Annotated in this window: 58 protein-coding genes and 1 pseudogene (1 of these 59 running past the window's edge); 27 read left to right on the top strand and 32 right to left on the bottom strand. The window is 64.9% G+C overall.

Annotated features, from left to right (window positions below; translation table 11 throughout):
* On the bottom strand, positions 1-113 hold the start of the coding sequence (locus QM615_RS15015) for a DUF6992 family protein (protein ID WP_283347540.1). 301 nt of this gene lie to the left of the window's left edge; 113 of the gene's 414 nt are visible here — the first part of the coding sequence; it begins with the start codon at positions 111-113; its stop codon lies beyond the left edge, outside the window.
* Between the two features lie 108 nt (positions 114-221).
* Here QM615_RS15015 and QM615_RS15010 point away from each other — a divergent pair, with 108 nt between their 5' ends.
* Positions 222-557 (top strand): hypothetical protein, encoded by a 336-nt coding sequence (locus QM615_RS15010; RefSeq protein ID WP_283347539.1) that lies wholly within the window; start codon positions 222-224, stop codon positions 555-557.
* Positions 554-994 carry an MTB12 C-terminal domain-containing protein gene (locus tag QM615_RS15005; RefSeq protein WP_283347538.1) on the top strand — a complete coding sequence of 147 codons (441 nt, stop codon included), beginning with the start codon at positions 554-556 and terminating at the stop codon, positions 992-994. Before QM615_RS15010 ends, QM615_RS15005 begins: the two co-directional genes overlap by 4 nt.
* Here QM615_RS15005 and QM615_RS15000 read toward each other — a convergent pair whose 3' ends face one another.
* The gene (locus tag QM615_RS15000) at positions 995-1,546 is read right to left on the bottom strand and encodes a peptide deformylase (RefSeq protein ID WP_283347666.1); all 552 of its coding nucleotides are present in this window, start codon (positions 1,544-1,546) and stop codon (positions 995-997) included.
* Here QM615_RS15000 and QM615_RS14995 point away from each other — a divergent pair.
* The 4 genes and pseudogenes from QM615_RS14995 to QM615_RS14980 form a co-directional block, all read left to right on the top strand.
* Positions 1,539-1,712, top strand: a pseudogene (locus tag QM615_RS14995) (DUF2256 domain-containing protein); the annotation flags it as partial. The gene QM615_RS15000 and the pseudogene QM615_RS14995 sit on opposite strands and share 8 nt — an antisense overlap.
* Positions 1,713-1,733: 21 nt before the next feature.
* Positions 1,734-1,979 carry a DUF3253 domain-containing protein gene (locus tag QM615_RS14990; protein ID WP_502941883.1) on the top strand — a complete coding sequence of 82 codons (246 nt, stop codon included), beginning with the start codon at positions 1,734-1,736 and terminating at the stop codon, positions 1,977-1,979.
* 46 nt (positions 1,980-2,025) lie between these two features.
* Positions 2,026-3,822: a DUF222 domain-containing protein gene (locus QM615_RS14985; protein ID WP_283347537.1), complete on the top strand. Its 1,797-nt coding sequence runs from the start codon at positions 2,026-2,028 to the stop codon at positions 3,820-3,822.
* A gap of 314 nt (positions 3,823-4,136) precedes the next feature.
* Positions 4,137-4,676 carry a DUF2231 domain-containing protein gene (locus QM615_RS14980; RefSeq protein ID WP_283347536.1) on the top strand — a complete coding sequence of 180 codons (540 nt, stop codon included), beginning with the start codon at positions 4,137-4,139 and terminating at the stop codon, positions 4,674-4,676.
* Between the two features lies 1 nt (position 4,677).
* Here the strand turns inward: QM615_RS14980 and QM615_RS14975 are convergent, their stop codons facing one another.
* Entirely contained in the window at positions 4,678-5,127 is a 450-nt protein-coding gene (locus tag QM615_RS14975) for a hypothetical protein (protein WP_283347535.1), read from the bottom strand.
* Positions 5,128-5,299: 172 nt separating this feature from the next.
* Between QM615_RS14975 and QM615_RS14970 the strand changes: the two genes are divergently transcribed.
* Both QM615_RS14970 and QM615_RS14965 read left to right on the top strand, forming a co-directional pair.
* Positions 5,300-7,597, top strand: a complete 2,298-nt coding sequence (locus tag QM615_RS14970) for an ATP-binding cassette domain-containing protein (RefSeq protein ID WP_283347534.1) — start codon at positions 5,300-5,302, stop codon at positions 7,595-7,597.
* A 75-nt stretch (positions 7,598-7,672) separates the two neighbouring features.
* Entirely contained in the window at positions 7,673-8,599 is a 927-nt protein-coding gene (locus QM615_RS14965; protein ID WP_283347664.1) for an ABC transporter substrate-binding protein, read from the top strand.
* A 238-nt stretch (positions 8,600-8,837) separates the two neighbouring features.
* Here QM615_RS14965 and QM615_RS14960 read toward each other — a convergent pair whose 3' ends face one another.
* The 9 genes from QM615_RS14960 to QM615_RS14920 are packed head-to-tail and all read right to left on the bottom strand — an operon-like array spanning position 8,838 to position 18,194.
* Entirely contained in the window at positions 8,838-10,028 is a 1,191-nt protein-coding gene (locus QM615_RS14960; RefSeq protein WP_283347533.1) for a CaiB/BaiF CoA transferase family protein, read from the bottom strand.
* A complete protein-coding gene (locus QM615_RS14955) occupies positions 10,025-11,491 on the bottom strand; it encodes a dihydroorotase (RefSeq protein ID WP_283347532.1) in 1,467 nt (488 codons plus the stop codon). Before QM615_RS14955 ends, QM615_RS14960 begins: the two co-directional genes overlap by 4 nt.
* Positions 11,492-11,511: 20 nt before the next feature.
* Positions 11,512-12,885: an FAD-dependent oxidoreductase gene (locus QM615_RS14950; protein ID WP_283347531.1), complete on the bottom strand. Its 1,374-nt coding sequence runs from the start codon at positions 12,883-12,885 to the stop codon at positions 11,512-11,514.
* On the bottom strand, positions 12,882-13,514 hold the full coding sequence (locus tag QM615_RS14945; RefSeq protein ID WP_283347530.1) for a hydantoin racemase: 633 nt from the start codon (positions 13,512-13,514) through the stop codon (positions 12,882-12,884). The genes QM615_RS14950 and QM615_RS14945 overlap by 4 nt, the downstream gene beginning before the upstream one ends.
* A gap of 13 nt (positions 13,515-13,527) precedes the next feature.
* Positions 13,528-14,232, bottom strand: a complete 705-nt coding sequence (locus QM615_RS14940; RefSeq protein ID WP_283347529.1) for an ABC transporter ATP-binding protein — start codon at positions 14,230-14,232, stop codon at positions 13,528-13,530.
* Positions 14,229-14,951 carry an ABC transporter ATP-binding protein gene (locus QM615_RS14935; protein WP_094670779.1) on the bottom strand — a complete coding sequence of 241 codons (723 nt, stop codon included), beginning with the start codon at positions 14,949-14,951 and terminating at the stop codon, positions 14,229-14,231. Before QM615_RS14935 ends, QM615_RS14940 begins: the two co-directional genes overlap by 4 nt.
* Positions 14,948-15,991 carry a branched-chain amino acid ABC transporter permease gene (locus QM615_RS14930; RefSeq protein WP_068047081.1) on the bottom strand — a complete coding sequence of 348 codons (1,044 nt, stop codon included), beginning with the start codon at positions 15,989-15,991 and terminating at the stop codon, positions 14,948-14,950. Before QM615_RS14930 ends, QM615_RS14935 begins: the two co-directional genes overlap by 4 nt.
* Positions 15,988-16,977 carry a branched-chain amino acid ABC transporter permease gene (locus QM615_RS14925; protein ID WP_094670731.1) on the bottom strand — a complete coding sequence of 330 codons (990 nt, stop codon included), beginning with the start codon at positions 16,975-16,977 and terminating at the stop codon, positions 15,988-15,990. Before QM615_RS14925 ends, QM615_RS14930 begins: the two co-directional genes overlap by 4 nt.
* Positions 16,974-18,194 (bottom strand): ABC transporter substrate-binding protein, encoded by a 1,221-nt coding sequence (locus tag QM615_RS14920; protein ID WP_283347528.1) that lies wholly within the window; start codon positions 18,192-18,194, stop codon positions 16,974-16,976. The genes QM615_RS14925 and QM615_RS14920 overlap by 4 nt, the downstream gene beginning before the upstream one ends.
* Before the next feature lie 165 nt (positions 18,195-18,359).
* On the opposite strand from QM615_RS14920, the gene QM615_RS14915 reads away from it, so the two are divergent.
* Together QM615_RS14915 and QM615_RS14910 are read left to right on the top strand one after the other, a co-directional pair.
* Entirely contained in the window at positions 18,360-19,193 is an 834-nt protein-coding gene (locus QM615_RS14915) for an IclR family transcriptional regulator (RefSeq protein ID WP_283347527.1), read from the top strand.
* Positions 19,190-20,017 carry an HpcH/HpaI aldolase/citrate lyase family protein gene (locus tag QM615_RS14910; RefSeq protein ID WP_283347526.1) on the top strand — a complete coding sequence of 276 codons (828 nt, stop codon included), beginning with the start codon at positions 19,190-19,192 and terminating at the stop codon, positions 20,015-20,017. Before QM615_RS14915 ends, QM615_RS14910 begins: the two co-directional genes overlap by 4 nt.
* A 67-nt stretch (positions 20,018-20,084) precedes the next feature.
* Here QM615_RS14910 and QM615_RS14905 read toward each other — a convergent pair whose 3' ends face one another.
* A complete protein-coding gene (locus tag QM615_RS14905) occupies positions 20,085-21,512 on the bottom strand; it encodes an MmgE/PrpD family protein (protein ID WP_283347525.1) in 1,428 nt (475 codons plus the stop codon).
* On the bottom strand, positions 21,509-22,321 hold the full coding sequence (locus QM615_RS14900) for a cyclase family protein (RefSeq protein ID WP_068051189.1): 813 nt from the start codon (positions 22,319-22,321) through the stop codon (positions 21,509-21,511). Before QM615_RS14900 ends, QM615_RS14905 begins: the two co-directional genes overlap by 4 nt.
* Positions 22,322-22,499: 178 nt before the next feature.
* Between QM615_RS14900 and QM615_RS14895 the strand changes: the two genes are divergently transcribed.
* Entirely contained in the window at positions 22,500-23,867 is a 1,368-nt protein-coding gene (locus tag QM615_RS14895) for an MmgE/PrpD family protein (RefSeq protein ID WP_283347524.1), read from the top strand.
* Here QM615_RS14895 and QM615_RS14890 read toward each other — a convergent pair.
* From QM615_RS14890 to QM615_RS14870, 5 genes are all read right to left on the bottom strand, one after another.
* Positions 23,864-24,394, bottom strand: coding sequence for an LpqN/LpqT family lipoprotein (locus tag QM615_RS14890; RefSeq protein ID WP_283347523.1), 531 nt, complete (start codon positions 24,392-24,394; stop codon positions 23,864-23,866). The genes QM615_RS14895 and QM615_RS14890 overlap by 4 nt on opposite strands.
* A complete protein-coding gene (locus tag QM615_RS14885; protein WP_283347522.1) occupies positions 24,391-25,317 on the bottom strand; it encodes a hypothetical protein in 927 nt (308 codons plus the stop codon). The genes QM615_RS14890 and QM615_RS14885 overlap by 4 nt, the downstream gene beginning before the upstream one ends.
* A complete protein-coding gene (locus QM615_RS14880) occupies positions 25,314-26,321 on the bottom strand; it encodes a WXG100 family type VII secretion target (RefSeq protein ID WP_283347521.1) in 1,008 nt (335 codons plus the stop codon). Before QM615_RS14880 ends, QM615_RS14885 begins: the two co-directional genes overlap by 4 nt.
* Positions 26,318-26,617, bottom strand: a complete 300-nt coding sequence (locus QM615_RS14875) for a type VII secretion target (protein WP_149407878.1) — start codon at positions 26,615-26,617, stop codon at positions 26,318-26,320. The genes QM615_RS14880 and QM615_RS14875 overlap by 4 nt, the downstream gene beginning before the upstream one ends.
* A 200-nt stretch (positions 26,618-26,817) precedes the next feature.
* Positions 26,818-27,492, bottom strand: coding sequence for a GntR family transcriptional regulator (locus tag QM615_RS14870; RefSeq protein ID WP_094639859.1), 675 nt, complete (start codon positions 27,490-27,492; stop codon positions 26,818-26,820).
* Positions 27,493-27,691: 199 nt separating this feature from the next.
* On the opposite strand from QM615_RS14870, the gene QM615_RS14865 reads away from it, so the two are divergent.
* A complete protein-coding gene (locus tag QM615_RS14865; protein WP_149407879.1) occupies positions 27,692-29,110 on the top strand; it encodes an MFS transporter in 1,419 nt (472 codons plus the stop codon).
* 3 nt (positions 29,111-29,113) lie between these two features.
* A complete protein-coding gene (locus QM615_RS14860; protein ID WP_283347520.1) occupies positions 29,114-29,779 on the top strand; it encodes an aspartate/glutamate racemase family protein in 666 nt (221 codons plus the stop codon).
* A 1-nt stretch (position 29,780) separates the two neighbouring features.
* On the opposite strand, the gene QM615_RS14855 is transcribed toward QM615_RS14860, so the two are convergent.
* The 10 genes from QM615_RS14855 to QM615_RS14810 all read right to left on the bottom strand — a co-directional run bounded on the left by QM615_RS14855 (position 29,781) and on the right by QM615_RS14810 (position 40,531).
* Positions 29,781-30,407 (bottom strand): SRPBCC family protein, encoded by a 627-nt coding sequence (locus tag QM615_RS14855; protein ID WP_068051155.1) that lies wholly within the window; start codon positions 30,405-30,407, stop codon positions 29,781-29,783.
* Positions 30,404-30,907 carry a (2Fe-2S)-binding protein gene (locus tag QM615_RS14850; protein WP_283347519.1) on the bottom strand — a complete coding sequence of 168 codons (504 nt, stop codon included), beginning with the start codon at positions 30,905-30,907 and terminating at the stop codon, positions 30,404-30,406. Before QM615_RS14850 ends, QM615_RS14855 begins: the two co-directional genes overlap by 4 nt.
* The gene (locus tag QM615_RS14845) at positions 30,904-33,270 is read right to left on the bottom strand and encodes a xanthine dehydrogenase family protein molybdopterin-binding subunit (protein WP_283347518.1); all 2,367 of its coding nucleotides are present in this window, start codon (positions 33,268-33,270) and stop codon (positions 30,904-30,906) included. Before QM615_RS14845 ends, QM615_RS14850 begins: the two co-directional genes overlap by 4 nt.
* Positions 33,267-34,118 (bottom strand): FAD binding domain-containing protein, encoded by an 852-nt coding sequence (locus tag QM615_RS14840; protein WP_283347517.1) that lies wholly within the window; start codon positions 34,116-34,118, stop codon positions 33,267-33,269. The genes QM615_RS14845 and QM615_RS14840 overlap by 4 nt, the downstream gene beginning before the upstream one ends.
* Positions 34,118-35,548, bottom strand: a complete 1,431-nt coding sequence (locus QM615_RS14835) for an MFS transporter (protein ID WP_231893678.1) — start codon at positions 35,546-35,548, stop codon at positions 34,118-34,120. Before QM615_RS14835 ends, QM615_RS14840 begins: the two co-directional genes overlap by 1 nt.
* Entirely contained in the window at positions 35,545-36,804 is a 1,260-nt protein-coding gene (locus tag QM615_RS14830) for an FAD-dependent monooxygenase (protein ID WP_068051148.1), read from the bottom strand. The genes QM615_RS14835 and QM615_RS14830 overlap by 4 nt, the downstream gene beginning before the upstream one ends.
* Position 36,805: 1 nt before the next feature.
* Positions 36,806-37,837 (bottom strand): 2,5-dihydroxypyridine 5,6-dioxygenase NicX family protein, encoded by a 1,032-nt coding sequence (locus QM615_RS14825; RefSeq protein ID WP_283347516.1) that lies wholly within the window; start codon positions 37,835-37,837, stop codon positions 36,806-36,808.
* Positions 37,815-38,708 (bottom strand): carbon-nitrogen hydrolase family protein, encoded by an 894-nt coding sequence (locus tag QM615_RS14820; RefSeq protein WP_283347515.1) that lies wholly within the window; start codon positions 38,706-38,708, stop codon positions 37,815-37,817. Before QM615_RS14820 ends, QM615_RS14825 begins: the two co-directional genes overlap by 23 nt.
* Entirely contained in the window at positions 38,705-39,337 is a 633-nt protein-coding gene (locus tag QM615_RS14815; protein ID WP_283347514.1) for a flavin reductase family protein, read from the bottom strand. The genes QM615_RS14820 and QM615_RS14815 overlap by 4 nt, the downstream gene beginning before the upstream one ends.
* 159 nt (positions 39,338-39,496) lie before the next feature.
* Positions 39,497-40,531 (bottom strand): formamidase, encoded by a 1,035-nt coding sequence (locus tag QM615_RS14810; RefSeq protein ID WP_283347513.1) that lies wholly within the window; start codon positions 40,529-40,531, stop codon positions 39,497-39,499.
* 112 nt (positions 40,532-40,643) lie between these two features.
* Between QM615_RS14810 and QM615_RS14805 the strand changes: the two genes are divergently transcribed.
* The 11 genes from QM615_RS14805 (at position 40,644) to QM615_RS14755 (ending at position 51,503) form a co-directional block, all read left to right on the top strand.
* Entirely contained in the window at positions 40,644-41,696 is a 1,053-nt protein-coding gene (locus tag QM615_RS14805; RefSeq protein ID WP_283347512.1) for a LacI family DNA-binding transcriptional regulator, read from the top strand.
* 187 nt (positions 41,697-41,883) lie between these two features.
* The gene (locus QM615_RS14800; protein ID WP_283347511.1) at positions 41,884-43,635 is read left to right on the top strand and encodes a pyruvate dehydrogenase; all 1,752 of its coding nucleotides are present in this window, start codon (positions 41,884-41,886) and stop codon (positions 43,633-43,635) included.
* A 247-nt stretch (positions 43,636-43,882) separates the two neighbouring features.
* Positions 43,883-44,878 (top strand): tripartite tricarboxylate transporter substrate binding protein, encoded by a 996-nt coding sequence (locus QM615_RS14795; protein WP_255183385.1) that lies wholly within the window; start codon positions 43,883-43,885, stop codon positions 44,876-44,878.
* Entirely contained in the window at positions 44,875-45,384 is a 510-nt protein-coding gene (locus QM615_RS14790) for a tripartite tricarboxylate transporter TctB family protein (RefSeq protein WP_283347510.1), read from the top strand. Before QM615_RS14795 ends, QM615_RS14790 begins: the two co-directional genes overlap by 4 nt.
* Entirely contained in the window at positions 45,381-46,886 is a 1,506-nt protein-coding gene (locus QM615_RS14785) for a tripartite tricarboxylate transporter permease (protein WP_283347509.1), read from the top strand. The genes QM615_RS14790 and QM615_RS14785 overlap by 4 nt, the downstream gene beginning before the upstream one ends.
* A complete protein-coding gene (locus QM615_RS14780) occupies positions 46,879-47,799 on the top strand; it encodes a sugar kinase (protein ID WP_094639845.1) in 921 nt (306 codons plus the stop codon). The genes QM615_RS14785 and QM615_RS14780 overlap by 8 nt, the downstream gene beginning before the upstream one ends.
* A 24-nt stretch (positions 47,800-47,823) precedes the next feature.
* Positions 47,824-48,579, top strand: coding sequence for an IclR family transcriptional regulator (locus QM615_RS14775; protein ID WP_283347508.1), 756 nt, complete (start codon positions 47,824-47,826; stop codon positions 48,577-48,579).
* Complete coding sequence (locus QM615_RS14770) at positions 48,555-49,187, top strand: bifunctional 4-hydroxy-2-oxoglutarate aldolase/2-dehydro-3-deoxy-phosphogluconate aldolase (protein WP_283347507.1); 633 nt, start codon at positions 48,555-48,557, stop codon at positions 49,185-49,187. Before QM615_RS14775 ends, QM615_RS14770 begins: the two co-directional genes overlap by 25 nt.
* A 10-nt stretch (positions 49,188-49,197) precedes the next feature.
* Complete coding sequence (gene mgrA / locus QM615_RS14765; protein WP_283347506.1) at positions 49,198-50,250, top strand: L-glyceraldehyde 3-phosphate reductase; 1,053 nt, start codon at positions 49,198-49,200, stop codon at positions 50,248-50,250.
* Positions 50,247-50,723, top strand: coding sequence for a heme-degrading domain-containing protein (locus QM615_RS14760; protein WP_283347505.1), 477 nt, complete (start codon positions 50,247-50,249; stop codon positions 50,721-50,723). Before mgrA ends, QM615_RS14760 begins: the two co-directional genes overlap by 4 nt.
* A 75-nt stretch (positions 50,724-50,798) precedes the next feature.
* The gene (locus QM615_RS14755; protein ID WP_283347504.1) at positions 50,799-51,503 is read left to right on the top strand and encodes a TerD family protein; all 705 of its coding nucleotides are present in this window, start codon (positions 50,799-50,801) and stop codon (positions 51,501-51,503) included.
* Here the strand turns inward: QM615_RS14755 and QM615_RS14750 are convergent, their stop codons facing one another.
* A complete protein-coding gene (locus QM615_RS14750; protein WP_283347503.1) occupies positions 51,504-52,571 on the bottom strand; it encodes a DNA polymerase IV in 1,068 nt (355 codons plus the stop codon).
* A 34-nt stretch (positions 52,572-52,605) separates the two neighbouring features.
* Here QM615_RS14750 and QM615_RS14745 point away from each other — a divergent pair, with 34 nt between their 5' ends.
* Positions 52,606-53,034: a DoxX family protein gene (locus QM615_RS14745; RefSeq protein ID WP_269594872.1), complete on the top strand. Its 429-nt coding sequence runs from the start codon at positions 52,606-52,608 to the stop codon at positions 53,032-53,034.
* Here the strand turns inward: QM615_RS14745 and QM615_RS14740 are convergent.
* Positions 53,028-54,020: an isopenicillin N synthase family dioxygenase gene (locus QM615_RS14740; protein WP_283347502.1), complete on the bottom strand. Its 993-nt coding sequence runs from the start codon at positions 54,018-54,020 to the stop codon at positions 53,028-53,030. The genes QM615_RS14745 and QM615_RS14740 overlap by 7 nt on opposite strands.
* Before the next feature lie 87 nt (positions 54,021-54,107).
* Between QM615_RS14740 and QM615_RS14735 the strand changes: the two genes are divergently transcribed.
* Both QM615_RS14735 and QM615_RS14730 read left to right on the top strand, forming a co-directional pair.
* Positions 54,108-54,776, top strand: coding sequence for an SIMPL domain-containing protein (locus QM615_RS14735; RefSeq protein WP_283347501.1), 669 nt, complete (start codon positions 54,108-54,110; stop codon positions 54,774-54,776).
* Positions 54,777-54,799: 23 nt separating this feature from the next.
* Positions 54,800-55,549, top strand: coding sequence for a YqjF family protein (locus tag QM615_RS14730; protein ID WP_283347500.1), 750 nt, complete (start codon positions 54,800-54,802; stop codon positions 55,547-55,549).
* Here QM615_RS14730 and QM615_RS14725 read toward each other — a convergent pair.
* Complete coding sequence (locus QM615_RS14725) at positions 55,528-56,145, bottom strand: DUF6188 family protein (protein WP_283347499.1); 618 nt, start codon at positions 56,143-56,145, stop codon at positions 55,528-55,530. The two genes, QM615_RS14730 and QM615_RS14725, sit on opposite strands and share 22 nt — an antisense overlap.
* Positions 56,146-56,852: the final 707 nt, after the last annotated feature.

Raw genomic sequence — 56,852 nt, 5'->3', positions numbered from 1 at the left:
GGCGACGACCCTCGCAACGCCAACACCGTTCCAACAAGCACACTTCCACCGCCCCACACTGTGAGACGACGGCCGAGCCGCTGGGCAACGATGGGCGCTTCGATTGCTGTCATGGACTCCAGTGTGCCGCGTTCGAGGAAGGAGCCGGTTCGTAACGCGCGGTCGGTTGCGGCCGATCCCATGGGCACTGAGTATTCGTGCTCGAAACGAACGGAGCCGCCATGCTGAAGAAGATCCTCGCCGGAGTCGCGCTGGCGATCGGCGGCGCAGTGCTCGTCGCGCCGACAGCCTCCGCCGCTCCCGACGACAACCCGTTCGGGCCCAAGGATTCGACCGCGAACTTCGTGAGCGCCTTCGACCCCGCGGCATACGGCACGGCCAGCACAAAATCGTTGATCGTCAGCCCGTTCGGTACGAGTCAGCAGATCGATTGCTGGTCGTTTCACGCCCGCGGTTCGTGCTCCCAGAACGGCCGGGTCCTGACGGAGATTCGAATCCCGGCCGGATCCTCGGAGTGGAACTACCGGATGCTCTACGTCTACAACCCGTTCGGATGAACGTCGGCCGCGCGCTCTGCGGACTGGCTCTCGTCGCGCTCACCGGTTGCGCCGCAACGGAACCCGAGCTGGGCATCGACGCCGCGGTGAACGTTGCGCCGTCGTCGTTCCCGCCCCCTCCTCCCTCCGTCGCGCCCACCGCCATCCCGACCCCGGACGAAGCGACCGCCATCTTCCGTACCGTTTTCGACTGGACGGCCGAGCGGTCCGACCGCGCCGACGCACTCGAAGGCACGGCCGAGGAGAACGCAGTGTTGTTCGACAACGGCGGGGTCATGTCGGACGTGACGTTCGACCGCGTCGACGCCGCCGCACCCGGACGGGTGGAGGCGAGCGGAACATCCATCGGGCCAGTGGTTTCGGTCGGCTTCGTCGTCTCGGAGGGCCGTTGGAAGCTCGAACGTGCGACCGCGTGCGCAGTCACTGGGGTCTGCTGATCACCACCCGAACGGATTGGAGTCGGACCCGGGCAGCCAGCTGTTGCCGGGTCCGACCCATCCTCGCGCCTTGATCATCTTCTTCGCAGCACGCTGATTGCGGCCGATCAGGCGGTCGAGGTACAGGTGACCGGCCAGATGGTCGGACTCGTGCTGCAGACACCGAGCCAGGTAGCCGTGGCCCTCGACCGACACGGCAGTGCTCTCCACATCGACACCGGTCACGCGGGCCCAGTCCGCGCGGCCGGTCGGGTACCGCTCCCCCGGTACCGACAGACACCCTTCACCGTCGTCGGGGTCAGGCATCGTCTCCGGGATCGCCGACGTCTCGAGCACTGGATTGACCACGTGCCCACGGTGGCGGACCCCGCCGTCGTTCAGGTCGTAGACGAACACAGCACGCGAGTCGCCGACTTGATTGGCGGCGAGTCCGGCACCGTGCGCCGCGGTGTTGGTCTCGAACAGATCCTCCACGAACGCGGCCAACTCGGCGTCGAACACGGTGACGGGTTCGGCGACCGTCGTCAGCCGCGGGTCACCGGCAATGAGAATGGGTCGAGTCGCCGTGCAACGAGGTTACTGTCGAAGCATGGCTCATTCTCGTCGCTCCTCCACTGCGCCACCCGCAGACAAGGTCTGCGCATCGTGCGGGCGGCGAATCGAATGGCGCAAGAAGTGGGAGAAGAACTGGGATGACATCAAGTACTGCAGCGACGCATGCCGGCGACACAAGGTGAGCATCACCGACAAGGAACTCGAAGACAAGATCCGTTCCCTGCTCGACGCCCGGTCCCGCGACTCCACGATCTGCCCCTCCGACGTCGCACGTGCCATGTCCGACGACAGTTGGCGGGAGTTGATGGAACCGGTTCGCCGCGCCGCCCGCCGGATGGTCGACGCGGGAGAAGTCGAGATCACCCAGAAAGGATCCGTCGTCGATCCGTCGACCGCGAAGGGCCCGATCCGTATTCGTTGGAAGCGTTGACCGGCGTCGCAGAAACGTGTCGGTGGGTGGGTATAGCTTTCGTGGGGTGAAGACATCGGGGGATGTGTCGGGGCTCGGGGACCAGGAATTGGTGTCCGCGCTCGCTGAGGTGTCCTCCCACGAAAACGCTCTCGCTGCAGCCAGATACGCGATGCTGGTGGAGATCGAGCGGCGTGGTCTGGCCATGAAACTCGGGCATTCGACGGTCACCCGCTGGTACGCGAGGTCGGTGCGCATCACCGACGGGTCCGCTGCGCGTCAGATGGAGCTGGGGCAGTGGCTCACCGACCGGCCGATCGTGCTCGACGCCCTCGGCGGGGGTGAGATCCATGCTGCGCACGCCTCGGCGATCGCCGACGGCTACGCCACCGTGGTGGTCGCCGACCCCACCCTCGACGAACAGCGCCGCGACGCTGTCGTCGCCGAACTGCTCGAGACCGCGATGCGCAGCACCGCCGGGCAGGTCGGCTCCCGTGCGCAGGCTCTCGCGCATTCTGCGGCAGAGGACGCGCGAGCCCGACACGAGAAGGCCGAGCAGCAACGACGCGAACGGGAACGGGAGCAGGCGGGCCGGAATGACGCGGGTGGTTCGGGTGATGCAGGTGGCTCGGGTGATGCCGGTGGTTCGGGTGGCGGTGGGCCCGAACCTGCTGGGCCGGAGCCTGTTCGGTCGGGGCCGCGGCCGGTGCCGGTGTCGGAGAACCCGGGCCTGAATCGGTTCGATGTTCACCGGTTGGCCAGTGGTCGCTTCCAGGTCGGGGGCGATGTCGACCGGCTCCTGGCGGAGAAGCTGCTCACCGTGTTGTCGACGTTGACCGCACCGCATCCGGGCCCGGGTGGGGAGCGTGACCCGCGGAGTCCGTCGAAGCGCCGGGCCGATGCGCTCGATCTGATTCTCGACCGGCACCTACGGGGCAGCCGCGGGACGGCGGGTGGGTCGCGGGCGTCGGTGCATGTGATCGTCCCGCTGCGGGAGTTGCTCAGCGACCGTGGAAAGAAGCAAACTACCGGCGCGCCAACGGGTTCGACAACAACCGATGCCGACGGCACTGCCCGAACCGGTGATGCCGGTGCCGGTGCCGGTGCCGGTGCCGGTGCCGGTGCCGATCGTGGCACCGGCCGCCGCGTCCACGAAAGTGCTGGCACCGACGACAACTCACGAACCGGTGCTGTCACCGCGGGTCCCGAAACCGATGCCGACAGCGGTCACCGAACCAGAGAGAGTGCCGCAGACGACAGTTTCCAAATCGGCGATTCGCGCGGCGATGGTGTCGGTCGTAGCGATGCCGGTGGTGATGCTCCCGGTGGTAGTGATCCCGGTGGTAGTGATCCCGGTGGTGATGCTCCCGGTGGTAGTGATCCTGGCGATAGTGATGCCGGGGACAAGTCCGTTCCCGGGCCGGGCGATGCCGAGTGGCCGTTCCACTTGCACTGGACCGGGCCGATGAGCCGTTCCCTCGCCGAGCTTCTCACCTGCGATGCCGACCTCACCCCGGTCATCGTCGACCACCACGGCGTCCCGCTCGCGCTCGGCCGCACCACCAGACTGGCCACCGACGACCAACGCATCGCCCTGACCATCCGCGACAGATGCTGCGTGATGTGCGGCCGGCCCGCGCAGTGGTGCCAAGCCCACCACGTGAAATTCTGGGAACACGGCGGCCCCACCGACCTGAACAACCTCGCCCTGGTCTGCGGAGAATGCCACCGCCTCGTCCACCGCGGCGACTGGCAACTGATCATGGGCGACGACGGACACCCCTACGCCATCCCACCCGAATCCGTTGACCCGAGCAGACAACCGCTCCCCAGCTACCACCGCCGAAAACAGCGAGCAGCCTGACAAGAGAAAACCACCCAGCACACGCACCAGAAGACCCACACCCACGTGTGGCGACTCGTCGTCGACTGCGTTGGAGGGGCTCGCTCCCACGCGAACGCCCCCTCGGCCGGCAACGCGAATGACGGCACTACTCGTTGTTCGGCGTCGACACAGTTGCGCCCTCGATCCTCGCGCCAGGACGATCGAGGCTGCGTTGCCGACCGCAGAACTCGCCGTCCGCGGCGTCCGCCCCGTGCCGCAGTGAAGTCCGAATTCCGCCCCGTGTTTGGCTGCCCTTGGGGTTGGCACATCCCCAGCGGGGCATCCGCCCCGGTATGACACTCAAGCAAGCACTGGACAGCCTCGAATCGGCATCGTTCCTCGACGGAGCCAGCAACGCCATCAACGGCGTCCTCGAGCCCGCACTCGACGACAGCACCGTCGGCAGCGCGCTCCGGGGACGGTGGATCGGTCACCCCATCCACCCGGCTCTCGTCAACGTCACCATCGGCAGCTGGACCAGCGCCGTTGCCCTCGACCTGCTGAATCACCAGTCGAGAGCGAGCAAGCTCGTCATCTCCCTCGGGCTCGTGTCCGCGCCGGCAGCCATCGCCACCGGATGGGCCGACTGGTCGACGATGAACACCCGCCAGCGACGCGTCGGGATGATCCACGCGGCCTCCAACGCGACCGGCGTCTTCCTCTTCCTCGGCTCCTACCTACGGCGCCGCAAGCAGACCGATGGCATCGCCAAGTCCCTGGCTGCGGCCGGTCTGGCAACAGCGAGCGTCGGCGGCCTCATTGGAGGCCACCTCGCCTACAGCTCGACCGAGCAGGAACCGGCTCCAGCGGGCAAGCACAGCCTTCGCCGCTGATTCAGCAGTTGTTCGGCTCCCCGATCTTCACCGCAGACAGCAGAGCATCGCCCTCTCCGACGAGCACCCCTGCTTGCGGATCCTGTGCCACGACAATCCAGTTCGAGTCGTTGACCTGCATCCGGCTCGCACCGGACGCATCGACGCTCCGGGAGTAGAAGATCCCTGCCGCCTGGATCGCGTTCTGGGCGGACTGCAGATTCATGCACACGACCGAAGGCATGGCTGCGAGGACAGGCTCCGCCGCGGGCGGCTCGGTCGCGGTGGTGTCCGGGACAACGATCCTCTCGACCGGTGTCGGTGCGGGCGTGGTCGCCTCCACGGTCACGGTCCGCACTTCGGTCCGCACTTCGGGCTCGGAAGAATCCGTTGATCCGCAGCCCGCGAGGACGATCACAGGAAGGGCGAGCACGATGACCGACTGCACGCGGGAACGACTGTTGCTCGTCATGGAGACCTTTCGACACGACCGATGGCCTGATGCAACCGGCACCATGTGAGATCGCCAGACCGGTAAGTCTGTTACCAGCCATCACCGGTAGCATTTCCGTACACCGTACGGTAAACTGCGGCGGCCCCGGACGAACCAGCGTCGGGGGCGGCGAAAGGCGACCGAAGCGCACATGACCCAGGCCCAGCCGACGACACCAGCTCAACCATCCACCGACGAACTGTCCACCATCCTCGTCCGCGGAGCACGCGAGAACAATCTCCGCGACGTGAACCTCGACCTGCCCAAGCGTTCGCTCGTCGTGTTCGCGGGCGTCTCCGGGTCGGGGAAGTCATCACTGGTCTTCGACACCATCGCTGCCGAAGCTCAACGCCAGATCAACTCCACGTTCACCGCGTTCGCGCAGACATTTCTTCCGTCCTACGGTCGCCCCGACGCCGACCTGATCGCGAACCTCTCGGCCGTCGTGATCGTCGACCAGAAGCGCCTGTTCGGTGGACCACGGTCGACGGTCGGCACCATCACCGACATCGGCGACTGGCTGCGCATGCTCTGGTCCCGCGGCGTCACCCCGACGATCGGGTTCGCGAACGCGTTCTCGTTCAACGACCCGGCCGGCATGTGCCTCGAGTGCGAGGGGCTAGGCGAGGCGAAGGTCGTGGACCTCGGCGAACTCGTGGACGAGTCGAAGTCCCTGCGCGAGGGGCCGTTCAAGCATCCGGACTTCGAGGTCGGCAAATGGCCGTATCGGGTGTTCGCCGACTCGGGCCTGTTCGATCTCGACGTCCCGATCGAGCAATACTCCGCCCGCGAGCGCCACATCTTCTTCGACGCCAAGCCCGGCGAGGTCGACGTGCTGAACCCCGACGCCGTCATGAAGAGCTACGAGGGGATCGTGTCCCGGTTCCGGCGCAGCTACCTCGCGAAGGACGCCGATGCCCTCAAGGGCAAGGCCAAGCTCGCGTTCGAGCGCATCGTCACGCGCGGCGTCTGCGAGTCCTGCGGCGGCTCCCGCTACAACGAGACCATCCGCGGTGCCACCCTCGAGGGCCTGTCTCTGCCCGACGCGTTCGCGATGCAGGTGTCCGAACTCGCCGACCGCATCGACGGATGGCAGATCAACGGCCTGGGTACGGTCACCGCCGAAATCGTCACGCAGCTGCGAAGACTCGTCGACCTCGGTCTCGGCTACCTCAGCCTGGACCGGGCGACGTCGTCGCTGTCGGGCGGTGAATCGCAGCGAATCAAGATGGTGCGGCACCTCGGAGCCACCCTCAACGACATGCTCTACGTCTTCGACGAACCGACGACAGGCCTGCATCCCCGCGACGTTCACCGCCTCGACGACATGTTGCTCGCGCTGCGCGACAAGGGCAACACCGTCCTCGTCGTCGAGCACGACCCCGAGGTCATGGCCATCGCCGACCGGATCGTCGAGATCGGCCCCGGTGCCGGAAAAGCCGGCGGCACAGTCGTGTTCGAGGGCACCTACGACGAACTCCGCAGCGCCGACACCAGGACCGGTGCCGCGTTGCGGCGCGAGGGCGTCGAATTGCGCACTCCCCGTGCCGCTTCGGGCTGGCTGAGCATCACCGGAGCGAGCACGCACAATCTCCGCGATGTCAGCGTCGACGTGCCGCTCGGGGTTCTGACCGCGGTGACCGGGGTCGCCGGTTCCGGCAAGTCGAGCCTCATCCACGGCCACCTCCGTGAGGCCGCACCGGACGCCGTCATCATCGACCAGGCACCCATCCGCGGATCGCGCCGCTCCTCCCCCGCGACCTACACCGGTCTGCTCGATCCGATCCGCGCCTACTTCGCCAAGAAGACCGGGCAACCGCCGTCGCTGTTCTCGCCCAACTCCGACGGCGCGTGCCCCGACTGCCAGGGCAGCGGCGTCATCTTCACCGATCTCGGTTTAACCGACCCGGTGACGAGCACCTGTGAGACGTGCCAGGGCAGGCGGTTCAGGTCGGGCGCGATCCGGCACACCGTCGACGGCATCAGCATCGCCGACATCTTCGAGATGTCCGTCGAGGACGCGCAGGACTTCTTCGAGGTCAGGAAGATCCGCGACATCCTCCGCCGGTGCCGGGACGTCGGGCTCGGCTACCTCTCTCTCGGCCAGAACCTGTCGTCGCTCTCCGGCGGCGAGCGTCAACGGCTCAAACTCGCCACCGAACTGGTCGGGTCGTCGCCGGTGCTGGTTCTCGACGAGCCGACGACCGGTCTGCACCCGTCGGACGTGTCGAACCTGATCGCGTTGCTGTCCGGGATGGTCGACGAGGGCAGGTCGGTGATCGTCATCGAACACAACCTCGATGTCATCGCCGCGGCCGATTGGGTCATCGACCTCGGACCCGACGGCGGACACAACGGCGGTCTGATCACCTTCACCGGAACCGTCGACGAGTTGGTGCTCTCCGACACCCACACCGGCACGTACCTGGTACGGAGCCTGGGGCGCTGACCGCGACCCGATAGTGTTGGCGCTCCAAGGGGCATCGGACACACAGGAGTTGCAGTGCAGCGTCGATCGGCACGAATGATCTCAGCCGGGTTCGCGGTCGTCGCGCTCGTCGCGGCCGGGTGTGGCAGCGCGACGACGGACTCCCCGCCGACCGCCACCTCGGCCACGGCGTCGAGCGGGGAGTTTCCGAGGACGATCGCGACGGGCTCCGATGGCGGGACCGTGACCATCGACGAGATGCCTCGTTCGATCGTCTCGCTGAGCCCGACGGCGACGGAGACCCTGTACGCCGTCGGGGCGGGTGAGCAGGTGGCGGCCGTCGACGATCAGTCGGACTATCCCGCCGACGCTCCGAATACCGGGCTCTCGGCGTTCACGCCGAGCCTCGAGGCGATCGTCGCGTACGACCCCGATCTGGTGATCACCTCCACCGACCTCGGCCTCGTCACGTCCACTCTGGCCGAGGCCGGAATTCCGACGCTGCTGGTCCCGGCCGCGACGAGCCTCGACGACGCGTACTCACAGATCGAGCAAGTGGCCGACGCGACCGGACACGACGCCGAAGGCGACGCGGTGGTCGCGCAGATGCGTGACCGGATCGATACCGCGGTCGCGAGCGTGCCTACCCGCGAAGAGCCGCTGACGTACTTCCACGAACTCGACGACACGCTCTACACGGTGACCAGTCAGAGCTTCGTCGGGCAGATCTACGGCCTGTTCGGTCTGCAGAGCATCGCCGACGGTTCCGATGCCGGCGACTACCCGCAGCTGTCCGCCGAGACTGTGATCACCGCGGACCCCGACGTGGTCTTTCTCGCCGACGCCCAATGCTGCGGCGTCACAGCCGAATCGGTCGCGGCTCGGCCGGGCTGGGGTTCGATGACCGCCGTCCGAGACGGCAGGATCTTCCCGATGGACGAGGACCTGTCGAGTCGGTGGGGGCCACGAATCGCGGACCAGGTGGAGGCCGTCGCCGCAGTGGTGCAGCAGATTCCGGCGTGAACCCAGCGACGATGGGGTAACGCGTCAGCCAGCCACGGCCGCCTTCCGCTGCACTGCAGCAGATTCCGGCGTGCACCCGGCGACGATGGGGTAAGGCGCTAATCGGCCAAGGCCGCCGTCCGATGTGGTGAGACAGGTTCCGGCGTGAACCGAGGGCCGGCCCGATAACGCGTCCATCGGCAACGGTCCCCCTCGGCAGTGCTGCCGAAGGGGACCGTTGCCGCGCACTGGCCGTGCTCTACACGACGCTGTCGCGCCGCATTGCCTCGATTTCGTCGGCGCTGCAGCCTATTTCGGTGAGCACCTCGTCGGTGTCGGCCCCGTGCTTGCGGCCGGTGTACCTGATGCGGCCGGGGCTGCCACCCATCCGCCACATGACGTTCTGCATCCGGACGGGACCGAGGTCGTCGTCCTCGACGGTCGTCACCATCTCGATGGCGTTGACCTGTGGATCGGACAACAGATCGCTCGGCTTGTAGACGGGAGCGACTGCGGCCCCTGCCTTCTCGAACTCGTCGATCACCACGTCCTTCGTCCGTTCGCCGATCCAGCCGCCGACGTACTCGTCCAACAGGTCCGCGTGGGCGGCGCGCTGACGCCCGGTGGCGAACCACGGTTCGTCGAGCACTTCGGGGTGACCCACCAGCACGAGCACGCGTTCGGCTATCGAATTGGCGCTCGTGGAGATGGCCAACCAATGCCCGTCTGCGGTCTTGTACAGGTTGCGGGGCGCATTGTTGCTGGACCGGTTCCCGGTTCGCTCCTGATCGATCCCCAGCTGGTCTGCGTAGATGACGCCCGGCCCGACCGCGGCCATGATCGGGCTCAACAGATCCAGATCGATCTGCTGCCCCTTACCGCCGTTGTTGGTGCGGTGCAGCAGAGCCATCGACACGGCCGACGAGCCCGCGATCCCGGCGAGGGAATCGGCCAATCCGAACGCCGGAAGTGTCGGCGGCCCGTCGGCTTCACCGGTCAGGTGCGCGAACCCGCTCATCGATTCGACGAGCGTGCCGAAGGCCGGCCTGGTGGCGTACGGTCCGGTCTGACCGAAGCCGGTGACGCGCAACAGGATCAGACCCGGGTTGAGCTCGGAGAGCACGTCGTATCCCAGCCCCCAGCGTTCGAGGGTCCCGGGCCGGAAGTTCTCGACCACCACGTCGGCCTCCGCGGCGAGGCGGCGAAAGAGCGCTCCGCCCTGCGCGCTTCCGAGGTCGAGGGTCATCGTCCGCTTGTTGCGACCGATCATCGTCCACCACAGTGGGTGACCGTCCTTGTCCAGACCGTGTCCGCGCATGCCATCCGGCTTGGTGGGGTGCTCGATTTTGATGACCTCGGCCCCGAAGTCGCCCAGGATCTGCGCGACGAGAGGGCCTGCCAGGATCGTCGAGATGTCGAGAACCTTGATGCCCTCCAGTGGGCCCGTCACAGGTACGGACGGTGCAGGTAGCGGCCTGCGGGAGCACCGGCGACGGCACCGTCGGCGAGTACCCGCTGACCACGGACGAACGTGTCGGTCACCTTGGCACCGAGCTCGAATCCCTCGAACGGCGTGTACTCCTGAGCCGACTCGGAATCCTCCGGTCGCACGGTCCAGGTTTGATCGGGGTCGATGAGGGCGATGTCTGCGTCCATGCCGACGGCGATGTCTCCCTTGCCCGGCAGCCCGTAACGGCGGGCCGGGTTCAGTGACGTGAGCTCGGCGATACGACGCCAGCTCAGGCCGCGCTTGCGTCCTTCGCTGACGAGACCGGGCAGCAGGTATTCCGCACCACCGAAGCCGGACTTCGCGGCGAAGATGTCGCCCCGGTCCTCGGCGAACTTCTTCTCGTCCTTGCAGCAGGCGTGATCACTGACGACCCAGTCGATGTCACCGGCGAGCAGGTGCTCCCACAGTGCTTCGACGTCGTCGCGCGGGCGCAGCGGCGGGTTGACCTTGCCGCCGAGTCCGTAGGCGGTGTCGATGTCGGCCAGCAGGTGCCCGATGGTGACCTCGCGGCGGAAGTTGACGTGCGGGAACGCCTTTGCCATCCGCATCGCCGCGGTCAACGCCTTGCGCGAGGACAGGTGGAGCAGGTTGATGTTGGGCAGCTGCGTCTCGTCGGCGAGGAACGACGCGATGGTGACGGCGAGGCCCTCGGAGTGCGGTGGCCGCGACGCACTGTATGCCGCGAGGCCCTCGAGAGTGCCGTCCTCCTCGACGATCTTGGTGTACGCGCTCATGATCTCCGCGGTCTCGCAGTGCAGCGACAGCGAGATGTGATCGGCCTTGTCGCCCATCTGCTCTCGGGCAGCCTGGATGCCGCGCATGACGAACTCGAAGTGCGCCAGGTCGTAGCGCTCGCCCTCGGGTGTCATGAGGAATTCGCTCTGATCGGTGGACCGGCCGTGCAGCCCGTGGCTGCCGTAGAACATGAAGATCTTGAACGACGTGACGCCGTGATCTGCGATGAGCGCAGGGATTTCGTCGATGTGTTCCTTCGACATCGGCGCGAGGTGGTACGCGTAGTCGACGTAGGGGCGCCCCTCGGTGGCATCGAGGACCTTGGGGAACACATCCGCGTACGAACCACCGGTGTTCATGTAGTACTGCCCGGTCCGCATGTAGGAGAGCGACGTGGTGACGCCGCCCTGGACACACGCCCGCGACTCGGTCTCGGCGTCGTCACCGAGGGAGTTGTAGATGCCCCAGTGCTGGTGTGCGTCGACGACACCGGGGAACGCGACCTTGCCGGCCGCGTCGATGACGGTATCTGCTGCCGAGGCATCGATATTCGCTTCGATGCGAGTGAACTTGCCGTCTTCGATCAGCAGGTCCAGAAACTCGCCCTCGTCGGGGGCGTCGGATCCTGGTCGAACTACGCGCGCATTGGTGATCAACAGCGTTGACATGGTGGTCCTTTCGAATTTTTTCACAAGAGTTGGGTTGTTCGAAGCGAACTTGCCGCGAGGTATGCGAGTCCGAGCGCCGGGAGCAGTCCGTTCCCCGCGAGATACCCGGCAGCACCGTGGCCGGAGATGCCCATTGCGGCACCGCCCGAAGCGAACAGACCGGTGATGGCGGAACCGTCGGTGCGGAGAACACGTGCGTTCTCGTCGACGACGAGCCCGCCCTGGGTGTGGAACAACGCGGGCACGATCTTGACGGCGGCGTACGGTCCGGTGAGCGAATGCTCGAAAGAGCTGCGGCCGAACGGATCCGACGCCTCTCCCCGTGCATACCTTTCCACAGCGGCGAGCTCCTCCGCCACTGCCGCAGGTGGAAGCCCCGTTGCGGCAGCAAGGCCGTCCGTGTCGTCGGCCCACACCGCGGCACCCGAGTCGACGGTCTGCTGGAAGTCCTTGAACGACAGACACTTGTCGTAGATCTCGCGGTCGATGACGACCCAGCCCTCCGAGCCCGGCCTGGAGGCCAGAATGGCTGCGTATTCGGAGTACCCGGTCGTCTCGTCACCGAACCGGTGCCCGGATGCGTCGAGCACGATGCCGCCGTGCATCACCGTCGCCCATCCGACGAGAGTCGTCGCCTGCTTCGAGAGTGCCGCGTGTCCCTGGTACGCATCCAGATACGCCGAATCGGCACCGAGACGGCGCCCGATGGTCAGCGCGTCACCGACGGAGTGCTCACTTCCGTGATAGCGCGCCGCGGATATCTCCGGCACGTGCTCCGCCACCAACTCTGCGTTGGCACCGTAGCCATTGGTGGCCAACAGGACTGCGCGCGTCGGAACTCGGTCGACGCTGCCGTCGGGCATCGTGATCGTCACGCCGTCGACGGCCCCGTCGGAATCGACGGACACATCGGTCAGCCGGGCGGGCATCAGCATGTCGATGCGCGGCTCGGCGGCGACCGCTCGCGCGAGGTGCTCGAGCATCCCACTGCCGTGACGGCCTTCGACCGTGTGACAACGCAACTGCGAATGGCCGGGGTATGCGAAATCGGTGACGAGCGTGAGGGGCAGCTGCACGTGATCTGCGAGCCATTCCACCAGCGGCGCACTGACATCGGCGAGGGTGGACGCCAGCCGCAGATCGGCAGTGCCCTTCGTTTTGCGCAGGACGTCGTCCAGGAACTGTTGCGGCGAATCGTCGATTCCGGCCGCTCGCTGCCACCGTGAGCCGGCACCGGGGATCATGGCCGTGGACATCGCCGTGTTGTTGCCCCGCTTGAAGTGCGCACTGACCTCGACGACCAGCACGTCGAGCCCCAGCTCGGCTGCACGCAGAGCAGCGACGAGGCCACCGCCCGCGCCGGCCACCACCAGGTCGGGGCCGTCCTCGCTCACGCGGAGACCTGCAGCTCGGAACGCAGACCCAGCAGCCGCAACGCCGTGCCGGTCGGGTCCACCACCTGCGGTGACGTCGGTGGATCGACGAGATCGACTGCAGAGCAGGCATTGATGGCGATGGTGCAGCGGAGCTTGCCCGCGTGTTCAGAGACCGCTCTCCCCCACGTGCCGGTGTCTGCGATGTCGTGCACACCGAGCCCGAGTACTTCGGTGGCCTCGGCGACGATCCCGTAGAACCCGAGTCGGCGGTCCAGTTCCGCAGCGATCGCGTCGTTTCTCGCCAGGGCACCGATCCGGTGCCCCGGGGAGGCATAGAACGAGGCCGTCAGCCGGGTGAGGCCGTACAGCGGCCGAGCGAACGAATCCGCTTCCTCGGCGCAGGGGTCGAGCACGCAGTCGGGCAGGAACCCGTCGGCGTGCGTGTCCAGCACGGAACGAAAGGCCTGTGACAGCACCTGTTCCGACCGTCTGACATCGAGTTCGGTATCCAGTGCGCTCGGCGCGTCGGGCCCGATGTTGCGGAGCTCGACGGTGATCCCCGCGGGCGAAAGGTGGTCGTACCGATCCTGCCGGCGCTGCAGTTCTGCCGCGTCGACGTCGATCGGGGTGAAAGCCAAAAGGTGCATGTGAGGTGAACTCCTAAATACCGAGGTAGGCAGCTTTGACCCGCTCGTCGTGTGCCAATTCGGGCCCGGTGCCGGTCAGCACGATGGACCCGCTCTCGATGACGTAGGCCCGATCGGAGATCGCGAGTGCCTGCGCGGCGTTCTGTTCGACGATCAGTACGGTCACACCCGAGTCACGGATACGCACGATTGCCTCGAGCACTTGAGCTGCCAGCTTGGGAGCGAGCCCGACGGACGGTTCGTCGAGTGTCAGTACTCGCGGCTTGGACATCATGGCGCGGCCGATGGCGAGCATCTGCTGTTGACCGCCGGACATGGTGTCGGCCCGCTGCTCTCGTCGTTCGGCGAGAATGGGGAACAGGGCGTAGACCTGGTCGAGGGATTCCTTCACGCCGCTGCGCTTCTGGGTGTACGCGCCCATCTCGAGGTTGTCGGCCACGGTGAGGCTGCCGAACAACGCCCGATCCTGGGCGACGTGCACCAGCCCGGCTCGCACTATTTTGTCCGCCCGCATCCCGTGAATGGCGTTGCCATCCAGCATGATTCTGCCGCCGGACGTGGACACCATGCCGGAGAGCGCCCGCAGCGTGGTCGTTTTCCCCGCGCCGTTCGCGCCGATCAGGGAGACGATCTCGTGCCGATCGACCGAGAGGTTCACCCCGTGCAGGATCTCGAGCCGACGGTATCCGGCGTGCAGGTTGTCGATTTCGAGCATCATGCTGTCTTCTCCTCACCGAGGTATGCCTCGACGACGCGGTCGTCGGCAACCACCGTGCGTGGGTCGCCCGAGGTGAGCACCGCCCCTTCGTGCATGACCACCAGACGTTCGGACAGGGCCATCACCGCAGCCATGATGTGTTCGACGAACAGCACCGTCTGGCCCTGCTGATGCACCGTGCGCAGCAGTTCGATCATCGGTGCTCGCTCGGCCGGAACCAGACCGGCGAGAACCTCGTCGAGGAGCACGACGCGTGGCTCCATGGCCAGGGCGCGAGCGAGTTCGAGTCTCTTCAGGCCTGCCGTCGACATGGTCGAGACCTTGCCGCCGACCTGGTCGGACAGTTGCACGCGGTCGAGGACATCGAGGGCATGCTGCCGGGCGTCTTTGCGTGACTTGCGCTTCGACAGTGCGGCGATGGTGACGTTCTCGAGCACCGACATCGACTCGAAGGGTCGCATGAGCTGGAACGTACGTACCAGCCCGGCTCGCGCGATCTTGCTCGCCGGCCATCCGGTGATGTCCGTACCGTCGAAGATCACTCGGCCTGCTGTCGGGGGCTGCTCACCCGACAGCAGGGAGAACAGGGTCGTCTTGCCTGCCCCGTTGGGGCCGATGATGCCGAGGAATTCGTGCTCGGGCACGTCGAGGCTGACCTCGCGTACCGCGTGGATTCCCGAGAAGGATTTGCTCAGGTTCTCGATGCTCAACAAGCTCATCGGTTCCACCTCTCACGGATCGTGCCGAAGATTCCTTTGGGCAGGAAGATCACGATCGCGATCAGAATCACCGAGTACGCGGCGACGTCCAATCCGATTGTCCCCTGGAGGAATTCGAGGAAGGCGGGTGGGTTTCTGAGCAGTTCGTTGATCAACTCCGACAGCGGCCCGATCACGGCGGCACCGATGACCGGGCCCCAGATCGTTCCGATGCCGCCGATGACGGCCGGCACGATCGCTTCGACGGAAACCGCCGAACCGAAGGCCTGCTCGGGACCGACGAAGAAGTAGTACTGCGTGTAATAGACCCCGGCTACGGCGGTCAGCGCACAACTCGCCGCCACGGCGATCAACCGATACTTCATCGTGTCGATACCGAGCGAGGCTGCAGCGGTTTCGTCGTCACGGGTGGCCTGGACGAACTGCCCTGCGCGGGAACGGGTGTAGAAGATGGTGCCGAGAACCGCGAGCGTCAGAATGACCAGCGGAATCCAGACGTAATTGGGGCTGCCCTTCTCGAACTGCAGCATCCACCACGAATCACGCGGCAAGATGGGCACATTGAAGCCCTCGGTCTTGTTGAACACCTCGAGGTTCTGCACCAGCAGCAGAAACATCTGCGCGAAGGCGAATGTCGCCAGTGCGAAGTACGACCCAGCGAGTCGGTAGCGCAGGCACAGGTAGGCGATGAGTGTGCCCACCGTGGCCGAGAGGACTGCCGCGACCACCATCGAGATCCACGGGGAGATTCCGTGCTCGACCAGAAGATACGCACCGGAGTACGCACCGATTCCGAAGAACGCGGCGTGGCCGAAACTGAACATGCCGCCGAACCCGCTCATGATGTTCCACGCCACGGCCATCACGGCGAAGATGAGCGTGCGCACGGCAACCGTCTGGGCCTGCTCGCCGAGGAGCAGCGGCAATGCCGCCACGACGACGAATCCGATGACCAGCGTGATCAATTGGCGGCGTAGCCACGTGTCCTTCAACCGCGGATCGTGCTGCACCGGTGTGGGTGCGCTTCTTGTCGTAGTCATCGGCGCGCTCCGTACAATCCTTCGGGCTTGAGAAACAGAACGAGAACGAACACCGCGAATACCAGGATCAGCGAACCTGTTCCGGGGAGATACAGCGCGCCGACGGTCTGCACGAGGCCGATGACGAGCCCGCCGACCATGGCTCCGACGACACTTCCGAGTCCGCCGAGAACCACGATGACGAACGCCAGGATGGTGAACTGTTCTCCGACCGACGGCGTCAGGCTGGTGAACGGTGTCATCAACCCGCCTGCGACCGCGACGCAGGCTGCGCCGATACCGAAGGTGAGCGCGTAGACCCGACCGATGTCGACGCCGACGAGCTTGGCTCCCTCGGAGTTGGATGCGACTGCGCGGATGGACAATCCGAGCGGCGTCCGCTTCAGTACCGCGGTGAGCGCGACGGCTACCAACGCAGCCCCGATGAACGCGATCACTCGCGGCCACGACGCGACGGCACCGAGTACGTCGAGGGAACCGTCGATCGGAGCCTGCACCGATTGAGGCCGCCCACCGAAGATCATCAGCAGCACGTTGATGATCAGCAGCGACAGGCCGAGGGTCACCAGGAGCGGGCCGTCGTGACTGCCGCTGATGGTCAGTTTCGTCAACAGTGTCGCTTGCACGACCATGCCGAACAGGAACATCACCGGAACGGCGACCAGTGTTGCAACGTAGACCGGCAACCCGGCGGTGGACAGCGCGTAGACGATGTACATCGCCATCGTCAGCATCGCACCCTGGGCGAAGTTCACGATGCCGAGAACACCGAAGATCAGCGTCAGTCCGACGGAGATCAGTGCGTACACACCGCCGAGCAGGAGTCCGGAGACGACCGACTGCGTGACCAGGCCCTGGTCTTTTCCACCGACGAGGTAGATCACCGCCATGATGACGACGATCGCTGCTGCGACCGGGATACCGGGGTTGAGCCCCGCGAGACCTTTGTTCCCCGCCTTCTCCGCGGTCGAGGTAGCGGCCGTCACTGGCCGGCTCCTGCGGGGAACTCGATTGCGTCCGTTGCGAACTCCTCGGGGAAGACCTGAGCGACTGCACCGTCGCGAACCTGCATGACGATGACGGTGGCGTTCTTGTTCTGGCCGGTCTCGTCGAACTCGATCGGTCCGTTGAACGCGAGAAGCGGATCCTCGATCGACACGCCGGAGATGGCGTCGCGCAGATCCTCGGGATCACTCGACGCACCGTCGTTCAGTCCGGCCGCGATGACCTCGACTGCCTGGTAGGACAGCATTGCTGCGGTCTCCATCGGACGTCCGTATTCGGCCTCGAACCGCGAGCGGATGTCGGTGACGCGGTCGCTGGTGGCGTCGAAGTGGTAGTTGGCGCTCAACACGCCCTCGCCTGCTGCACCTGCGTCACTGGGGAACGAGCTGTCGTCGAACGCGCCGTTGGCAATTCCGTAGACGCCCTTGACGTTCAGGTTCAGCTGCTCGACCGCACGTGCGATCAGCAGCCCGTCCGGGTAGTAGCCGGTGGCGACGATGACGTCGGGGTTGGACACCGCAGCCTCACGCACCTGCGTGGTGGCGTCGGAGAAATTCGTTGCCGGGTAGGTGATTTCCTGTACCGACGAGATCCCTTGATTCGCGGCCTCGGCCTCGAACGCGTTGAAGACGCTGTCTCCGAAGGATCCCTCGATGTGCAGGTAGGAGACGCGGTCGATCGGCTGACCGGTCTGCTCCTCGATCGCGGCGAGCGCCTTGGCACCGTCGGTTCCCATGCTGGACGCATTCGGCTGCATGCGGAAGGAGTACTGGTAACCCTGGTCGAGAATCTTGTCGTCCACCGCCACATCGATCACGAGCGGAACCCGAGATCGCTCGGCAACCGAGGCGACGTTCTGTGTGACGTCGCTCTGGTACGTGCCGATGAGCGACACCGCGCCGTCGTCGATCAGCCGCTGCGCCTCACTCTGTCCGACCTCTGCCTTGCCCTGGCTGTCGCCCGACACCAACTCCAACTGCCGACCGTCCATGGACGAAATGCCGCCTGCTGCATTGATATCGGCCACGGCGAGGGCAGCACCGTCGTTCATCAGCCCGCCCACTCCCGCCAGAGCTCCGGTGGTGGGATGAACCGATCCGATCTTGATGGGGCCGGAGTCGTCCGAGCCGGTGGAGGAGCCACATGCTGCCGCACCCACGACTGCAACGGCTGTCAGCACGCCTACGAGCTTCTTCATTGTTGAGTCTGCCTTCCGCGCCCATCGGCGCCGAGTCGAACCACTGGGCGGAACCTACCGTTCCGCTGAGCGCACCATCAGATTGATGATTGATCTCGCTGAAATCGAGTATGGCACGCATCACGGCCTCAGAACAGGCTCTTCCGTCAATTTCTTGTTACGGGTATGGTTCGCTCAGCGGAACGCAAGCACATCCGAAAGGTGACACTTATGGTCAGCAGGCCTGCACTGGAGACGTCGACGGGAACAGAGTCCGCCGATCGTGTCGCCGATGTGCTCATCGCCTTCGCGCAATCCGATCGGGCACTGGGCGTGTCCGAGATCGCTCGCACTCTCGACCTGAGCAAGGCTGTGGTACACCGCATTCTGCAGTCGCTGGCATCGCGGTCGATCGTGCAGCCGGTTGCGGGCGAGTCGACGTATTCCCTCGGCCCGGCGGCGATCGGACTCGGCACCAAGGCGTGGAGCCAGCTCGACGTCCGGTCGATTGCGGCTCCCGTGCTGCGCGCGCTTCGCGCGAACACACGCGAGACCGCAACGCTGTCGGTGCTCGTGGGGCACCGTCGTGTCTATCTCGATCAGTACGAGAGCCCCCAGGAGGTGAAGATGGTGGTCGAGATCGGCCCTCAGTACGCGTTGCACTCGGGAGCCTCGAGCCGAGCGATCCTGGCGTTCCTCCCCGATCGATTCGCGGACGAGGCCTTCCAGGAACTCCGCAGCAGCTCCCCCGACGCCGACGAGACCCGCTTCCGCGCCCGCCTCGCAGAGATCCGTACCAACGGATACGCAACCTCGACGAACGAGCGAAACACCGGTGCAGCATCGATCGCCGCGCCGTTCTTCGACGCCGCAGGGCACGTACTCGGATCGGTCAGCTCCTCGGGCCCTGCCTTCCGCTACTCCTCGTCCGCGGACGACGAACACATCGTTCACGCTGGTCAGGTCGTCGCGGCGGCCCAGTCGATCACCACCATCCTGGAAGCGCGTGCAGCTCGATGACCCCTACCTACGCCCGGTCGTTCCTCTACGTACCGGCAAACAAGCCCGAGTTGTTCGACAAGGCCGTAGGCGGTGCCGCAGACGCGGTGATCATCGACCTCGAGGACGCGGTTCCGTTGGCGGACAAAGACCGAGCGCGGGCCGACCTCGCGGGGTGGTTGGCCTCGACGCCGTCGACCGATACCCAGATCTGGATTCGCATCACCCCCGAATTCATGACGCAGGACCTCGAGGCCGTCGCCGGAGGCGGTGTCACCGGCATCATGGTGGCGAAGTGTTCGGTCGAGTCACTCACGCGCGCAGACCGATTGCTCACCGAGCACAACCTGCCCGGGGTGGAGCTGATCGGGCTGATCGAGACGGCTCACTCCTTGCGTGCTCTGCCGGAGATGGCTCGATGCAGCAGAGTGCGAACATTCGGGATCGGTGAAGTCGACCTCCTCGCGGACCTGCGCATCACCCGTTCGGAATCGACGGAATCGATGATCGACGCACTTCGGCTGAACGTCGTGATCGATTGTGCTGCTGCGGGATTGGCAGCACCGATTGCCCCGACGTCGACCGATTTTCGCGATCTGGACGGGTTCGTCGGCACCACGGCCCGTTTCGTGCAGATGGGTTTCCGGGGCCGGACGGCATTGCACCCCAGTCAGGTTCCGATCATCAATGCCGCGCTCACCCCGTCCTCGGACGACATCACCACAGCACGTCGACTGGTGGAGCTGTACGAGGTGTCTCGGGGAGGACCGACCGTCGACGACAACGGCCGATTCGTCGACGAGGCAGTGGTGCGGGGCGCACGGGAAATCCTCGCCCGGGCCTGAACCGACCGAACTGCAGCTCGGGCACCGCCACACGAGTGACGGTGCCCGAGCCGGTGGGACAACTGTTCTATTGTTGCGTGGTCGATTTCAGGTCGGTCAACGGTGCGAGCAGTGTCCCGATATCGGTCAGGTCCCCGAGACGATCGCATCGGCCGGCCAATTCCTTCAGTTCGACGTCGGAGAGGAACGGCCCGGCATTGCTGGTGAACTTGGTCGAGACCTCGCCGAACGACAGCGGCCGTTCGGGTCCGCCACGAGTGGTGAGCACCTCTTCGACCACTACTGTTCCGTCGGTCAGGGTTGCGGTCAGCACCGCCGGGAACTGATGCGGGAAGATGGCGTCGCACTTCGGGTTCGGAACGACGTCGACCTTGGCCATCAGAGCTCGCCGATCTGCCGACTTCGCCAACTCGTCGGTGTAGTCCTCGAGTGCTGCGCCGAGACCGCCCCCGCCGAGCAAGCCGACGACAACGGCGTACGGTCCGCTGAACTGCGCCATGTACCCGGTCTCGGGCGTGCGTTTGACGTCGATGGGTTCACCGATGGTCCGCAGGTTCGCCGCGGGCACTCCCAGCTCGAGCTTCTCGATCTGCTCCGGCCGGATTCCTCTCGCCCGCAGCGCTGCTCCTGCGTCTATTGCCGCATGGGTGAAGTGATTGGCGGGGTACGGCTTGAAGAAGATTCCGGGAACGGCCCACTCGGAGCCGAGTCCGTCCAGAATCTCGTTGGCTCGGCCAGGCTCGTGCAGCCAGGCCTGGAAGAAGCCGAACCGTCCTTCGAGGACCGTCGGTGGCCCGGTGATCCCATGACGCGCAAGGCCTGCGGCCGAGAGCGCGGAATGCGCAGCCCAACCGCAGTGCATGCGCTTGACGGTGCCCCCGGTGCGATTGGCCTCGATGATGCCCGACGCCATCGACGCGGCAATGCCCATCGTGTCGACGATCTGCTCCTCCGACGCACCACCGATGACAGCGGCAGCCACAGCGCTACCCATCGCACCGCAGATGGACGTCGCGTGCTGTCCGTGCTCGAAGAACACCGAGTTCTTGGTCTCCGGGTCGAACCCCGCCATACCGATGCGCACACACACTTCCAGCCCGATCGCGATGCCGCGGACGAGTTCTCGACCGTCGGTACCGTGCTCCTGAGCAGCCGCAAGAGCCGCGGGCACGACACTGGCGCTCGGATGCAGGATCGATGGAAGATGCGTGTCGTCGAAATCCAGCGAGTGTGCGAGCACTCCGTTGACGAAAGCGGCGAGGGCCGGAGGGAGAGCGATGTCGAGGCCGACCGCGGATGCCGTTGCTGCCCCGCCTTGTTCGCGGGCCCATGCGGTCGCAGCCTTGCTCGTCTCGAGGTCGGTGGCCGCAACCGCGATCCCGAGCGTATCGAGCACCCGCATCCCGACCGAGTTGACGACGGCGTCGGGTAGATCCTGATAGTGGGTGGTCGCGGCGAAACGCGCCAGGTGCTGCGCGAGCGTACGTTCGCTCATGCGGACGTCACCGCCAGCGGCCGTACCGGCGAACCCGTTGCGCCGAAGATGTTCAGGGGAACGAGAACGAACGTGAACTCGAACAGTTCCTGCTGGGAGAGCTCTTCGAGGTCGAGTGCTTCGATGATGTAGATACCGCTCTCCACCAACAGAACTCGGTGCGCGGGGAGCAGCGCGTGACCACCGCCCGGGGCGAGCCGCTCGAACGCGATGGTGTCTGCGCCTGCAGCGTGTACACCCTTGTCCGCCAGCCATTGCGCGCCTGCTTCTCCGACTCCGGGAACTCCGGACGGGCCGCCGACGTACGGCGATCCCTCGGCGAACAACTGCCCCCATCCGCTGCGAATCAGCACGACATCGCCGCGTTCGATCTCGATTTTCTCTGCAGCACATGCCGATTGCAGATCATCGACAGTGATCTCGTACCCGCCCTCGCAGCGACCGACACCGAGGAGCCTCGGGATGTCGAGCAGCACGCCGCGGCGGATCATGGGTTCGATGGTGTGGACGCCGTGTTCGACATACTTGCCGCCCAGGCACGACTGCCCGGCATCGGCACCGCCGTGCAGCTTTCCGTCGTGGCTGACGTGAGCGAGAGCGTCGATGTGAGTGCCCACGTGCGTTCCGGTGGTGATCATGTCGTTCGCGGCGCTGCCGCCGTCTGCTCGAGTCACGTCGCCGTGTCTGCGCGGCAGGGTGTGCCAGAACTGAGGATGATTGGGCGACTGCGGCATCCCGACCCTCAACTGTCTACCGAGATCGACCGCGCGCACGCCCCCCTGGACTGCACGAAGAAGTTGATCGGACATTGCTTCGTCTCCTCGTTCGACGCTGCGTGCGAACCTCACACCAGCGTTGTTTCGTTTCGCTAGCCGGAACGGTTCTGAGCGGTATGGACTCGCGCCGGCGGTAGGCCGAGCCTAGCAGTCGGCAGGTTGCACGTCTCGATCATTGACTCTTTCTTTCTGAGCCTTCTACAGTCCAGTCATGGACGGTTCAACGGCGTTTCGCTCACCGGAACACATGCGCGCGGTCGACGCCTTGGCCACCGCGATGGTCGACCTACGGATGTCACCCCTCCCCGCACCGCTCGGCGATCGAGCGCGGTTGATTCTGTTGGACCTGCTGGGCGTCACCCTTGCCGGTGCCCGCACCGGCGAGATGGTCGAACTACGGAAGAAGTGGGACTCGGAACCAGGATCGACGTACCCGATAGGCGGAAGCACCGGCACCACCATCGAGACTGCGGCCGAGCTCGACGCCATCGCATCGTGCTGCCTCGAGCTCGACGAGGGCAACAAATATGCCGCCGGACATCCTGCTGCGCATGTGCTTCCTGCAGCGATCGCCGCGGCCAGGCTGTCATCGACGCCGATCTCGGGCCGGGCCTTCCTGACGGCCGTCGTAGCGGGATACGAGGTTTCCGCTCGATTCGGCTGGGCATTGACCCGGCACGGTGCGTGGCACACCCATGGACACTGGGGTGCCACTGGCGCGGCCACAGCAGCCGCGGCGATTCGTGGTGCCGATGCGAACGAGGTTGCCGCGGCGATCGACTCGTCGTCTGCGTTGATTCAGGTAGCGCCCTGGGCAGTGGTTCTCGACGGCAATTTCTCGCGAAACCTGTGGATCGGCGGTGCCGCACGGTCGGGCGTGACCGCGGCCAGGCTCGCCCGGTCCGGGGTCGTCCACAATTCGGGGGCCATCGAGCACACCCTGGGCGCTCTGGTCGGGACATTGGACACGTCCCGACTGACCGAGGATCTCGGCGACCGATGGCTCACGCTGGAGGGCTACACGAAACAGCACGCCAGCTGCTCGTACACACACGCCGCAGTGGACGCTGTGCAGAGCCTGCGCGTCGGTGCCGAATGGTCCGCCGCCGACATCGAACATGTTCGGGTGCGGACACATTCGTTGGCGGACCCCCTGTTCCGCCGACATCCGTCGAACAGGTTGGGCGCGATGTTCTCGCTGCCGTTCGTGGTGGCCGCAGCGTTCGTGTCCGACGCGATAGACGTGGATTCTCTGGACCCCCGAGGTGCGACATTCTCGGCGGCCGAAGCGTTCAGCGCCCGAGTCGACGTCGCATCGTCGAGCGAGCTCGACGCGCTGCTACCCGAGCGCCGAGCCGCCGAAGTGACGATCGAATTTCGGGACGGCACCACACTCTCGGCGACTGCCCCGAATCCGCTGGGCGACATCGACCATTTTCCGATGGATTACGGCGCGGTGCGCGCCAAGATCGCCCGCTTGGTCGGCGAATCCGATACCGCGGTCATCGAGGACATCGTCGACTCCCTCGGCGATACGGAGGACGTTGCGGCGCTGTTGCGCGCACTACCGATTCGCTAGCGTCGACCGATACGCAGCTCGTCGACGAACTCGTCTGCAGCACAGGACAATCTCTGTCGTAGCGAATCCGGCACGGTGACCGTCACCTGAACCAGGTACTGGTCGACGATGTGGTGGACGACGACGTAACGGGTCCGGGCGAAGAGCAACCGACCGGCGCAGTCGTAGCGACCCGCGATCGAGACGGACGGTAGACCGCAGAACGAACCTCGGTCGTGACTGATCTCGACCCAGCCGGGCAGTGCCCGCGCGTCTCCGAAGCCGCACTCCAGTAGGGCATCCGGGTCGACCGACCGTGCGAGCTTCCCGACCAGAACCACCGAATTCGGTACGAATCCGTCGACTGCGTTCGCCGGAGAGCACAGCACCGCGGTGGCGTGTGGGAAGTGATGCTCTGAAACAGCCTCCCAGTCCGGTAGCACCGGGAGCTCGAGCCCGAACCTGTCGCATTCGTCGCGGTGCACCGGTGCCAGTTCGACACCCTGCTGCTGGAGATAGGTGTATACCGTCCTTTGTCGAACCGTCACTGGACAGTGTTCCTTCCACCGACAGTCGTTGCGGCACGGTCGGCACGGTCGGCACGGATACGCTCGCGCAGCCTGGGCGGGCGCAGCAACTCCCGCGCATCGTCGTGGCCCAGTTGCGCACGGGCCCAGGGATTGTCGCGGCACCACAGAAGCAGCGCGAGCAGCGAATTCGGTTCGACCTTCTTCTCACACGCCATGATGACCAGCTCCGGCTCGTCGGTCTCGCTCGATCGGCGCGAGACTCTGATCACCGGCAGGTCACCTCGGTGCGGTACTGCTGGATTCGGATGCTCCTCCAGGCGCAGATCCGCAATGTCGCTCCAGGGCACGACCATCACGTCGTTCGACACCTTCCACCCACGACGTCGATAGATCTGTTGGACAATACCTTCGGGGTGCAGAGAGATCCAGGTGCGGTTGACGACGACGAACCCGAGCACGAACCACGCCAGGCATGCCGGCGCGCCTATCGCCGTCAGCAACTCTGCCCTCTCTTGGCGAGGGTCCGGTCCGTCGTCTCTGAATACGAAGTAGGACAGGCCCACCACCGACGCGAAGGCGAGTAGACCTGCCCTGGCCACGAAGTCCCCGCGCCCGGGCACCAACAGACCTGCGCCGACGCCTGCAACGTCGACCCGCCGCACGAAACGTGACAATCGCGCAGCTCCGATGCCGGACATCGGCACAGCCATCCCCAAGGGAAGGAGCACGAAGAACGCGAGCCACAACAGTGCCAGGAGGCCGCCTGCACCCGTCCTGGCAATCACAGGGACGGCAGCAACCAGCAGTCCCACCACTGCCGTACAGATGCCGAAAACCGCTGCGAGCCAGCCGAGGTGAACACTGCGCCACCTCCGCACCCACACAGGTCCCGGATTCGCTGTCGCAGGCATGTTCGCGCCTGTGTCCTCACGATCGGTCATCGCAGTGTCCATTCGAAGACCTTCGAGACGCCGTGGCTGACGGAGCCCCCGACCAGGGCACCCAACGCAACGCCTGCGGCAGCACCGGCAACCGTGCCCGGCCCGGGAAACACCGAACCCGCGGCACTACCGACTCCCACCAGAGCACCGGTCACGTAGCTCGCAGCTGCGAGGCCGGCGGCGGTACTCGCCGTATTGACCGCAATCGCCTCGCCGGGGCTCACCCCCTCATCGATATCGTGGCCAATCGAGGGCACCGTTCCTGCCACCGCGCCGAACGCCCCCAACCCCCGACCGATGTTCTTGGCAACATCGTCGACGGAACCGACACCCGGAAGTTCGAGAGCCCTCCTTGTCACGTCGGTCATGCCACCGATGACGGTGGCTGCAACGGTCGTCGGCCAATCCGGCATCCACGAGAAGGACCCGTCCGGGTTCTCGACGAACTTCCCGGCCGGACTACCGAGCGCAAGCTCGGTCAACAGCTTCGTGGGCTCGGCCAACTGCTGCGCAGCGTCGAGTGCGGCCCTGTCTGCCTGTCTCAGAGCTCCCTGAATGTCCTCGGTCAACTGCGCTGCAGCAGAGCGTAGTTCGTCGGCCTTCCGTACCTTTTCTTCACCCAGGACGTCCGGTATCAATGCGATCATCCCGTCTGGATCCACTACACCGTCGGCCCGAACGGCGAACCCGCTCGCCGTCGCCGCCGAGACCTGCGCCTGCAGGTGGGCCTTCGCAGCATCGACCAGTCCTGCTGCGGTCTCGAATGCTCTACCGAGTGAATCGATTTCACTGCACACCGAGCTCATCCGGGAGCATTCGCTCACCACACGCTCGGCTGCGGCGTCGGCTGCTTCGCCGGTCCACGTCTCGGCCAGTACGTCCTGCTCCTCGAGTACTCCGGTGCGCTGGCCGTTGACGCGCTCGACGATCTCCGACAACTCGATCATCGTCTTGCGCATCGACTCCGGTTCCCAACCCGCGACGTGCGGGACCGTCGGGGTCATTTCGGCTGGTCCATTGCTGCGAGGCGGCGGGCGAGTTCGTCGTCGGCGATCTCGTAGTTCTGCGCGATGCCGCGGGCGATGTCCGCGACGCATTCGGCCCGCCCGGCCAGAGCTGCAACAGCTCCGGCCGCCGCGGCTGCCGCCGCCGCACATGCTGCGTGAAAGTCGCTACCCTGCAACGCATTCTCCGATGCACGGAACGGAGCAAGAGCATCCACCTCACGGATCACCCCGCCAGTCGCCGACAACACATTCGAGAACTGCCGCAGGATCGCTGGATCCACATTCACTGTCATGACGCTCCCCCGAGTTGCACCGTAGCGACGCCCGGTGAATCGGCGTCATCGGGTTTGACGCGAGTGGGTTCCGATCGGTTCCCTCCGGCCGCTTCGAGAAACGTTCATGGGCATCACGGTGATGAGCACCGCCCAGTCACCGCCCATCGGACCTACCGCGGCAGGACTGCCTGCGTCGCGGTGAGTACGGCGGACTCGGCTCAGTGCTGTGGGTCGTAGCCCGGAACTTGCGCCAGAGTCTCGAACGTTCGCGCTCGACCCCATTCGACGTGCGCGAACGCAACAGCGGCAGCCAATTCCGTGTCCCCCTTGGCGATGGCGTCGACGAGGGAGACATGCTCCCCGTGGCGGAGCGACGGATCCCGTTCGAGATTGGCCATGTTGAGTCGATTGCTGCGCTCCCGCAGCGGTTCCATGATGACCGGGAACAGCCGGTTGGCGGACAATGCCTCGATCCCCGAGTGCACCCCCGAGCTCGCGTGATGGAATTCGAGCAGATCACCCCGATCGAGCGCTGCACCTGCACGGGACACGGCGTCGACCAACGACGACGAGTCCGCGCCCGCCGCCACAGCGGACGCTGCCCGGCGAGCAACGAGCGGCTCCAGCGCGGACCTGATGTCGTACAACTCGTCGACGGAACTTCTGGTCACTCCTGTCACCACGGCGGGGCGTCTCGGCGACAGCGTCACCAACCCGGCTGCTTCGAGCAATGGAAGCGCCTCACGAATCGGCACCCTCGACACTTGCAGCTCGGTTCCCAGATTGCGCTCGCTCAGCGTTTCACCAGGTCGGAGGCGGCCGTCGAGGATGCGTGTTCTGATCGCGTCGAACACCGATCGCGACAGCGATTCGCGACCTTCCGTGGATGCCATGATGCTTGTATACCAGCGAACTGTAGGTATACCGCGCATCCGCCAGCGTCATCGGCAAGCTTTGTCCAACGAAGACCTGGACAGCAAGGGCCAGGTGAGAGGACCTGGAAACACAAGCGTTACCGCCGAGAAACCATTCGCGGCTCGACGCTCCGTAAATTCTCCGTTGTTGGTATACCACTTAGCGAGAGGCACTGGGATGAGCGTCCCGACCAGAAACGAGAAGCCGTCACCGATCGACCCACCGCCCGAGGCCGGCAGCCTCAGTGAACAGATCGAGGCGTCGTACTCGAAGATCGGCCTCACCACAGCGCACTTCGGCATCGTCGCCATGGTCCTGTTCGGTGTGTTCTTCGATGCCATCGAACAGAATGCCGTCGGCATCACCGGACCGCTCCTGCGTGAATCCTGGGGCCTCGGCGGAACCGAGATCGGACTGCTGAACACCGCGACGTTCACCGCCGTCGCACTCGGGCGCATCCTGGCCGGAGCCGTGATGGACCGTTTCGGTCGTCGAACCCTCCTCGGCGCAAACCTTCTCGTCTTCGCGTTCGGCTCGCTACTGTGCGCATTCGCACCCAACTACGAGGTGCTGGTGGGCGCTCGATTCCTGGTCGGGCTCGGACTCGGCGGTGAGATCGCCGTCGCGGTGATCATGCTCTCCGAGTTCTTCTCCGCCAAGCATCGCGGTACCGCGGTCGGCATGATCAACGTCGCAGCCGCAGGTCTGGGCAACATGCTCGCCCCACTGTTCGGGGTCATCGTCTTCGCCATCTTCACCGGTGACGACCGCTGGCGTTGGCTGTTCGGTCTGCTGGTACTGCCCGCACTCGCGGTCGTGTTCTATCGCCGCTCGCTTCCGGAAACACCTCGCTTCCTCGCAGCGACAGGCCGGGTGGCCGAGGCCAACACCGTCATCAACCGCCTGGCGCAGGGCAAGCTTCGCGGCACCCTCGACTCCGAGGTTCAGTACTTGAACGTCGACACCACGGTCGATGATCACGCCGCACCGCGCGCACGGTGGACGGAGATGTTCGGGCAGCGTTACCGCAGAAGCACTCTCGCCCTCGGCATTGCCGTCTGCATGTCCTACGCAGCACAGATCTCGATGCTCACGCTGATCCCCGTCATCCTGACCGAGCGGGGAATGTCGATCTCGAGTGCGCTCTGGTACACCCTCGTGATGCAGTCCGGGTCGTTGATCGGCGCGCTGACCGCCGCAATCATCGCTCGCAAACTCCCCCGCAAGGTGACGCTGACCGGTGGCGCTGCGCTCGGTATCGTCGCCGGGCTCGGATTCGGCTTCTTCGCAACGTCCATCGGCCTCGTACTGTTCTTCGGTGCCCTGTTCAACTTCTCGGTCATCATCCTCAACACGACGATCTGGCTGTTCGCACCCGAGCAGTACCCCACACGAATCCGTGGCCTCGCGACGTCGGTGATCCTGGCGCTGGGCTCCCTCTCCGGCGGACTGTTCCCGCTCATTGCCGGAGCCGTACTGGACTCGTCCGGCGTGGGTGCCATGTTCGCGATGCTGGCCGGCCTGTTCATCGTGTGCGGGATTGCCGTGCAGTTCCCGAAAGAGACCTTCGGACAACCGATGCCGGAAGATGGCTGAGCAGTGAAGATTCTCGTGATCAACCCCAACTCGAACACTGCAACGACGCAGCTGCTCGTCGACGTCGCGCGGCGTTGTGTCCACGACACAGAATTCACCGTCGTCGGGGTCACCGCGGGTACCGGACCGGCGATGATCACCGGCACCGAACAGTTGCGTGCTGCCGGACCGGATGTCGTAACCGCGGCCCTCGACGCGATCGAGCACCATGGCCCGGCAGCGGTGATCGTCGGCGCGTTCGGTGATCCCGGTGCCGCCGAACTCCGAACCCTCGTCGACATTCCGGTCGTCGGGATCGGCGAGGCAGGAATCCTGCACGCTGCACGAGGTGGTCGGCGCTTCGCGATCGCCACCACCACAGCCGATCTCGCCGCCCAACTCGATGCACTGACTCGTGCCACCGTGCCCGACGGCGATTTCGCGGGTGTGTTCCTCACCGCGTCATCGCCGTTGGTCCTGGCCGAGGACCTCGCATCGAGCGTCGTCGAACTGGGAGCAGCGGTCGATGCAGCAGTCGCCGCCGGAGCGACGGCGGTCGTCATCGGCGGCGGTCCGTTGAGCGATTCGGCCCGGCGGCTGGCACTGCGCACCGACGTGGACGTCATCGAGCCGGTTCCGAGTGCCGTTGCGATGGTCGTCGACAGAATCTCGAACGCGGTACGCAGCTGAACTATCGACGTCCGAAGGCCCTGGACACCAGCCAGCCCTCGACCATTCCCGCGAGGAAGATGCCCGCGATCGGTGCGTACTTGCGCACCGGTTCGGGCATCAGGCTCATCGCGTTCAATTCGCCGCCCATCGGGCTCGCAACAGCAGCCTTCACAGCTGCAGGCGTGGTCGATTCGGCCGTGGCCGAACCACTGAGCAGCGCACCGAGATTGACGGCGAACTGTTGCAGGACCTTGTTCGACACCGCGACGATCGCGCCCTTGCCGAACGAGACTATCTTTCCGCTGATCACCAGATCGGTATTCAGGGTCAACCGCGAACGATCACCGAGCGCCTCGACCGCCAGATCGACCTGGGCCTCGGCGTCGCCGTTGCCGTGCGAGTCCGCCCCCTTCGCTTCGAGTGTGAGCGTGCGGGTCTCGGCGTCGACCTCGAGGAACCTGATCGTGCCGGCGTACGACGCACTGATCGGGCCCACTTTGACCTTCACTCCGCCGAGGTAGGTCTCGCCGTCCTTACCGGTGATGGCCGCCCCCGGTACGCAGGTCGCGACCTTCTCGACGTCGTTGATCAGCCGGAACACGTCCTCGGCGGACGCGTCGATGTCGAGTGTATTGGTCAGTATCACTGGGGAACTCCGTTCACACAGCCGGCGCAGCGGCGCTGCTCGGCGCACGAGTCGATGGCCTCGACGATGGTCTGGTACCCGGTACAGCGGCAGTAGTTCGACGCCACCACCTCGCGGATCTGTTCCTTGGTGGCATCGGGGTTGTCGGCGAGGTAGCCCTCGGCCAACATCAGGAACCCCGGTGTGCAGAACCCGCACTGCAGACCGTGGTGGTCTGCGATGGCCTGCTGCAGATCGTTCAGTTCACCGTCGATGCCGAGTGATTCGACGGTCTCGATGTCCGAGTTCTCCACCTGCGCTGCGAACGTCAGGCACGCGCGGGCCGGCTTGCCGTCGATCAGCACGGTGCAGGCTCCGCACACGCCGTGTTCGCAGCCGACATGGGTTCCGGTGAGCTGCAGATCATGCCGCAGTACGTCGACCAGGGTGCGGCGTGGTTCGGTGATCACCTCACGGACGGTGCCGTTTACGTTCAGTTCGATCAGTTGCTTGTTGCTCATGGCCTGCCCTTCGCCAGTGCTGCCTGTACTGCCACGGGGGTGATCGGTGTGTCGTTCAGTTCGACTCCGGTGGAGCGCAATCCGTCGTTGACAGCGTTGAGCACAGCGGCGGGTGCACCGATCGTTCCGCCCTCACCGGCTCCCTTGGCTCCGGATTCGGTGAACAGGCAGGGAGTTTCGAGGTGGTGGATCTCGATGTCCGGGATCTCGCAGGCAGTCGGCACCTTGTAGTCGATGAAGCTGGCACACAGTGGATTTCCGTGATCGTCGTACGACACCTGCTCGAACAACGCCCCGGCGATGCCCTGGGCGATCCCACCCCGGCACTGGCCCTCGACGATCTTGGGGTTGATCGCGACGCCGCAGTCCTCGACGCACACGTACTTGAGGATCTCCACTCGTCCGGTGCCCTCGTGCAACTCGACCACAACGCCGTGGGTGGCGTTGGAGAAGGTGCCGTCGTTGAACACGTCGAAGCTTGCCGTCGCGGACAATCCGGGTTCCACGCCCTTCGGCAGCAGTTGCGCCTTCAGATACGCGACGTCGGCGATGTCCCGGTAGGTGACGTACTCCGAGTGGTCGTCGCGCTGACGTACGCGCCCCGATGCCAACTCGACGTTGTCGTCGCGAGTCTCCAGCAGGTGCGCTGCGATCTCACAGAGCTTGTCTCCCAGCTTGTTCGACGCCAACGCCACCGCACTGCCGCCGATGGTGATGGAGCGAGAGGCGAACGAGCCGAAGCCGTAGGTGATCCGATCGGTGTCGCCCTGCACGATCTTGACCTGTTCGACGCCGATGCCGAGGCGATCGGCGACGATCTGAGCCATCGTGGTCTCGTGACTCTGACCGTGGCTCATCGTTCCGGTGGTCACGACGACCGTGCCGGAGGTGTCCATTTTGACCTCCGAGATGTCGAACCCGGGCACCACGTTCATCTTGCGCGCCGCGAATGCGCTGCTGCCGTATCCGGTTCGCTCGCTGAAGCACGAGTATCCGATGCCGATGTGTCGGCCGTCTGCGGTTGCCCGCTCCTGGACGTCGTACCAACCGCCGTCACGGAGGGTCTGCTCGCACAGGTTCAGCGCCTCGAGGTACGAGCCCGGGTCGTAGGTGATGTTGTTGACGCCGGTGTACGGGAAGGCGGTGATGACGTTGCGCCGCCTGATCTCCACCGCATCGAGCTGCAGTTCACGGGCCGCTCGCTCGAACAATCGCTCCATCACCATGACGTACTGCGGGCGAGACACCCCGCGGTACGGCGCGGTCGGTGCCTTGTTGCTGAACACCGAGCGTCCTCGAACCCGGTACGCCGGAACCTGATAGACCCCCGGCATTTCCGCCGAGGCCATCAGCGGCTCGATGCCTGCGGTGAACGGGTAGCACGAGTAGGCACCCATGTCGCACACGACGTCCGCGTCGAGGCCGAGGATGTGGCCCTCGGAATCGAATGCTGCCCGCACGTCGTACTGCTGTTCGCGCGCCAGGAACGACGCCGTCAGTGCGTCCTTGCGATCCTCGATCCATTTCACGGGACGGCGGAGCTTCAACGCAGCTGCGGCGACGGCGATCTCCTCGCGGCCGACGACGCACTTCTGCCCGAACCCGCCGCCCATGTCGGGTACCACGACGCGCACCTGGCGCTCGTCCAGCCCGAGGCAGAGCGCGGTGACGGTCCGAACCTGGTGTGGCACCTGAGTACAAATGTAGATGATCAGCTGCTCGTCGCGATCGTCCCAGTACGCGATGCATCCGCGGGTCTCGAGTGGAAGCGCGTTCTGCCGGCCGGTTCTGGATTGCACCGACACCACGGTGTGCGCGTCGTCGAAGATCTCGTCGATGCCGTCGGTGGCGAACATCTGCACGTCCACGACGATGTTGTTCGGAACCGAATCGTGAACCAGGGACACGCCCTCGGACATGGCCTGATCTGCCGAGGTGACGGCGGTGACGGTCCGGTACGACACTCGTGCCGCCTCGAGCCCGTCCTCGACGCTGTAGGCATCGGCGGCGACGACGATGGCCAGTGGCTCACCGACGTAGCGCACCACGTCGTGCGCCAGCACGGGCATATCGGTGGGCACGAATTCGCTGAGTGGACGCGACAATTCGGCGCGGATCGGCTGCAGGTCCAGGTCCGCCGCGGTGAAGACGCCGCGCACCCCTTCGACTCCGGCGACATCACCCACGTCGAGACCGGTGATCGATCCGGCCGCGACGGTGCTGCGGACGAACTGAGCGTGCAACATTCCCGGCATCGCGATGTCGTCGACGAATCTGCCTCGACCGGTGAGCAACCGCGGATCCTCGCGGCGTGCGACCGAGGTGCCGACGAGTTTCGGCGTGAGAACCTGATCGACGCTCACGTGGGCACCCCCTGAGATACCAGTGCGTCGCTGCAGGCTTCGGCGACCAACGTGCGCACCAGGGTGCGGCGGTACTCGGCGGTGACCATGCCCTCGTCCTCCAGTTCCAATGATTCGGCTGCGGCATCCGCGCAGTCCGCGAAGGTCCCGCCTGCGGCCAGGACGGCTTCCCCAGCCGGCGATCGCACGGGAGTTGCTCCCACTCCCGCGAGGGCAACCCGCCCGCCCACCACGGCCACCCCGTCGAGATCGAGCGACACGGCCGCGCCGACGATCGCGAAATCTCCCTGCCGCTCGGCGTATTCGGTCACCGCAGCGTGCGGTGCCGGGTTCGGGAACACGATCTCGACAATCATCTCGTCGAACGCGAGATCGGTGGAGTAGTACCCGAAGAAGAAAGAGTCCGCCTCTACGGTTCGCCGCCCCCGCACGCTCTCGACGACGATGCGGGCGTCGAGCAGGATGGCGAGCAAGCACCATTCCGCGGTGGCGTCCGCATGGGCGATGCTGCCCCCGACGGTCCCGCGGGTACGGATCGGGTAGTGCCCCACCCACCGCATGGCCTCGCGAAGGACACCGAAATCCGTTCCCACGTCGCCGCGTTCGACGTCGTGGTGGGTGGTGAGCGCTCCGATGTGCAAGCCGTCGGATTCTCGGCGGATGTACTGCAGAGTGTTCAACCCAGCCACGTCGACCAGGTGCCCGGGCCGGGCGAGGCGGAAGTTCATCATGGCGACCAGGGACTGGCCTCCGGCGATGATCTTCGCGTCCTCGCCCAGCTCGGACAGCAGCCGCACCGCACCAGAGACATCGCGCGCCCGGTGGTAGTCGAACTGCGCGGGCTTCATCAGACTCGAGCCTCGCCTGCGACGACCTCGGTGGGTTCGTCGACGAGGGTATCGAGTTCGCGCCCCTTGGTCTCGGGTGCGAAGTACGCCATCCAGATCACCGCGAACAACACGAACGCGGTGACGATGCCGAAGGTCAACGGCAGACCGAGGATCGGCCACATCACCGAACCGAACAGCAGTGGTGCAAAGCCGGTTGCGACCCGGCTGACCGAGGACGCGTACCCGAATCCCGAGGCGCGGATGTTGGTGGGGTACAACTCCGAGACGTAGCAGTACAGCACCGGGATGGTCAGCTGAATGACGAATCCGAAGATGCCGAGCCAGATCAGCGCGGCCGACTGGATGTCGAGCATGACGGCGAACATGACCAGCGCACTACCCGCGATCGGACCGGACAGCCCGATGACCCACTTGCGTCCGAAGATCTCCACGATGAACGCCGACGTGAGCACACCGACGATGCCGACGCCGGTCATCAGCGTCGTACCGGCGAAAGCTGCGAATTCCCCGTAGCCCTCGGCGCGGAGGATCGACGGCATCCAGCTCAGCGCTGCGTAGTACAGCAGCATGATGGACACGAACAACATCCACGCGGCGGCGGTGATCCGCGGGCTGTACCGCCAGACCGACTTCAGCTGCGTCAGAGCGGCTTTCATTCCGCCCGGTCCCTTCGGGGCGGTGTCGGCGACGATGACGTAGTCGACGGCCTCGGATCCGGTACGGGTCACCATGTCGTCGATGACGGCGCGGGCCTCGGCCTCACGACCGACCTTGGCGAGGTAGATGGGTGATTCCGGGATGCCGCGTCGGACCCAGAACAGCAGCAGCGCAGGCAGAACCATGAACAGCAGCATGTAGCGCCAGCGAACGTCGCCGTCGATCGGGACGAGCAGCGTGGCGACGACGCCGCAGATGGTGGCACCGATCGGCCACCAGACATCCATGGCGGAGAGAATCTTGCCGCGAATCCGACGCGGTGAGAATTCGCTGACCAACGCGTAGTCCACCGGGATGCAGCCACCGAGGCCGAACCCGGCGAGGAACCGCAGAATGATGAAGATCTCGAAGCTCGGCGCGAACGCTCCCAGGACCGAGAACAGCGCAAAGATCAACAGCGTCAACGAGAATGCACGCTTACGTCCGACTCGGTCGGCGATCGTGCCCCACACGACGGCCCCGACGGCCATGCCGATCAGGTTGCCGGTGGCGACCAGACCGCGCTCGGCTTGGGACAGGTCCCAGTAGCTTCCGAGCAGCGGGGTCAAGAAGCCGTTCAGTGCCACGTCCCAGGCGTCGAACATGTAGCCCAGCCCACCGATGATGAAGATCTTGCCCTGCACACCCCATTTCCAGGGGAGTTCCTGTACTACCTGATCACCAGTCTTCATCGCAGCCTCCGGCGCGGTGTTGTGGTCCGAGGTCGTCATCGGACGAACGAGTAATGGAATTTCTCGTCGTCGCTGTCGTCGAGCGGGGTACCGCTCCACAGCCAGTCGTACGAGATGTCGGATTCCCCATCGAACGACGCCAGTGTCGCGTCCCGCTTCTGCTGCTCGGGTCCATCGGGTATGTGATAAAAAGTCTTGTTCTGCAGGCTCGCGTCCTGCACCATCCGCGCGTGCCTGGCCCGCCGAAACACGTAGCGCGCCAACGCCTCGTCGATCCCGCTCGGGGTGACCTTCGCGAGCTCCTCGGCCAGCACTGCCGCGTCTTCCATGGCCTGCGAAGCACCCTGCGCCTGATACGGCAGCATGGCATGACAGGCATCGCCCAGCAGCGCGACACGGCCGTCGGTCCACCGCGGGTCGGGCCTGCGGTAGTAGAGCGCCTGGCACAGCACGTTCTCGTCGGCCTTGGAGAGCATCGCGTGGGCGCGATCGTCCCAATCCGGGAATGTCCCCATCAGTTCCTCGGGTCCGACGAGCCGTGGTCCACCGTCGCGGACCTCGTCGGTACACGGAGCCAGCGCAACGACATTGAGGTACTCGCCGTTACGAATCATGTAGTGCACCAGGTGCCGGTCCGGTCCGTACCAGATGGTGCTCTGGTATCGGTCGACGAGCCAGCGAGTAGCCGGATCCTTGACGATGCGATCACCCGGAATGAGTGCGCGATAGGCCATTTCGCCGGAAAACACGAGCGTATCGGGTAGACCGATCAGATCGCGCACGGTCGAGCGAATACCGTCGGCTCCGATGAGCAGGTCCGATTCGTAGCGCTTACCGGTTCCGGTGACCGCGACAGGCCGCGTCGGATTCTTTCGATCGACCTCGACGACCTTCGCGTCGGTCTCGAACACCACCATCGGGCCCGGGCCGTCGGGATCGAGGCACTGCGCATGAATGGCCGAGTGCAGGTCTGCGCGGTGGTAGTGCCAGTAGGGCGCGTTGAAGGTCTTCTTGCAGTACTCGCCGAGCGCGGTGAGAGCGATGACCTTGCCGTTCTCCCAGCGCCTGCGCACCTGATCCATCGGCTCGGTCTTGATCGCTTCGAGCTTCTCGCGCATCCCGAGGGCGATGAGGATACGGCTGGCGTTGGGAGCGGTCTGAATTCCCGCGCCCACCTCGCCCAGCTCGGCAGCAGCCTCGAGTACCGTCACCTGAATTCCTCTGTGCCGCAGCGAGAGCGCCGCGGTCAGACCGCCCAGGCCACCGCCTGCGATCACCACTTCGATCGGTGCCATGTCAGCTCTCCACCAATCGACCCTCGGTGACGACATCGATGCCGTCGATGGACACGGTGCAGGCGCGCATTCCGATGTCGAGGTGTGCGTAGGAGTCCCGGCCGAGGACAGGGTGCGGGCCGGTGGACCACAGGAAGCTGCCGGCGAACGCGCGGGCGTCCATGCCCATGATGTCGTCCTTGCCGTACATCGCCGCCGCGAACCAGTCGCCGGTCTTCATCAGTCCCCAGCCCATGTGGGACAGGTAGCGCGCCCACTTGTCGTTGGAGTCGGCGAAGAACATGTTCAGCAGCGCCGCCTCGCCGCCGCCGGTGACCTCGTCGATGTGACCGTTGGTGACCGTCAGCGTCGTCTCGTCTCGGACGTACTCCTTGAACGGCAACAAGATGTCGCCCTCGGACAGCACGATCTTTCCGTTGGAGATCTCCGGCCAGCACAACACCATCGTCGACGGCCAATGATCCCAGCGGCCCTTGTCGTCGGCGAAACCCACCTGGAACTCGGGCTGCGAATTGCTCAGTTGCACGGTGAGATCGGTGCCGGCCTCGTTGGTGATGCGCATGGTCGAACCGTTGCGAATCAGATCGACGCCGGCCTGTACTCGCTCCTTGTCGCCGTCCTGGGGCATGTTGCGGATCAACACGTCCGGGGCGTCGCAGACGAAGATGATGCGCGTTCCGGCGGCCAGGATCTCCTGCTGGATGGGCGCGTGGATGAAGCCTTCACTGGTGAGGTCGACCACGAGGTCCGCGCCCTTGAGCATGTCCTGAGCCACCGAACTGTTCATGACCGACACCAGGCCTGGGCCTGCCCCGGTGTGGGTGCTCGGCATCGGCGCCGGACTACCGCCGGGGACCGTTGCCGCGAGCACCTGGGCACCCAGGCTCTGGGCCGCACCGAAGGCAGCCGAGATGTAATCACCGCGGCTCGACGGTTCCGCGAGAATCACCACCTGCTCTCCGGGCTGAACTTTGCACAGCTCGAGCTGACGGGTGAATGCGCGCAACAGATCAGCTGATCGCAGATCGAACATCTCGGTTCCTCTCGTGATCGTTCTCGGTCGTACGTGTCTCGGTGATACCGCCCAGTCGGGCAAGGTCTTTCAGATAGGGCACTTCGTCGCGTGCGTCGAGCAACTCGCGTCGAGTCACTGTGGCCGATACCGATCCGACGCCCTCGTCCATCTCGACGATGGTGCGCCCCTGCGGTCCGACGATGACGCTGTGACCCGCGAACCGTGGGCCGTCGCCGGTCTGTCCGGTGAGTCCGGCGGCCGCGACGACGACGCCGTTCTCGAGTGCACGGGACCGGGTCAGCAGCTTCCACACGTGCAGGCGAACGTGCCCGAATGCGGACGGCACGGCGATCACATCGGCTCCTCGCTGGACCAGATCGCGGACCGTCTCGGGAAAGCCTGCCTCGTAGCAGATCACGACGCCGATGGTGCCGAACGGAGTGCTGACCAGCAGTCCGCTCTCTGCTCCGGGAGTGAACACCGATTTCTCTCGGTCCCAGAGAAAACGCTTGTGTCCCAATGCCAGCAGGCCGTCCGGACCCACGACGAGCGAGCTGTCGAAGACGACTCCTGCGGAGTCGCGAAACACGATCGCCGTCACCAGAACCGTATCGGTATCGGCAGCGAGATCGGAGAGCGCGATCGATGTACGACCGGGTACCGACTCGGCCATCGAATCGAGGTCGTCGAGATCGTAACCGCTGGCGAACAATTCGGGTAGGACGATCAGCTTGGACCCGGCCGCGGCGAGCGTACGCACTTCTGCTGCCACTGCATCGATGTTCTGCTGCCAGGCACCGGTCCGCGAACCGGTCTGCACCACAGCGATATCGAACGTGTCGACCACCGGCTCGGTGTCGACGCCGCGCAGGCGGGCCGACGTGGTCATTGCGCCACCCGGTTCATGTCGGTGGTGTAGAACGGGCCTGCCAACCTGCCGAGGAATCGGTGTTGGAGTGTGTCGACATGCAGGTCGCTGGTGAGCAACCCGGGCCTGCTGGTCACCGTAGTCACGGTCCCGAGCACCAGAGTGTCCGAGCCGAGCGCAATTTCTTGCAACGTTCGGCATTCGAGCGAGACCAGGGATTCGAGGACCGACGGAGCCGAGACCGACACCGACGGCACCGCGGTCATCTGCGAGAGCTCGAACTCGTCGATTTCCGCATCGACGGTGGCGAAACTCGCGGTCACCGCATCCACGGTGTCGGCGGACGGAATGTTGACGACGAATTCGCCGGTGTCGCGAATGTTGACCAACGTGTCCTTGAGCTCTCCGGGGGACCCGATGCGCTCGCCGATGGAGATCATCAGCGTTGCCGGATTGCGCGAGGCGACGTTGAAGAAGCTGAACGGTGCCAGGTTGCGAACGCCGTCGCCGGAGACGGTCGAGATCCACGCGATCGGACGAGGTTGCACCGCGCAGGACAGCAGTTTGTACACATCCCCCGAAGACATCGAATCGATGTCGTGGCGGGTGCGATCCGTGAGCTCCAGAGAGTCGCCTACCTGGGAAGTCATCGAAACGAGCCTTCTTTCGCTTGCTGTGCAACCGGTCGTGCAACCGATTGCGTTGCTCTGACGATAGAGGGGTTTCGAGCTCGATGTCGAGCTTTGGGCGACAAATCCGGAACCAATTAATGGCACCGTTACACGGGCCCCGGCCGCGTAACCTCCGCCTTACTCGCCGCGCAGACCGGCCCGCGCCGAATCGGTTGCACTGTCGGGTCCACGCGGGGGCCCGTACCCCTCCGACGTCCCGTCGACGATGCGCACCTCGTCCTCCCACGGCAGTCGATAGGTTCCGTCGGCCAGGTCGCGAACGTAGGTGTACGGGCAGTCCTGCGCGCCACCGGCCAGGGCCGTGAACCCGCGATGTCCCAGTTGGTAGATGTTGTTCTCGACTCCCCATTCTCGACGTGCCGCATCGGCGCGGGCCGGCTCGATCGATACCGTCACCACTCGATCGGGTGTCGAATCGCCGCGCTCGACGATGGTTCCTTCGTAGTCGCACACCATCGCCTCGCCCATCGACGGGATGCCGTTGCCGTCCTCCCCCGCCAGACACACCGATGCCGTGTACGCCAAGTTGTGAAAGGCATTGGCCTCGTTGGTGATACGCCAGGACTGCCGCAGCGGAAACTTGTACCCCGCCGTGCGCAGCAGCACGTTCGCACCGCGATAGCTCGCCTCCCGCGCCATCTCGGGAAACATTCCGTCGTGGCAGATCAACAACGACAGAACGGAACCCTTCGGCCCCGGGCAGACCGGTAGGCCGATGTCGCCGGGCTCCCACGGCTCCTTGGGCGTCCAGGGATGCAGTTTGCGGACGTACAGCGCTATGTCACCTCGATCGTCGACGATGATTCCGGAGTTGAACGGCGCCCCGCCCGGGTTGCGTTCCATGATGCTGAAACAGCCCCACACCGCCGACTCACGGCACGCGTCGCGCAGACGCTCCACCTGCGGACCGTCCATATCGCACATCACCTCGTCGGATGCCCACGAGGACTTGCGTAAGCCGTGCAGCGAATACTCCGGGAACACCACGAGATCCAGGGCCGAGAATCCAGCCTTCGCCTCACGCAACTGCCTGCATACGCGATCGGTCGTCGCATCCACGTCGGCCATGCTGGTGATCAGCGGAACCTGCTGTTGAACCAGACCGAGCGTGAGCGACGTCGGCGATGGATTGAGACCACCCAAACCTGTCATCGAATGTCCGTTCCTCGAGAGCAACTTGTTGCGCAAACGATTGCGCACGGTGCTAGCTTAGGGGTCATCAGGGGTCGGGGCAGCGCCGACGGAGGATCGAGGGGAACCGCCAGTGGACAGCACTACGTCGGGAAGCGTCACGCTCAAAACGGTCGCAGCTGCTGCGGGAGTGCATGTCTCGACCGTTTCCCGAGCTCTACGACGCGTCGCGCTCGACCCGGCCGGTGCCAGCGCCGGAGACCTGCGATTGTTCGAGCTGGCCCGCGAGATGGACTACGTCCCCAACCCCAACGCGGCGAGCTTGACCACCAAGAAGTCCACCGCGTTCGGAGTCCTCGTCCCGCGATTGACCGACGTGGTGCTCTCGGCGATGTACGACGCCATCGAAGAGACAGCGAACCGTGCCGGGTACGAGACCTTCGTCGCCAACACCCACGACGATCCGATTCAGCAACGTCGACGCATCGATCTGTTGCTCGGCCGCAACGTCGACGGCCTCATCTTCGGTGACGCTCGCCTCGACAGCGAGAACCTCGAGGACCTCCACCGCCGAGGAATCAAGTTCGTGCTCATCAGCCGTAGATACCCGGGGATGACCTCGGTGACGTGCGACGACCATCGGGGCGGCTACCTCGCCGGTGAGCACTTGGCCAGGCTCGGCCACACCCGAGTGGGGATCGTGTCCGGCCCGGCGTGGGCCAGCACCGGAATCGACCGATCGGAGGGCTGCCGAGCTGCCCTCCGCGATGCAGGCATCGACGTTCCCGACGAGTACGTACGGGAAGAGGGCTTCGATCCCGAGGCCGGACGACGCGGGGCCACAGCACTTCTGGCGTTACCGACACCTCCGACCGCGATCTTCGCGACCAACGATTTCAGCGCCATCGGAGTCCTCGGAGTCCTGCGCGAAGCGCAGTTGCAGCCGGGACGCGACATTGCGGTCGTCGGCTACAACGACATCTCGATCTGCAGCGAATTGACGGTGCCCTTGACGACAATTCACAGTCCGCACCGCGAAATCGGCACACGCGCAGCCGAAATGCTGTTGGCCGTCACCCACGGGCTGCCGGTGTCCTCGGTGGCACTCACACCGACGCTGGTCGTCCGCGACTCCACGGTTCCGGGGCGAACTGCACCGGCACAGTTCTCGCCGGTCGGCGGGTAACCGCAGTCATCGGTGGGCGTAGTGCGACGTGACGGAGATCGCCACGGCGTTCTACCAGCACTTTCCTCGTGACGGCCCTCATGGACGTGCACGTCCATGTTTGGCAGACCCTCGGTGCAGGGAAGGCGTCGACAAGACGCAGCCGAGGCACATCGGTGCGTCACCGAAATTTTGAGGAGACAGTGACATGCCCACCACAGTGGCCGACCAACTCGTTCGAGGACTCGTCGACGCCGGCGTTCAGCGCATCTACGGCATCGTCGGCGACAGTCTCAATCCTGTGGTCGACGCGGTGCGCCGTACCGGGGGATCGGCCAAGGGCGGTATCGACTGGATTCATGTCCGACACGAGGAGGCAGCGGCGTTCGCTGCTTCGGCCGACGCGCAGACCACCGGCACGTTGGCCGTCTGCGCCGGCTCCTGCGGGCCCGGGAACCTGCATCTGATCAACGGCCTCTACGACGCACACCGTTCCGGCGCACCGGTTCTGGCGATCGCGTCGCACATTCCCAGCAGCGAGATCGGCTCGGGCTACTTCCAGGAAACGCACCCCGACCGCCTCTTCGGTGAATGCTCGCTCTACAACGAATTCGTCTCCACTGCCGACCAGGCTCCCCGGGTGTTCCGCGCGGCGATCAACGCCTCCATCACCGGCGGCGGGGTATCGGTTCTGACGCTCCCCGGAGACATCGCCGAACTGTCGGCCGCCGGCACCATGGACCCGATAGCCATTCCCTCGGCACCGATCGTCACACCGCCGGCGGCGGACATCGAGAAACTGGCCGACGCCATCAACAATGCCGAGAAGGTCGCGATTTTCGCCGGCTACGGAGTCAAGGGTGCTCACGACGAGGTGGTGGCATTCGCCGACACCATCGGCGCACCCGTCGGACATTCGTTGCGCGGAAAGGAGTTCATCCAGTACGACAACCCGTACGACGTCGGTATGACAGGTCTGCTGGGCTACGGCGCGGCCCATGCAGGAATTCACGACGCGGATCTGCTCATCCTGCTCGGCACCGATTTTCCGTACCAGCAGTTCCTTCCCGAGGACGTCACCACCGCACAGATCGATATCGATCCGACGAAGCTCGGACGCCGAACCTCGGTGCAGTACCCGATCCACGGTGATGTTCTCGCGACGGTGAATGCGTTGCACCCGTTGGTCACTCGCAAGACCGACCGCCGGTACGTGGAGAAGTGGGTGGACAAGCACAACGACCTCATGGGCAAGACGATCGGCGCATACACCCGCAACGCCGAGACGCTCGTTCCCATCCACCCCGAATACGCCGCGTCGGTGCTCGATGACCTCGCCGCCGACGACGCCGTCTTCACCACCGACACCGGAATGTGCAACGTGTGGACCGCCCGCTACATCAACCCCACCGGCGAAAGGGCGTTCGTCGCGTCGATGCTGCACGGTTCGATGGCCAATGCCCTGCCGCACGCCATCGGAGCGCAGTTCGCCAATCCGGACCGCCAGGTCGTCTCGATCTCCGGCGACGGCGGATTCTCGATGCTGCTCTCCGAACTCCTGACCGTCGCGATGTACAAGCTGCCCGTCAAGATCGTGCTGTTCGACAATTCCACGCTCGGCATGGTCAAGGCCGAGATGCTCGTCGACGGTCTGCCCGACTTCGGCGTCGACGTGCCGCAGGTCGATTACACCGGCATCGCTGCCGCCGCCGGCATCCACGCACAACGCGTCGAACAGCCCGGTGACATTCGCAGTGCACTCGAAACCGCTTTTGCGGTCGACGGTCCCGCACTGGTCCAGCTGATCACCGACCCGATGGCGCTGTCGGTGCCGCCGACCATCACCGGGGAGCAGATCAAGGGATTCGCGCTCGCGATGAGCAAGGTCGTGCTCAACGGTGGCGTCGGCGAGGCAGTTCGGATGGCCAAGTCGAATCTGCGCAACGTGCCACGGCCGTAGATCGAATCGGCGCCCGAGACATCGGCGCGATGGGTGGCCCTTCGAGGTCTCACCCGTCGCGCCGATTTTTCTGTCGGTGGTTCCATCGGCTCGACCTCGACAGCGCAGCGCGCTCCATCACAGTAAAGAAAGTCTATGCCGGGGGTCACACATGAGTTACTCTGTGTGCACAGAAAGCAACACTGTTGCATACAGCGCAACAGAAGCTACGCCATCCACCAGATACACCTCACCCCCGGAGGACCCCGTGCCCACATTCACGTTCCGCTCCCGCACCGTCAGGGTCGCCGTCGGCAGCAGTGCCGCGGCAGTACTACTCATCGGCGGAGTCGCCGGCTGCGCCGACCGCTCATCGGGAGGTGGCGACGGCGAAACTTATCCGAGCGGCAACATCACCCTGCTGACGCCGACGTCCGCAGGTGGCGCAACAGACCTCACCGCACGCACGCTGGGCAAGCAGATGGAAGCCGACCTGGGCGTCAGTGTCATCGTCGAAAATCGTCCTGGCGGAGCGGGTTCCATCGGCATGCAGTATCTCGCCGACCAGGACGCCGACGGTTACACGATCGGCGTTCTTCCAGTCGAGGTGAGCTTGCTCGGCCATCAGGGTTATTCCATCGACCCGGCGGCCTACGACTTTCTCGGCCAGGTCAATTCCCAACCCGGCACCATCGCAGTGCCCGCGAGCAGCCCCTATCAGACCCTCGATGATCTGATAGCCGCAGCCGGCGCAGACCCCGGTTCCATCACCGTGTCCAATGCCGGACCTGGGTCCATCTGGGAGGCAGGGGCTGTCGAGCTCGGCCGCGTAGCCGGTGTCGAGTTCACCGGAGTCCCGTTCGACGGTGGCGCACCCGCGGTGACCGCTGCAATCGGATCTCAGGTGGATGCAGTGGTCGCAGGCATCGGCGAAACTGCACCGGCGCATTCCGACGGACGCCTGCGTGTACTCGCCGTGTTCACCGAGGACCAGGCACCCGCACTTCCCGGGGTCCCCACCGCCACCGAACTCGGGCTCGATGTGGTGATCGGCAGCTGGGCCGTCATCGCGGCACCGACCGGCCTGCCCGAGGATGTTGCCACGAAGCTGGAGCAGTCCATCGAGACGGCCTCGGCCACAGACGAATACATCGATCTGATCGAATCCGGCGGCAATCTGCCGCTCTACCGTCCGGCCGGCGAGACCACCTCGTTCGTGGGATCCGAATCCGATCGCTTCGCGGAGTTGGCGGCCCAGGAATGACCACCCGAGACCTACCCACCGTCGATCAGATGGTGGAAGACGCAGGTGCGGATACCCCGCGCTCCCCCAACCGGCGATCGTACGAGGTGGCTGTCGCCGTCTCGGTCATCGCCCTGGGCGTACTCGTCTACGTCATGACCAGCCGCATCGACGTCGCCCGCGAAGGGCAACAGTTCGGACCGCGCTGGTGGCCCACAGCCCTTGCCGTCGCGATGATCGTCATCGGACTCGGTTTGGCGCTGCAGTCCCTTCTCAGCCGTATCACTTCGGACGAACCGACCATCACTGCATCCGGCGGGTTCGTGCTGGCAGCGACGCTCGCGACCATCGTCGTCTACGGATTTGCCTGGCAGTACCTGGACTTCCGGCTCGTCACTGTCTTCTTACTGGCAGCCATCACAGCGATCTCGGGCGGTCGCGGCGTCAAAGCTCTCGCCGTGTTCCCGATCGTCACCACCGCAATTCTGTGGCTGATCTTCGGCTTGTTGTTGCAGGTTCCACTGTGAGCGCGGTCGCGGAAGGCCTGGGCGCACTACTCGATCCGAGCATTGGTCTGTGCCTGCTGGTCGGTGTCCTCCTCGGCACCCTCGTCGGTGCAGTTCCCGGTATCACCGCCGCTATGGCCGTCGCTCTCGCCGCCGGCTTCACCCTCACACTCGAACCGCTGCAGGGCCTTTCGGTTCTACTGTCCATCTACGTCGCGGCGCAGTTCGGCGACCGCGTCCCGGCGATCCTGATCAACACCCCCGGCACCCCGGCCTCCATCGCGACGACGTTCGACGGATTTCCGATGGCCAAACAAGGCCGCGCCGGAGTTGCTCTGACCAGCTCGGCGTTGGTTTCGGCCGTCGGCTCGGTCGTGGGCATCTGTATTCTGATCTTCGCCGCACAACCCATCGCCAGTATCGCGCTGGAGTTCGGCCCGGCGGAGATGTTCGCACTCGTCGTCTTCGGAATGACGATGATGATCGGTGTATCCGGCGGACGCGTAGTCAAAGGATTGTTCGCCGGTGTACTCGGACTCCTGTTCGGGGCCATCGGCCGTGACCCGATCACTGGCGACGGACGTTTCACGTTCGGGATGAACGAACTGAGCTCCGGCATTCCGTTCATCGCCGCGATCGTCGGACTGTTCGGCATCGCAGAGGTGTTCAACCAGATGATCACTCGGCACCCCAACATGATCCCGACGCCCATCACACAACTCGGCAAGTGGTGGCCGGACAAGGCCGAGCGACGCGAATTGATCAAACCGGCCATGATCGGCTCCGGCGTCGGCGCAGTAGTCGGTGTGGTTCCCGCAGCAGGCGGCGACATCGCCGGAATCGTCTCCTGGGACCAAGCACGGCGTGCATCGAAGACACCGGAGAAGTTCGGCAAGGGCTCACTCGAGGGACTCGCCGCGGCGGATACCGCAAGTACCGCGACCATGGGCGGATCGGTGACAACCACTCTGGCACTCGGTGTTCCGGGAGATGCCGTCATGGCGGTCATGATCGGATCGATGGTGATCTGGGGCCTGCAACCCGGCCCGGCGCTGTTCGTCAACTCACCCGATCTCGTCTACAGCCTCGCTGCGATCATGCTGCTCGCCACCTTCGCCGCCCTCGCATTGGCACTGGTCCGCATGCGCGGTGTCATCAAGCTGCTGGATCTCCCCCAGCAGTACCTGTGGGCCGTGATCATCACGTTCTGCATGGTCGGTACCTATGCCGTACAGAACAGTGCATTCGACGTCGGACTCATGCTCGTGTTCGGCCTCCTCGGTCTGGTGTTGCGACGCAACGGTTTTCCGGCAGGGCCGCTGGTACTCGGGCTCATTCTGGGTCCTCTGGCCGAAAGCAACATTCGCCGTGCATTCCTGATCGACGGCGCCGCCAGCATCTACACGAGCGCGATCGCGGTCGGTCTGCTGGTGCTCAGTGTGCTTGCCGTCGTCGGCCCCCACATTCGGACCGTCTTGACGAAGACCCGCCGCCGCGAGGCCATGGAGGACATCGATGCCTGAGGTCATCTGCATCGGTGAGACCATGACACTGGTCGCACCCGTCGACGCGACACCTCTTGCGTCCGCAGACCTGTTCACGCTGCACATGGGCGGTGCGGAATCGACTGTCGCCCTGTATCTCGCCGAACTGGGCCACGACGTCGCCTGGGCCAGCCGCGTCGGCAACGACCCGCTCGGCCGCCGTATTGTCGACGACATCGCCGCGCACGGCGTCGACACCTCCCTCGTGCGTTTCGCGGACGAAGCTCCCACCGGGGTGTACTTCAAGGACCCGAAAGGCACAGCGACAACGGTCCATTACTACCGGCGAGGGTCTGCGGCCTCACACATGTCTCCCGCAACCCTGGACGGCCTACCGCTGCGAGAGGCACCTCTGGTGCACGTCTCCGGCATCAACGCCGGGCTGTCCGATTCGTGTCTGGAGATGATGCGCGCATTGTTCGACCTGTGTGTCGGCTCGACTACACGCATCTCCTTCGACGTCAACTACCGTCCGGGAGTCTGGAGCACAGCGGAGGCCGGTCCGATCCTGCTCGAACTCGCACGACGCGCCGACGTGGTGTTCGTCGGCCGAGACGAGTCGGCCGAGCTGTGGGGCACCACCGACGCAAGATCCATCGGCACATTGATGGATGCCGGGCCGCATCGAGTGGAGACACTCGTGGTCAAGGACAGCGACGTCGGTGCCACCGAGATCACATCGGCGGGTGCGACATTCGTGCCGGCACACCGAGTGGACGTTGTCGAAGTGGTGGGAGCGGGGGATGCGTTCGCGGCGGGGTACCTGTCCGGCCTGCTGACTGGCAAGGAGGCTCGCGAACGATTGTCTCTGGGACACGACCTTGCCGCACGAGCGTTGTCCAGTACCAACGACTACGTTCCAGCTATCACCGGGGTCCGCACTCATGGGTGAACCCGTACGAACAGGAGTCAGCAGATGTCGCAGAGCGTGGAACGTGCAGTCGAGATACTCGAATACGTCGCCGTGCGGCCGCGCACGCAGAGCGAGGTCGCAGCTCACCTCGACGTACACCGATCGACAGCCCTGCGAGTACTGCAGACGCTCACCGACTACGGACTCACTCGCAGACGAGAGGACGGCAAGTACAGCGTCGGATACCGGCTCGCCGGGCTGGCGAATGCCGCCCGCGAACAGTTCGACTTCGCCAACGTAGCGCGCCCCTACCTCGTCGGGCTCGGCGAGCAGTGCTCGCACACAATCCATCTCGCCGCGTTGGAGGCGAATCGGATCATCTACATGGACAAGATCGAACAGCCCGGCATGATCAAATTGTTCTCGCAGATCGGCGCATCGGTATGTCTGCACACAGCAGGCGTCAGTAAAGCAATCCTGGCGTTCCAGGATGCCGAGACGGTCGATTCAGTAATGGCTGCAGCAGAATTCGAGAAATACACGTCCACCACGATCACCTCGCGGGCGCAATTCGACGACGAACTCGCGGTCGTCGCAGAGCGAGGCTGGTCCGTGGACGACGCCGAATACGAGGACTACGTCAACTGCGTCGCAATGCCGGTACGCGACGCCGCGAACCGCGTCGTCGCAGCAGTCTCGGTCACAGCCCTCAAGGGCCGTGCCGATCTCACCGCACTCGGTCTTCTGCTGCCCGATCTGAAGGCAGTGACCGACAACATATCCAAGGAGCTCGGATGGAGACCACAGAATACGGGGTAGCTCAGGCGAACTCCTGGTTCGACGAAGCGTTCACGAACACTCCCGTCATGGCAATCCTGCGGGGTTTCTCACCCGAACGAACCGTCGAACTCGCTCGTCGGGGCTGGGATGCCGGAATCACCTGCATCGAAGTACCGATCCAGTCTGCGGTTGCACTCGACGCACTCGCCGCAGTGGCGGACGCCGCGCGTGAACGTGGGCTCGTGGTCGGGGCAGGCACCGTAGTCAGCTCCGAACATGTGGCTCGAGCACACAATTGCGGAGCATCGTTCACTGTGGCACCCGGATTCGATCCCGCGGTTGCCGATGCCAGCATCGCCGCAGGAATGCCGCACCTGCCGGGTGTGGCAACCGGTACCGATGTACAGCACGCCGCCGCCTTCGGCCTGAGCTGGGTGAAGGCCTTCCCTGCCTCCATACTCGGCGCCGATTGGTTCACTGCGATGCGAGGACCGTTTCCGCAGGTGAAGTTCGTTGCCACCGGAGGCATGAATGCACGGAACGCCCCTGCCTACCTCGCAGCCGGAGCCAGCGTGATCGCCGTTGGGTCCGCCCTCGAAGACGAGGTCCAAATCGACCTTCTCTCCAACCTTCTCGCAGTTCGATAGGAGATCCACCATGCCCTCGCTACTCAACGACGCCTACACCCCGTCGTCCTCTCGTTACGAATCCATGCACTACCGCGCCGTGGGAGCCTCCGGACTGGTGTTGCCTGCGGTCTCACTCGGCATGTGGCACAACTTCGGCGACGACACGCCTCTGCAACGTCAGCGAGAGATCATCAGAGCCGCTTTCGATCTCGGGATCACTCACTTCGACCTCGCCAATGGCTACGGTCCGCCGCTGGGGTCAGCGGAGAAGAATGTCGGGCGCATCTTGCACGAGGATTTCTCGAATCTCAGGGATGAGATCGTGGTGTCCACCAAGGCCGGGTACGACTTCTTTCCGGGTCCGTACGGCCGCGGGGGCGGAGCCAAGTATCTCCTCGGCAGCCTCGACCATTCGTTGCGCAGCCTCCGGCTCGACTACGTGGACATCTTCTACAGTCATCGTTTCGACCCGAATACTCCGCTGGAGGAAACAGCACGCGCACTCGACGCCGCTGTGCGCTCGGGTAGGGCTCGCTACGTCGGTATTTCGTCGTATTCGGCAGCGCGAACCGTCGAGATGGCCGCGTTGTTGCGTGATCTCGGAACCCCACTGGCCATCCACCAACCGTCGTATTCACTCCTGAACCGCTGGGTCGAGGACGGTGAGCCGTCGTTGCTCGACGTACTCGACGCTCAGGGAATCGGCTGTATTGCCTTCTCCGCGCTGGCACAGGGGCTGCTGACGACCAAGTACCTCGACGGTATTCCCGACGGATCACGCGCCACGCAAGGCAAGACGATGCGCGAGGGAATGCTGTCGCAGGAAAACCTGGACAACGTGGCTGCGCTGAACAAGATCGCCGAACGGCGCGGTCAGCGGCTCGCCCAGATGGCGCTGGCGTGGGTACTTCGTCGTTCGCAGATCTCGTCTGTACTGATCGGTGCGTCTCGTCCAGACCAACTCGCCGACAGCGTTCTTGCACTGCAGAGTCCGGAGTTCTCCGACAGTGACCTCGCCGAGATCGACGAGTACGCGGTCGACGGAGGCCTGAACATCTGGCTTGCATCGAGCACCGCGTGAACACGCCCGACGCAGCACTCCTGGACGAACAGTCGGTCCGCTTCTCCTCGTTCGACTACGACGACGCATGGAAGCTGGGCTGCCAGTTGCGCGCCGCAGCAGCTGAACGCAGGCTCCCGATCGTGATCGGAATTCTGCACGGTCAGCAGCGCGCATTTCATTCGGCGCTCCCCGGTGCATACCCCGAGAACGATCATTGGCTCAGCCGCAAGATCGCCACCGCGCAGCGATACGGCCGCAGTTCGCTCGGTGTACTCGAGTTCTTCACTTCGACCGGCCGCGATTTCGACACCGACTCGCGACTGCCACACGACGAATTCGCAGCCGCGGGCGGTGTCCTTCCCATCGTCGCGGAAGGAGTGGGCGTCGTCGGATTCGTCGGTGTGTCCGGCCTCCCGCATCGTGAGGACCACTCGTTCGTCGTCGAACAGGTGCAGCTGTTCCACCGATCGCAGAGGATCGACCCGACGTAGAGGCAGGGGTGCGGGTGGTCGGTTTGTTAGGGTCATCTAGGCATTTCGGGCATCCCGCGATCGGAAGGCACAACCATGGCCATCGACTACACCCGCAAGCCCTCGACCGGGCAGACTCCGCCGCAGCAAAACGGAGCTCCCGTCAGTCTGAGCAAAGTCACGCTGTCCAAGGCGTCACCGACGATCAGCCTCACCAAGTCCGGCGAGAAGCAGGGTTCGATGCGGGTCAACCTGAATTGGTCGACCGGCGCACCCGCGGCACAGCCGAAGAAGAAGGGCTTCCTGGCCAAGTTGGCCGCGGCGTCGTACGGCTCCGGCGGTGTCGATCTCGACCTCGGCTGCCTCTACGAACTGCGCGACGGTTCCAAAGGCGTCGTCCAGGCACTCGGTAACAGCTTCGGTTCACTGCAGGATGCCCCGTTCATCGCGCTCGACGGCGACGATCGCTCCGGTTCGGTCAGCGGCGGCGAGAACATGCACATCAACCTCGCCCATCCCGAGAAGTTCGCTCGAATCCTGATCTTCGCGATGATCTACGACGGCGCACCGAACTGGGCCGCGGTGGACGGAGTGGTGACGCTGTACCCCACCAGCGGACCACAGGTCGAGGTACGCCTCGACTCGGCCGAGAACTCCGCGCGAATCTGCTCGATCGCATTGTTGGAGAACACTTCTGCGGGGATCACCGTCACCCGCGAGGTCGAGTACATCCAGGGGAGCCAGGCCGATCTCGACAAGAAGTACGGCTGGGGACTGCGCTGGGCGGCGGGCCGCAAGTAGTCAGAGAGGTTGCGGCGGAATCATTTCCAGCCGGACGCCGATCAATCGAACCTCTCTCGTGTGGTCGAGGCGATCGACGAGCGCCACCGCAGCAGAGGTCAGAATCTCCGGATCGAAGGTCGGCGCGCCGACGATCGGTGCGCTGACGGTATGCGTCTCGAAAGGCGCATAGCGAATCTTCAGTGCCGCTCGAACTGCCGGCCGGTTCTCGGCTTCGATGTCGGCCAACACCTTCGATGTCAACGCAGCGACCTCGTCCCGGATGACGGCCCAATCTGCGACGTTGGTCTGGAACGTGATCTCGCGGCTGTGTGACCGCGCAACCCAGGGCTCGGAGGTGACCGGCGCGAGGTCGATGCCCCGCCCCTTCGTACCGAGCCAGGGACCGATCTTCGGGCCGAACGCCGCGGCCAGGTCCGCATCGTCGGCGTCGGCAAGTTCTCGGACTGTCGAGATGCCGAGGGCCGCCAGCCTCTTCGAGATCTTCTTGCCGATCCCCCACAACGCATCGGTACTGCGCTCGCCCATCACCTCGAACCAATTGTCCTGCGTAAGCCGGTAGACGCCCTGCGGCTTGTCGAAGTCGGTGGCGATCTTGGCTCGTAACTTGTTGTCTCCGATGCCCACCGAGCAATGCAGCCCCGTCGCGTCGAACACAGCGTCGTGCACTGTCTTCGCCACCCCCTCGGGGTCATCGGTCTCGACACCGAGAAAAGCCTCGTCCCAACCGATCACCTCGACGACGAATCCCAACGTCCGCAGAGTGTCCATCACCAGCGCCGACGCCTCGTCGTACGCCGGCTTGTCCACGGGGAGGAAGACCGCGTCGGGAATCTTCTTCGCGGCGACGCGCAGTGGCATTCCGGATCCGACGCCCTTCGCACGCGCCTCGTAGGAGGCGGTCGAGACCACCCCACGCTCGGTCTGGTCTCCCCTGCCGCCGACCACCACGGGTCGGCCCGCCAGATCCGGATTGCGGAGCACTTCCACGGCGGCGATGAACTGATCGAGGTCGACGTGCAGTACCCATCGGCGCCGCGCTGAGTCGGTCGGTGTACTCCCGGTCATAGTGCTCAGTCTGCCCGTGGTGTCTCATGACGCCATGACGAAATCGATATCTCGCACCATCGGACGAGTAGTACTGGGAGCGTTCCTCGTCTTCGCCGGCCTCAGTCATCTCTTCTGGGCGCGCGAGACGTTCGCAGCGCAGGTTCCCGAGTGGGTGCCGCTGAGCACCGACTTCGTCGTACTGGCATCGGGCGTCGTGGAGATCGTGCTCGGCCTGGCGTTGCTGTTCTGGACTGCTCGGGCACCACTCGTCGGTTGGGTCGTCGCGGCGTTCTTCGTCGCGGTCTTCCCCGGCAACATCTCGCAGTTCATCACGCACACCGATGCGTTCGGCCTCGACTCCGATACGGCACGAGGAATCCGATTGCTGTTCCAGCCGCTGCTGATCGTGTGGGCGCTGTGGTGCACCGGGGCCTGGGCTCAGTTCCGCGCGTCCCGACGGGGGCGATCGGGCCGTCAGTAGGTGGACTGCTGACCTGCCGGCACGACGCCGTGGTGCAACTGCGCCACGTCAGGGTGCGCTCGTGTTCGGGACTTCCACGCGTTTTCGCCGTAGGTGCGGTAGATGGGGTTGTCGGGATCGTTCTCGACGCCCCGTGACTGCAGCGCCAACTCCGGTGGCAGTTCGATGACAGGTACGACGGCATCGAGGTCGGGGCTCAGGAAGTGAGGCACGGAGACTCGATCGGTGCCTGGCCCCGGCGCGACCACTCGATGCCGTGTCGCCCGTAGATAGCCGCCGGTCGCCACTTCCAACAGCTCACCGATGTTGACGATGAACGCCCCGTCCAGTGGCGGCACGTCGATCCATGTGTCCGGCGTCGTCTCCACCTGTAGCCCGGTCGAGTCCGGCTCGACGAGCAGCAGTGTCAACACCCCTGAGTCCTTGTGCGCACCGACGCCCTGCGAATGATCGGGAGTGCCCGGGTAACGCACGACCTTCACCAGTGTCGCGGGCGCGGTGGCGAAAGCGTCGTCGAACACGTTCTCGGGCGCTCCCAGGGAATGTGCCCAATGCCGAAGCAGCCGGAGTCCAAGACCCGACACCGTCCGTTCCCACTGCTCGAACGTCTCTCTGAATCCTGCGGGCTGCGAAGGCCAGAGATTGGGGCCCTGAAGATTCCAGTAGCCCGCCACACCCTCGATCGCCGGACGTTCGGGCCCGATGTCGATCTGCTCCCGCCAATCCACCCGGCCGTTGGTCAGCTCGCCACCCACCCGCGAGTAGCCACGAAAGTGCGGGCTCTTCAGCTGACTGATCTCGTCCTTGACATCGTCCGACACAGCGAAGAACTCACGCGCGAGACGCAGCACCTCGTGCATACGTGAGTTCTCGATCCCGTGTCCGACGAGATAGAAGAAGCCGGACCCGTGAGCCGCTTCACGCAGCGACAGCTCGAACGAGCGGGGGTCGTCATCGGCCAGACCGAGATCCAGAACGGGAAGCATGCTCGCAATTGTCCTCCCCACCTGACGCGTCGGCCAGCACTGTTGAGGTTCGGTGAATATCGGCGCGTGGATGCCAGACTGGACGCCATGAGCCCTGAAGCACTCGACATCACCGTCGTCGGTCACGGCGCAGCGACCTACCCACCCGAGCAGTGCACACTCTCGCTCACCGTTCGCACCGACGGCCGCACGGCGGAGTCCGCGTCCGAACCCGCTCAGCAACTCGTCCGGGAACTCACGAGACTGGTCGAGCCGCTCTACAACAGCGACGGCGGACCGATCGATCGTTGGTCGGTGGACCAGGTGCGCCACTCGCGCCACCGCCCGTTCAACAACGACGGAGAACAACTCCCTTACGTCTACCAAGCCGAGGCGTCGGTGGAGGTGCAGTTCAGCCAACTCGATCTGGTGGACGCGTTCGTCTACGCAGCCTCTGCACTGGAGGGAGTGTCGATCGACCACTTCGACTGGGACCTCACCGAATCCAGCAGAACCGCTCGTACTCTCGCGGTCCGAGAACTCGCTGTGCGCGACGCCGTCTCCAAGGCCGAGGCCTATGCATCGAGCCTGGGCCGTACGGGCGTGAACGCTGTGGCGATAGCCGACCCGGGCCTGCTTCCTGGGACCACCGAACATGGTGGAGCCGAGCCCTCCGCTCGCATGTTCGCCGCGCAGTCGACCCCTGCCGGATTCGCACTGAAACCCGAGAACATCACGATCTCCGCGAGCGTGCACGCCCGGTTCACGGCCTCCTGACGCGTCGCGCCTAGGCTCGAATCATGAATCGAGACGATGCCCGACGCCTCTGGCCGCGGCCGCCGCTGCTGCCTCGTCCGATCCTGATGGATCAGCGCTGGGAACGGCTCGTCTTTCTGCACTGGCGAGTTCCGAGTTCGGCCGTCGCCCCGCTGTTGCCTCGCGGATGCACGCCCGACGAATTCGACGGCTCGTCGTGGGTCGGGCTGATCGGCTTCCACATGGTCGGTGCCGGCCTCGGTTACCGTCACCCCGTTCCGTACTTCGGCACGTTCGGTGAGATCAACGTGCGCCTGTACTCGATCGACGCGGAAGGTCGACGCGGCGTCGTGTTCCGATCCCTCGAGGCATCCAGACTCGCAGTCGTTCTGGGCACCAACGCCGCTCGCATTCCCTATCGCTGGTCGTCGATCGACATAGACGACGACACGACGACAATCGGCTATCGAAGTCGGAGACTCGCTCCCCCGCGTCGCGGTGCCACAACGGACTTCGGAATCGTCCGAGGAACTCGCGATATGTCCGAGGACGCACTCGCGGTCTTCCTCACCGCGCGATGGGGCTTGCACACATCGTTGGCAGGGCGATTGCTCTACGTACCGAACGTGCACCGACACTGGCAGCTTGTCGATGCTCAACTCACCCACTGCTCCGACGAGCTCGTCGCTGCGGCAGGCCTACCCGATGTCAGTACCCGGCCACCCGACTCGGTGCTGTACTCCCCCGGTGTCGAAACTCAGTTCGGCAAGCCCTACACCGTGCGCGGCCGGTAGAAGATCACGTGACCCGAGGATAGTTCGACGACCCAATCTCCCTCTGTGACAGCACCGTCCGAGTGGGAGCTCGACGTCACACTCTCCCGCAGTACGAGATAGTCGGCGTCGAGGGCGAGGTCGAACAACAGCTTCGTGCCGTCCGAGAATTCGACGGCAGGGTCGTCGCCGGTCGAGAGTCGGACCACAGTGGCGCCGATCGAAGGAAGCCTTTCGACGGTCGGGGTCTCCGCCTTCTGACGCTCGGGTGCGGGCCACGATTCGACGGCCCCTCCCGGTCCACACAGCACGGTCGAACCGTCCACCGCGGTGTACTCCCAGGATTCGACTTCGTCTCGCGGGGCGGCCACCACCCTTTGCCGGCCCTCGAACGTCAGGCGGAGGACACCGGATTCGTCGTAGTCTGCGTCTTCGCAGACGAGACCGTGCAGTGTTGCGAAGGCTCGTAGACCCTCGAACTGATTGTCTTCATCGACAGTGAGGCCATCGATCACTACCTCACTGAAAGCAATGCTGGCACCGTTGTCGAACTCGATGCTCAGATCGAAATCGAGCAGAACTCTGCTGACACGGCGCTGTTCGACGGGGAGTTTCATCGACATCGACTGTGCCACAGAATCTGTTCGACACCCACAAAGCCTCGCCGGGGAGAGGATGTTGGACCAGGCGGCGAGCGAATGCGCGCGCGTTCGTCGGGTGCGCGGGAAATGGTGAGTGGTCGGGGCGCGATTGTGCGCGCGGATGGCGAATGCGCGCGCGTCTGCGCTCGTAAGAGCGATCCGCGGTCGCGTCGTCTGCCCGCATCCAGGTCCAGGCCCGGTTCGTCGCGAATGCGCGCGCGTTCGTCGGGTGCGCGGGAATTGGTGTCTGCTTGGGGCGCGATTCTGCGCGCGGATGGCGAACGCGCGCGCGTCTGCGCCGGAGTACACAGTCCGCTGTCGCGTCGTCTGCCCGCACCCCAGTTCAGACACAGACCCCGACTGCCCCGACCCGGCTCGTCGCGAGTGCGCGCGCGTTCGTCGGGTGCGTGGGAATTGATGACTGGTCGGGGCGCGATTGTGCGCGCGGATAGCGAATGCGCGCGCGTCTGCGTTCGTAGGAGCGTCCGCGGTCGCGTGGTCTGTCCGCCCGCCGAGGTCAGGCCCGGATCGTGGCGGGTGCGCGCGCGTTCGTCAGGTGCGTGGATAGTTTGTGGTTTCGAAATGCAGAATGGCCCTCGACCGTGGTCGGGGGCCATTCTGGGATGTTGTGTTCGGCGGTGTCCTACTCTCCCACACCCTGTCGAGTGCAGTACCATCGGCGC

This window comes from Rhodococcus sp. IEGM 1341, from assembly GCF_030056895.1.
Lineage (GTDB): Bacteria > Actinomycetota > Actinomycetes > Mycobacteriales > Mycobacteriaceae > Rhodococcoides.
The sequence above is the reverse complement of the archived record's forward strand: the minus strand, read 5'-3'. Positions and strand labels throughout refer to the sequence as shown.

Bases quoted from the DNA above. Each gene is read 5' to 3' on its own strand.
- QM615_RS15010 (WP_283347539.1), top strand. From the start codon at position 222: ATGCTGAAGAAGATCCTCGCCGGAGTCGCGCTGGCGATCGGCGGCGCA.
- QM615_RS15005 (WP_283347538.1), top strand. From the start codon at position 554: ATGAACGTCGGCCGCGCGCTCTGCGGACTGGCTCTCGTCGCGCTCACC.
- QM615_RS14980 (WP_283347536.1), top strand. From the start codon at position 4,137: ATGACACTCAAGCAAGCACTGGACAGCCTCGAATCGGCATCGTTCCTC.
- QM615_RS14975 (WP_283347535.1), bottom strand. From the start codon at position 5,127: ATGACGAGCAACAGTCGTTCCCGCGTGCAGTCGGTCATCGTGCTCGCC.
- QM615_RS14970 (WP_283347534.1), top strand. From the start codon at position 5,300: ATGACCCAGGCCCAGCCGACGACACCAGCTCAACCATCCACCGACGAA.
- QM615_RS14965 (WP_283347664.1), top strand. From the start codon at position 7,673: ATGATCTCAGCCGGGTTCGCGGTCGTCGCGCTCGTCGCGGCCGGGTGT.
- QM615_RS14955 (WP_283347532.1), bottom strand. From the start codon at position 11,491: ATGTCAACGCTGTTGATCACCAATGCGCGCGTAGTTCGACCAGGATCC.
- QM615_RS14945 (WP_283347530.1), bottom strand. From the start codon at position 13,514: ATGCACCTTTTGGCTTTCACCCCGATCGACGTCGACGCGGCAGAACTG.
- QM615_RS14940 (WP_283347529.1), bottom strand. From the start codon at position 14,232: ATGATGCTCGAAATCGACAACCTGCACGCCGGATACCGTCGGCTCGAG.
- QM615_RS14935 (WP_094670779.1), bottom strand. From the start codon at position 14,951: ATGAGCTTGTTGAGCATCGAGAACCTGAGCAAATCCTTCTCGGGAATC.
- QM615_RS14930 (WP_068047081.1), bottom strand. From the start codon at position 15,991: ATGACTACGACAAGAAGCGCACCCACACCGGTGCAGCACGATCCGCGG.
- QM615_RS14920 (WP_283347528.1), bottom strand. From the start codon at position 18,194: ATGAAGAAGCTCGTAGGCGTGCTGACAGCCGTTGCAGTCGTGGGTGCG.
- QM615_RS14915 (WP_283347527.1), top strand. From the start codon at position 18,360: ATGGTTCGCTCAGCGGAACGCAAGCACATCCGAAAGGTGACACTTATG.
- QM615_RS14910 (WP_283347526.1), top strand. From the start codon at position 19,190: ATGACCCCTACCTACGCCCGGTCGTTCCTCTACGTACCGGCAAACAAG.
- QM615_RS14905 (WP_283347525.1), bottom strand. From the start codon at position 21,512: ATGAGCGAACGTACGCTCGCGCAGCACCTGGCGCGTTTCGCCGCGACC.
- QM615_RS14900 (WP_068051189.1), bottom strand. From the start codon at position 22,321: ATGTCCGATCAACTTCTTCGTGCAGTCCAGGGGGGCGTGCGCGCGGTC.
- QM615_RS14895 (WP_283347524.1), top strand. From the start codon at position 22,500: ATGGACGGTTCAACGGCGTTTCGCTCACCGGAACACATGCGCGCGGTC.
- QM615_RS14885 (WP_283347522.1), bottom strand. From the start codon at position 25,317: ATGACCGATCGTGAGGACACAGGCGCGAACATGCCTGCGACAGCGAAT.
- QM615_RS14880 (WP_283347521.1), bottom strand. From the start codon at position 26,321: ATGACCCCGACGGTCCCGCACGTCGCGGGTTGGGAACCGGAGTCGATG.
- QM615_RS14875 (WP_149407878.1), bottom strand. From the start codon at position 26,617: ATGACAGTGAATGTGGATCCAGCGATCCTGCGGCAGTTCTCGAATGTG.
- QM615_RS14870 (WP_094639859.1), bottom strand. From the start codon at position 27,492: ATGGCATCCACGGAAGGTCGCGAATCGCTGTCGCGATCGGTGTTCGAC.
- QM615_RS14865 (WP_149407879.1), top strand. From the start codon at position 27,692: ATGAGCGTCCCGACCAGAAACGAGAAGCCGTCACCGATCGACCCACCG.
- QM615_RS14850 (WP_283347519.1), bottom strand. From the start codon at position 30,907: ATGAGCAACAAGCAACTGATCGAACTGAACGTAAACGGCACCGTCCGT.
- QM615_RS14840 (WP_283347517.1), bottom strand. From the start codon at position 34,118: ATGAAGCCCGCGCAGTTCGACTACCACCGGGCGCGCGATGTCTCTGGT.
- QM615_RS14835 (WP_231893678.1), bottom strand. From the start codon at position 35,548: ATGACGACCTCGGACCACAACACCGCGCCGGAGGCTGCGATGAAGACT.
- QM615_RS14830 (WP_068051148.1), bottom strand. From the start codon at position 36,804: ATGGCACCGATCGAAGTGGTGATCGCAGGCGGTGGCCTGGGCGGTCTG.
- QM615_RS14825 (WP_283347516.1), bottom strand. From the start codon at position 37,837: ATGTTCGATCTGCGATCAGCTGATCTGTTGCGCGCATTCACCCGTCAG.
- QM615_RS14820 (WP_283347515.1), bottom strand. From the start codon at position 38,708: ATGACCACGTCGGCCCGCCTGCGCGGCGTCGACACCGAGCCGGTGGTC.
- QM615_RS14815 (WP_283347514.1), bottom strand. From the start codon at position 39,337: ATGACTTCCCAGGTAGGCGACTCTCTGGAGCTCACGGATCGCACCCGC.
- QM615_RS14810 (WP_283347513.1), bottom strand. From the start codon at position 40,531: ATGACAGGTTTGGGTGGTCTCAATCCATCGCCGACGTCGCTCACGCTC.
- QM615_RS14800 (WP_283347511.1), top strand. From the start codon at position 41,884: ATGCCCACCACAGTGGCCGACCAACTCGTTCGAGGACTCGTCGACGCC.
- QM615_RS14790 (WP_283347510.1), top strand. From the start codon at position 44,875: ATGACCACCCGAGACCTACCCACCGTCGATCAGATGGTGGAAGACGCA.
- QM615_RS14780 (WP_094639845.1), top strand. From the start codon at position 46,879: ATGCCTGAGGTCATCTGCATCGGTGAGACCATGACACTGGTCGCACCC.
- QM615_RS14775 (WP_283347508.1), top strand. From the start codon at position 47,824: ATGTCGCAGAGCGTGGAACGTGCAGTCGAGATACTCGAATACGTCGCC.
- QM615_RS14770 (WP_283347507.1), top strand. From the start codon at position 48,555: ATGGAGACCACAGAATACGGGGTAGCTCAGGCGAACTCCTGGTTCGAC.
- mgrA (WP_283347506.1), top strand. From the start codon at position 49,198: ATGCCCTCGCTACTCAACGACGCCTACACCCCGTCGTCCTCTCGTTAC.
- QM615_RS14755 (WP_283347504.1), top strand. From the start codon at position 50,799: ATGGCCATCGACTACACCCGCAAGCCCTCGACCGGGCAGACTCCGCCG.
- QM615_RS14750 (WP_283347503.1), bottom strand. From the start codon at position 52,571: ATGACCGGGAGTACACCGACCGACTCAGCGCGGCGCCGATGGGTACTG.
- QM615_RS14745 (WP_269594872.1), top strand. From the start codon at position 52,606: ATGACGAAATCGATATCTCGCACCATCGGACGAGTAGTACTGGGAGCG.
- QM615_RS14740 (WP_283347502.1), bottom strand. From the start codon at position 54,020: ATGCTTCCCGTTCTGGATCTCGGTCTGGCCGATGACGACCCCCGCTCG.
- QM615_RS14735 (WP_283347501.1), top strand. From the start codon at position 54,108: ATGAGCCCTGAAGCACTCGACATCACCGTCGTCGGTCACGGCGCAGCG.
- QM615_RS14730 (WP_283347500.1), top strand. From the start codon at position 54,800: ATGAATCGAGACGATGCCCGACGCCTCTGGCCGCGGCCGCCGCTGCTG.
- QM615_RS14725 (WP_283347499.1), bottom strand. From the start codon at position 56,145: ATGAAACTCCCCGTCGAACAGCGCCGTGTCAGCAGAGTTCTGCTCGAT.